This window comes from Citrobacter freundii complex sp. 2024EL-00216, from assembly GCF_043945515.1.
Classification (GTDB): domain Bacteria; phylum Pseudomonadota; class Gammaproteobacteria; order Enterobacterales; family Enterobacteriaceae; genus Citrobacter; species Citrobacter portucalensis.
Genome location: NZ_JBIMRA010000012.1, coordinates 1 through 55,309, shown reverse-complemented (window position 1 = coordinate 55,309; position 55,309 = coordinate 1). Strand labels below are relative to the sequence as shown.

The 55,309-nt window shown below is 47.5% G+C and carries 62 protein-coding genes, 2 tRNA genes and 1 pseudogene (1 of these 65 cut by a window edge); 39 read left to right on the top strand and 26 right to left on the bottom strand.

Going from position 1 to position 55,309, the window contains the following annotated elements:
- From ACHHZ7_RS16460 to ldtA, 15 genes are all read left to right on the top strand, one after another.
- Positions 1 to 272, top strand: the end of a protein-coding gene (locus tag ACHHZ7_RS16460) for a cobalt-precorrin-4 methyltransferase (RefSeq protein ID WP_003030275.1). 502 nt of this gene lie to the left of the window's left edge; 272 of the gene's 774 nt are visible here — the last part of the coding sequence; its start codon lies off the left edge, out of view; it ends in the stop codon at positions 270 to 272.
- Positions 253 to 1,308 carry a cobalt-precorrin 5A hydrolase gene (cbiG, locus tag ACHHZ7_RS16455; RefSeq protein WP_003834107.1) on the top strand — a complete coding sequence of 352 codons (1,056 nt, stop codon included), beginning with the start codon at positions 253 to 255 and terminating at the stop codon, positions 1,306 to 1,308. The genes ACHHZ7_RS16460 and cbiG overlap by 20 nt, the downstream gene beginning before the upstream one ends.
- On the top strand, positions 1,308 to 2,033 hold the full coding sequence (locus tag ACHHZ7_RS16450; protein ID WP_003030278.1) for a precorrin-3B C(17)-methyltransferase: 726 nt from the start codon (positions 1,308 to 1,310) through the stop codon (positions 2,031 to 2,033). The genes cbiG and ACHHZ7_RS16450 overlap by 1 nt, the downstream gene beginning before the upstream one ends.
- Positions 2,030 to 2,815, top strand: coding sequence for a cobalt-precorrin-6A reductase (locus tag ACHHZ7_RS16445; RefSeq protein ID WP_008785136.1), 786 nt, complete (start codon positions 2,030 to 2,032; stop codon positions 2,813 to 2,815). The genes ACHHZ7_RS16450 and ACHHZ7_RS16445 overlap by 4 nt, the downstream gene beginning before the upstream one ends.
- A gap of 10 nt (positions 2,816 to 2,825) precedes the next feature.
- On the top strand, positions 2,826 to 3,620 hold the full coding sequence (locus tag ACHHZ7_RS16440) for a sirohydrochlorin cobaltochelatase (RefSeq protein ID WP_008785135.1): 795 nt from the start codon (positions 2,826 to 2,828) through the stop codon (positions 3,618 to 3,620).
- On the top strand, positions 3,617 to 4,330 hold the full coding sequence (locus ACHHZ7_RS16435) for a cobalt-factor II C(20)-methyltransferase (protein ID WP_060683615.1): 714 nt from the start codon (positions 3,617 to 3,619) through the stop codon (positions 4,328 to 4,330). Before ACHHZ7_RS16440 ends, ACHHZ7_RS16435 begins: the two co-directional genes overlap by 4 nt.
- Entirely contained in the window at positions 4,327 to 5,064 is a 738-nt protein-coding gene (gene cbiM, locus ACHHZ7_RS16430; RefSeq protein ID WP_003834098.1) for a cobalt ECF transporter S component CbiM, read from the top strand. Before ACHHZ7_RS16435 ends, cbiM begins: the two co-directional genes overlap by 4 nt.
- A gap of 2 nt (positions 5,065 to 5,066) precedes the next feature.
- A complete protein-coding gene (locus ACHHZ7_RS16425; protein WP_003030289.1) occupies positions 5,067 to 5,348 on the top strand; it encodes an energy-coupling factor ABC transporter substrate-binding protein in 282 nt (93 codons plus the stop codon).
- Entirely contained in the window at positions 5,335 to 6,012 is a 678-nt protein-coding gene (locus tag ACHHZ7_RS16420; RefSeq protein WP_060683616.1) for an energy-coupling factor ABC transporter transmembrane protein, read from the top strand. Before ACHHZ7_RS16425 ends, ACHHZ7_RS16420 begins: the two co-directional genes overlap by 14 nt.
- An 8-nt stretch (positions 6,013 to 6,020) precedes the next feature.
- Positions 6,021 to 6,836 carry an energy-coupling factor ABC transporter ATP-binding protein gene (locus ACHHZ7_RS16415; RefSeq protein ID WP_003839037.1) on the top strand — a complete coding sequence of 272 codons (816 nt, stop codon included), beginning with the start codon at positions 6,021 to 6,023 and terminating at the stop codon, positions 6,834 to 6,836.
- Positions 6,833 to 8,353, top strand: a complete 1,521-nt coding sequence (locus tag ACHHZ7_RS16410) for a cobyric acid synthase (RefSeq protein ID WP_060683617.1) — start codon at positions 6,833 to 6,835, stop codon at positions 8,351 to 8,353. The genes ACHHZ7_RS16415 and ACHHZ7_RS16410 overlap by 4 nt, the downstream gene beginning before the upstream one ends.
- Entirely contained in the window at positions 8,350 to 8,895 is a 546-nt protein-coding gene (cobU, locus tag ACHHZ7_RS16405; protein WP_060683618.1) for a bifunctional adenosylcobinamide kinase/adenosylcobinamide-phosphate guanylyltransferase, read from the top strand. Before ACHHZ7_RS16410 ends, cobU begins: the two co-directional genes overlap by 4 nt.
- Positions 8,892 to 9,635 (top strand): adenosylcobinamide-GDP ribazoletransferase, encoded by a 744-nt coding sequence (gene cobS, locus ACHHZ7_RS16400; RefSeq protein ID WP_003834082.1) that lies wholly within the window; start codon positions 8,892 to 8,894, stop codon positions 9,633 to 9,635. The genes cobU and cobS overlap by 4 nt, the downstream gene beginning before the upstream one ends.
- A 24-nt stretch (positions 9,636 to 9,659) precedes the next feature.
- Positions 9,660 to 10,724 (top strand): nicotinate-nucleotide--dimethylbenzimidazole phosphoribosyltransferase, encoded by a 1,065-nt coding sequence (gene cobT, locus ACHHZ7_RS16395; RefSeq protein ID WP_008785130.1) that lies wholly within the window; start codon positions 9,660 to 9,662, stop codon positions 10,722 to 10,724.
- A 127-nt stretch (positions 10,725 to 10,851) separates the two neighbouring features.
- On the top strand, positions 10,852 to 11,781 hold the full coding sequence (gene ldtA, locus ACHHZ7_RS16390; protein ID WP_048235113.1) for a L,D-transpeptidase: 930 nt from the start codon (positions 10,852 to 10,854) through the stop codon (positions 11,779 to 11,781).
- 24 nt (positions 11,782 to 11,805) lie between these two features.
- On the opposite strand, the gene ACHHZ7_RS16385 is transcribed toward ldtA, so the two are convergent.
- From ACHHZ7_RS16385 to ACHHZ7_RS16375, 3 genes are read right to left on the bottom strand one after another with little or no spacing between them, the layout of a single operon-like run.
- The gene (locus ACHHZ7_RS16385) at positions 11,806 to 12,489 is read right to left on the bottom strand and encodes an ABC transporter ATP-binding protein (RefSeq protein WP_032669186.1); all 684 of its coding nucleotides are present in this window, start codon (positions 12,487 to 12,489) and stop codon (positions 11,806 to 11,808) included.
- Between the two features lie 10 nt (positions 12,490 to 12,499).
- Positions 12,500 to 14,188, bottom strand: a complete 1,689-nt coding sequence (locus ACHHZ7_RS16380; RefSeq protein WP_048235115.1) for an iron ABC transporter permease — start codon at positions 14,186 to 14,188, stop codon at positions 12,500 to 12,502.
- Positions 14,172 to 15,209 (bottom strand): extracellular solute-binding protein, encoded by a 1,038-nt coding sequence (locus ACHHZ7_RS16375; protein WP_060683619.1) that lies wholly within the window; start codon positions 15,207 to 15,209, stop codon positions 14,172 to 14,174. The genes ACHHZ7_RS16380 and ACHHZ7_RS16375 overlap by 17 nt, the downstream gene beginning before the upstream one ends.
- 525 nt (positions 15,210 to 15,734) lie before the next feature.
- Here ACHHZ7_RS16375 and ACHHZ7_RS16370 point away from each other — a divergent pair.
- Positions 15,735 to 16,763 (top strand): hypothetical protein, encoded by a 1,029-nt coding sequence (locus ACHHZ7_RS16370; protein WP_060683620.1) that lies wholly within the window; start codon positions 15,735 to 15,737, stop codon positions 16,761 to 16,763.
- Positions 16,764 to 17,326: 563 nt separating this feature from the next.
- Here ACHHZ7_RS16370 and ACHHZ7_RS16365 read toward each other — a convergent pair.
- The 5 genes from ACHHZ7_RS16365 to ACHHZ7_RS16345 form a co-directional block, all read right to left on the bottom strand.
- On the bottom strand, positions 17,327 to 20,506 hold the full coding sequence (locus ACHHZ7_RS16365) for an AAA family ATPase (RefSeq protein ID WP_225623033.1): 3,180 nt from the start codon (positions 20,504 to 20,506) through the stop codon (positions 17,327 to 17,329).
- Complete coding sequence (locus ACHHZ7_RS16360) at positions 20,487 to 21,038, bottom strand: ABC-three component system middle component 1 (protein ID WP_060683622.1); 552 nt, start codon at positions 21,036 to 21,038, stop codon at positions 20,487 to 20,489. Before ACHHZ7_RS16360 ends, ACHHZ7_RS16365 begins: the two co-directional genes overlap by 20 nt.
- Positions 21,010 to 22,284, bottom strand: a complete 1,275-nt coding sequence (locus ACHHZ7_RS16355) for an ABC-three component system protein (protein ID WP_060683623.1) — start codon at positions 22,282 to 22,284, stop codon at positions 21,010 to 21,012. The genes ACHHZ7_RS16360 and ACHHZ7_RS16355 overlap by 29 nt, the downstream gene beginning before the upstream one ends.
- Positions 22,285 to 22,286: 2 nt before the next feature.
- Positions 22,287 to 23,336: a ComEC/Rec2 family competence protein gene (locus ACHHZ7_RS16350; protein ID WP_192463869.1), complete on the bottom strand. Its 1,050-nt coding sequence runs from the start codon at positions 23,334 to 23,336 to the stop codon at positions 22,287 to 22,289.
- 206 nt (positions 23,337 to 23,542) lie between these two features.
- Positions 23,543 to 24,442 carry an integrase domain-containing protein gene (locus ACHHZ7_RS16345; protein WP_060683624.1) on the bottom strand — a complete coding sequence of 300 codons (900 nt, stop codon included), beginning with the start codon at positions 24,440 to 24,442 and terminating at the stop codon, positions 23,543 to 23,545.
- Positions 24,443 to 25,746: 1,304 nt separating this feature from the next.
- On the opposite strand from ACHHZ7_RS16345, the gene ACHHZ7_RS16340 reads away from it, so the two are divergent.
- The gene (locus tag ACHHZ7_RS16340) at positions 25,747 to 26,364 is read left to right on the top strand and encodes a LuxR family transcriptional regulator (protein WP_060683625.1); all 618 of its coding nucleotides are present in this window, start codon (positions 25,747 to 25,749) and stop codon (positions 26,362 to 26,364) included.
- A 16-nt stretch (positions 26,365 to 26,380) separates the two neighbouring features.
- On the opposite strand, the gene ACHHZ7_RS16335 is transcribed toward ACHHZ7_RS16340, so the two are convergent.
- The 10 genes from ACHHZ7_RS16335 to mtfA all read right to left on the bottom strand — a co-directional run bounded on the left by ACHHZ7_RS16335 (position 26,381) and on the right by mtfA (position 34,787).
- Positions 26,381 to 27,310, bottom strand: a complete 930-nt coding sequence (locus tag ACHHZ7_RS16335; protein WP_081003623.1) for a transketolase family protein — start codon at positions 27,308 to 27,310, stop codon at positions 26,381 to 26,383.
- 11 nt (positions 27,311 to 27,321) lie between these two features.
- Positions 27,322 to 28,041 carry a hypothetical protein gene (locus ACHHZ7_RS16330; protein WP_060683626.1) on the bottom strand — a complete coding sequence of 240 codons (720 nt, stop codon included), beginning with the start codon at positions 28,039 to 28,041 and terminating at the stop codon, positions 27,322 to 27,324.
- Between the two features lies 1 nt (position 28,042).
- Positions 28,043 to 29,164, bottom strand: a complete 1,122-nt coding sequence (locus tag ACHHZ7_RS16325) for an MFS transporter (RefSeq protein ID WP_164091713.1) — start codon at positions 29,162 to 29,164, stop codon at positions 28,043 to 28,045.
- A gap of 14 nt (positions 29,165 to 29,178) precedes the next feature.
- Complete coding sequence (locus tag ACHHZ7_RS16320; protein ID WP_071845306.1) at positions 29,179 to 29,871, bottom strand: HAD family hydrolase; 693 nt, start codon at positions 29,869 to 29,871, stop codon at positions 29,179 to 29,181.
- A gap of 12 nt (positions 29,872 to 29,883) precedes the next feature.
- Positions 29,884 to 31,098 (bottom strand): beta-ketoacyl synthase, encoded by a 1,215-nt coding sequence (locus ACHHZ7_RS16315; RefSeq protein ID WP_060683628.1) that lies wholly within the window; start codon positions 31,096 to 31,098, stop codon positions 29,884 to 29,886.
- A complete protein-coding gene (locus tag ACHHZ7_RS16310; protein WP_060683629.1) occupies positions 31,091 to 31,315 on the bottom strand; it encodes an acyl carrier protein in 225 nt (74 codons plus the stop codon). Before ACHHZ7_RS16310 ends, ACHHZ7_RS16315 begins: the two co-directional genes overlap by 8 nt.
- Positions 31,287 to 32,204, bottom strand: coding sequence for an AfsA-related hotdog domain-containing protein (locus ACHHZ7_RS16305; RefSeq protein WP_060683630.1), 918 nt, complete (start codon positions 32,202 to 32,204; stop codon positions 31,287 to 31,289). Before ACHHZ7_RS16305 ends, ACHHZ7_RS16310 begins: the two co-directional genes overlap by 29 nt.
- A 182-nt stretch (positions 32,205 to 32,386) precedes the next feature.
- Entirely contained in the window at positions 32,387 to 33,649 is a 1,263-nt protein-coding gene (locus ACHHZ7_RS16300) for an integrase arm-type DNA-binding domain-containing protein (RefSeq protein WP_060683631.1), read from the bottom strand.
- A 165-nt stretch (positions 33,650 to 33,814) separates the two neighbouring features.
- A tRNA-Asn gene (locus ACHHZ7_RS16295) sits at positions 33,815 to 33,890 on the bottom strand.
- Positions 33,891 to 34,022: 132 nt separating this feature from the next.
- Positions 34,023 to 34,787: a DgsA anti-repressor MtfA gene (mtfA, locus tag ACHHZ7_RS16290; protein WP_032943883.1), complete on the bottom strand. Its 765-nt coding sequence runs from the start codon at positions 34,785 to 34,787 to the stop codon at positions 34,023 to 34,025.
- A 93-nt stretch (positions 34,788 to 34,880) separates the two neighbouring features.
- Between mtfA and ACHHZ7_RS16285 the strand changes: the two genes are divergently transcribed.
- Positions 34,881 to 34,970 (top strand) — tRNA-Ser (locus ACHHZ7_RS16285).
- A gap of 66 nt (positions 34,971 to 35,036) precedes the next feature.
- Here the strand turns inward: ACHHZ7_RS16285 and ACHHZ7_RS16280 are convergent.
- The 6 genes and pseudogenes from ACHHZ7_RS16280 to ACHHZ7_RS16255 form a co-directional block, all read right to left on the bottom strand.
- On the bottom strand, positions 35,037 to 36,080 hold the full coding sequence (locus ACHHZ7_RS16280) for a tyrosine-type recombinase/integrase (RefSeq protein WP_192463868.1): 1,044 nt from the start codon (positions 36,078 to 36,080) through the stop codon (positions 35,037 to 35,039).
- Positions 36,055 to 36,297, bottom strand: a complete 243-nt coding sequence (locus ACHHZ7_RS16275) for a DUF4224 domain-containing protein (RefSeq protein WP_071667664.1) — start codon at positions 36,295 to 36,297, stop codon at positions 36,055 to 36,057. Before ACHHZ7_RS16275 ends, ACHHZ7_RS16280 begins: the two co-directional genes overlap by 26 nt.
- A 70-nt stretch (positions 36,298 to 36,367) precedes the next feature.
- Complete coding sequence (locus tag ACHHZ7_RS16270; RefSeq protein WP_060683632.1) at positions 36,368 to 38,839, bottom strand: exonuclease; 2,472 nt, start codon at positions 38,837 to 38,839, stop codon at positions 36,368 to 36,370.
- A 141-nt stretch (positions 38,840 to 38,980) separates the two neighbouring features.
- A complete protein-coding gene (locus tag ACHHZ7_RS16265; protein WP_225280726.1) occupies positions 38,981 to 39,319 on the bottom strand; it encodes an Rrf2 family transcriptional regulator in 339 nt (112 codons plus the stop codon).
- Positions 39,320 to 39,364: 45 nt separating this feature from the next.
- A pseudogene (locus ACHHZ7_RS16260) lies at positions 39,365 to 39,511 on the bottom strand (hypothetical protein); the annotation flags it as partial.
- A gap of 287 nt (positions 39,512 to 39,798) precedes the next feature.
- Positions 39,799 to 40,179, bottom strand: coding sequence for a helix-turn-helix domain-containing protein (locus tag ACHHZ7_RS16255; protein WP_003832307.1), 381 nt, complete (start codon positions 40,177 to 40,179; stop codon positions 39,799 to 39,801).
- 66 nt (positions 40,180 to 40,245) lie between these two features.
- Between ACHHZ7_RS16255 and ACHHZ7_RS16250 the strand changes: the two genes are divergently transcribed.
- The 9 genes from ACHHZ7_RS16250 to arsC all read left to right on the top strand — a co-directional run bounded on the left by ACHHZ7_RS16250 (position 40,246) and on the right by arsC (position 47,107).
- On the top strand, positions 40,246 to 40,497 hold the full coding sequence (locus ACHHZ7_RS16250) for a helix-turn-helix transcriptional regulator (RefSeq protein ID WP_306458484.1): 252 nt from the start codon (positions 40,246 to 40,248) through the stop codon (positions 40,495 to 40,497).
- 3 nt (positions 40,498 to 40,500) lie between these two features.
- Positions 40,501 to 41,055 carry a toxin YdaT family protein gene (locus tag ACHHZ7_RS16245; RefSeq protein ID WP_060683634.1) on the top strand — a complete coding sequence of 185 codons (555 nt, stop codon included), beginning with the start codon at positions 40,501 to 40,503 and terminating at the stop codon, positions 41,053 to 41,055.
- Between the two features lie 252 nt (positions 41,056 to 41,307).
- Positions 41,308 to 42,219, top strand: coding sequence for a DnaT-like ssDNA-binding domain-containing protein (locus tag ACHHZ7_RS16240; protein WP_060683801.1), 912 nt, complete (start codon positions 41,308 to 41,310; stop codon positions 42,217 to 42,219).
- Entirely contained in the window at positions 42,131 to 42,676 is a 546-nt protein-coding gene (locus ACHHZ7_RS16235; protein WP_122984015.1) for a replication protein P, read from the top strand. Before ACHHZ7_RS16240 ends, ACHHZ7_RS16235 begins: the two co-directional genes overlap by 89 nt.
- Positions 42,677 to 42,799: 123 nt before the next feature.
- Entirely contained in the window at positions 42,800 to 43,153 is a 354-nt protein-coding gene (arsR, locus tag ACHHZ7_RS16230) for an As(III)-sensing metalloregulatory transcriptional repressor ArsR (RefSeq protein ID WP_060683635.1), read from the top strand.
- A 47-nt stretch (positions 43,154 to 43,200) separates the two neighbouring features.
- Positions 43,201 to 43,563: an arsenite efflux transporter metallochaperone ArsD gene (gene arsD / locus ACHHZ7_RS16225; protein ID WP_000855179.1), complete on the top strand. Its 363-nt coding sequence runs from the start codon at positions 43,201 to 43,203 to the stop codon at positions 43,561 to 43,563.
- Positions 43,564 to 43,580: 17 nt separating this feature from the next.
- Entirely contained in the window at positions 43,581 to 45,332 is a 1,752-nt protein-coding gene (arsA, locus tag ACHHZ7_RS16220; protein ID WP_060683636.1) for an arsenite efflux transporter ATPase subunit ArsA, read from the top strand.
- A 47-nt stretch (positions 45,333 to 45,379) separates the two neighbouring features.
- Entirely contained in the window at positions 45,380 to 46,669 is a 1,290-nt protein-coding gene (arsB, locus tag ACHHZ7_RS16215; protein WP_060683637.1) for an arsenite efflux transporter membrane subunit ArsB, read from the top strand.
- Between the two features lie 12 nt (positions 46,670 to 46,681).
- Positions 46,682 to 47,107, top strand: coding sequence for a glutaredoxin-dependent arsenate reductase (arsC, locus tag ACHHZ7_RS16210; RefSeq protein ID WP_038641366.1), 426 nt, complete (start codon positions 46,682 to 46,684; stop codon positions 47,105 to 47,107).
- 67 nt (positions 47,108 to 47,174) lie between these two features.
- Here arsC and ACHHZ7_RS16205 read toward each other — a convergent pair whose 3' ends face one another.
- Positions 47,175 to 47,471, bottom strand: a complete 297-nt coding sequence (locus ACHHZ7_RS16205) for a helix-turn-helix transcriptional regulator (RefSeq protein WP_038641364.1) — start codon at positions 47,469 to 47,471, stop codon at positions 47,175 to 47,177.
- Between the two features lie 100 nt (positions 47,472 to 47,571).
- Here ACHHZ7_RS16205 and ACHHZ7_RS16200 point away from each other — a divergent pair, with 100 nt between their 5' ends.
- The 7 genes from ACHHZ7_RS16200 to ACHHZ7_RS16170 all read left to right on the top strand — a co-directional run bounded on the left by ACHHZ7_RS16200 (position 47,572) and on the right by ACHHZ7_RS16170 (position 51,817).
- Positions 47,572 to 48,663, top strand: a complete 1,092-nt coding sequence (locus ACHHZ7_RS16200; protein WP_060683638.1) for a permease — start codon at positions 47,572 to 47,574, stop codon at positions 48,661 to 48,663.
- A gap of 282 nt (positions 48,664 to 48,945) precedes the next feature.
- Complete coding sequence (locus ACHHZ7_RS16195) at positions 48,946 to 49,179, top strand: DinI-like family protein (RefSeq protein WP_060683639.1); 234 nt, start codon at positions 48,946 to 48,948, stop codon at positions 49,177 to 49,179.
- Between the two features lie 45 nt (positions 49,180 to 49,224).
- The gene (locus ACHHZ7_RS16190; protein WP_071845308.1) at positions 49,225 to 49,470 is read left to right on the top strand and encodes a hypothetical protein; all 246 of its coding nucleotides are present in this window, start codon (positions 49,225 to 49,227) and stop codon (positions 49,468 to 49,470) included.
- A gap of 128 nt (positions 49,471 to 49,598) precedes the next feature.
- On the top strand, positions 49,599 to 49,799 hold the full coding sequence (locus tag ACHHZ7_RS16185; RefSeq protein WP_060683640.1) for a hypothetical protein: 201 nt from the start codon (positions 49,599 to 49,601) through the stop codon (positions 49,797 to 49,799).
- 2 nt (positions 49,800 to 49,801) lie between these two features.
- On the top strand, positions 49,802 to 50,161 hold the full coding sequence (locus tag ACHHZ7_RS16180) for a RusA family crossover junction endodeoxyribonuclease (RefSeq protein ID WP_060683641.1): 360 nt from the start codon (positions 49,802 to 49,804) through the stop codon (positions 50,159 to 50,161).
- Positions 50,158 to 51,198, top strand: coding sequence for a DUF968 domain-containing protein (locus ACHHZ7_RS16175; protein WP_100272206.1), 1,041 nt, complete (start codon positions 50,158 to 50,160; stop codon positions 51,196 to 51,198). The genes ACHHZ7_RS16180 and ACHHZ7_RS16175 overlap by 4 nt, the downstream gene beginning before the upstream one ends.
- A gap of 13 nt (positions 51,199 to 51,211) precedes the next feature.
- Positions 51,212 to 51,817 (top strand): hypothetical protein, encoded by a 606-nt coding sequence (locus ACHHZ7_RS16170; RefSeq protein WP_060683642.1) that lies wholly within the window; start codon positions 51,212 to 51,214, stop codon positions 51,815 to 51,817.
- Between the two features lie 311 nt (positions 51,818 to 52,128).
- Here the strand turns inward: ACHHZ7_RS16170 and ACHHZ7_RS16165 are convergent, their stop codons facing one another.
- Positions 52,129 to 52,503: a FlxA-like family protein gene (locus ACHHZ7_RS16165; RefSeq protein WP_060683643.1), complete on the bottom strand. Its 375-nt coding sequence runs from the start codon at positions 52,501 to 52,503 to the stop codon at positions 52,129 to 52,131.
- 144 nt (positions 52,504 to 52,647) lie between these two features.
- Here ACHHZ7_RS16165 and ACHHZ7_RS16160 point away from each other — a divergent pair, with 144 nt between their 5' ends.
- The 5 genes from ACHHZ7_RS16160 to ACHHZ7_RS16140 all read left to right on the top strand — a co-directional run.
- Positions 52,648 to 52,836 (top strand): hypothetical protein, encoded by a 189-nt coding sequence (locus ACHHZ7_RS16160; RefSeq protein ID WP_060683644.1) that lies wholly within the window; start codon positions 52,648 to 52,650, stop codon positions 52,834 to 52,836.
- A 431-nt stretch (positions 52,837 to 53,267) separates the two neighbouring features.
- The gene (locus ACHHZ7_RS16155) at positions 53,268 to 53,546 is read left to right on the top strand and encodes a phage holin (RefSeq protein WP_016150496.1); all 279 of its coding nucleotides are present in this window, start codon (positions 53,268 to 53,270) and stop codon (positions 53,544 to 53,546) included.
- Entirely contained in the window at positions 53,518 to 54,066 is a 549-nt protein-coding gene (locus ACHHZ7_RS16150; protein WP_060683645.1) for a lysozyme, read from the top strand. The genes ACHHZ7_RS16155 and ACHHZ7_RS16150 overlap by 29 nt, the downstream gene beginning before the upstream one ends.
- Positions 54,063 to 54,578 (top strand): DUF2514 domain-containing protein, encoded by a 516-nt coding sequence (locus ACHHZ7_RS16145; protein WP_060683646.1) that lies wholly within the window; start codon positions 54,063 to 54,065, stop codon positions 54,576 to 54,578. Before ACHHZ7_RS16150 ends, ACHHZ7_RS16145 begins: the two co-directional genes overlap by 4 nt.
- 473 nt (positions 54,579 to 55,051) lie before the next feature.
- A partial coding sequence (locus ACHHZ7_RS16140) for a hypothetical protein (protein WP_395149130.1) occupies positions 55,052 to 55,309 on the top strand: 258 nt, incomplete at its 3' end.

Below are 55,309 nucleotides of genomic sequence, written 5' to 3'. Positions count from 1 at the left end.
CGATTTATCTTTCCGTCCAGCGTATTCATCGGGTGGCTGAGCGTCTGATTGAAGGCGGCTATCCGGCGACCACGCCCGTGGCGGTGATCTATAAAGCGACCTGGCCGGAAAGTCAGACCGTGCGCGGGACCCTGGCGGATATTGGCGACAAGGTTCGCGATGCGGGGATCCGTAAAACGGCCCTTATTCTGGTCGGTAATTTCCTGGGCTCGGAGTATCACTACTCCAAACTCTATGCGGCGGACTTTAGCCATGAATACCGTAAAGCCTGAGTCAATTGCGCTTTTTTGCCTGACTCCTGGCGGCGTTGTGCTGGCGAAACGTCTGGCAGCCATGCTGCCGGTTACCTGTTTTACCAGTGAAAAGCTGCTGGAGGAGGGGTTTATTCCTTTTGAAAACGGCTTTGCGAATACCGCCCGTGAAGCGTTTACGAATTACTCGGCGCTGATTTTTATCGGTGCGACCGGTATTGCGGTGCGCGTACTGGCCCCGCTGGTCAACGACAAGTTTTGCGATCCCGCGGTGGTGGTCATTGATGAACGTGCCCAGCATGTCATCAGCCTGCTCTCCGGCCACGCGGGCGGTGCCAATGCGTTGGCGCGTTATCTGGCGGGCATGTTGGGCGCTGACCCGGTTATCACTACCGCGACGGATGTGAACGATATGGCGGCACTGGATACGCTGGCATTTCAACTGAATGCCCGGATGAGTGATTTCCGTTCGGCGGTGAAGATCGTGAACCAGATGCTGGTCAGCAATAAGCGGGTTGGTTTGTGGTGGGATGACGAACTGACGCAGGATGTCAGCCATTGCGACCGGCGCGGGTTTATCACGGTTACCGATCTCAACCAGCTCCCTGAACTGGATGCGTTGGTGTGCATCACCTTACGCACCAATTTACCTGACCTGCCTGTTCCGCACTGGAAGTTGGTGCCACAGCGGGTTGTGGCCGGAATTGGCTGTCGCCGTGATACGCCGTTCCCTCTGCTGGCTGCGCTGCTTGCCCGGCAACTTGAAGCTCAACAGCTCGATCCGTTGGCGCTAAAAGCGATTGGCAGCATCACGCTGAAAAAAGATGAACAGGGACTTATCCAACTGGCTTCGTGCTGCCGCGTTCCTTTCGAAACCTTTACTGCTGACGCGCTGCGTGAGCATGAGCACCGTTTTCCAGCCTCATCGTTTGTTCGCAAAACGGTGGGTACAGGAAGCGTTTCCGGTCCTGCAGCCTGGCTGTTGAGCCACGGAAAACTGTTAGGCGAGACCCTGCGAGAACAGGGCGTCACTATCACTTTGGGAGTTTCACACTGATGTTAAGCGTAATTGGAATTGGCCCTGGCTCGCAGGCAATGATGACCATGGAAGCCGTTGAAGCACTGCAGGCAGCGGAAATCATCGTTGGCTATAAAACCTACACCCATCTGGTAAAAGCGTTCACGGGTGACAAGCAGGTGATCAAAACCGGAATGTGCAAAGAGATTGAACGCTGCCAGGCAGCGATCGAACTGGCACAGGCGGGTCACAACGTGGCGCTGATCAGTAGCGGTGACGCGGGGATTTACGGTATGGCCGGGCTGGTGCTCGAACTGGTTAGCAAGCAAAAGCTGGATGTTGAGGTCAGGCTAATACCTGGCATGACCGCTAGTATTGCCGCGGCCTCTTTGCTGGGTGCGCCGCTGATGCACGACTTCTGCCACATCAGCTTAAGCGATCTGTTAACGCCATGGCCGGTTATCGAAAAACGCATCGTTGCCGCCGGTGAGGCAGACTTTGTTATCTGTTTCTACAACCCGCGCAGTCGGGGTCGCGAAGGTCATCTGGCGCGCGCATTTGAGCTGCTTTCCGCCAGCAAAAGCGCACAAACGCCGGTGGGTATTGTGAAGTCTGCCGGACGTAAAAAGCAGGAAAAATGGTTAACCACGCTCGGTGAAATGGATTTCGAACCGGTTGATATGACCAGCCTTGTGATCGTGGGTAACAAAACAACCTATGTTCAGGACGGCCTGATGATCACGCCACGAGGTTATGTGCTGTGAATTACGGTGATGTGCTGGTCATGGGCGGTACGAGCGATGCGCGCATGCTGTGCCAGCAACTGGATGCGGCAAACGTGGCCTATACCCTGTCAGTTGCAACCCCAACAGGGAAACAACTGGCGGGAGATATCAAAGGCCAGGTGCGCTGCGGGCGTCTGGAGCGCGAACAAATGATTGCCTGGCTACAGGAAAATCGGACGCGCTGGGTGATCGATGCCTCGCATCCGTACGCCGAGGTGGTGAGCCGCAACATCATGAGCGCCTGCGAAGCGGCGGGCGTACTGCTGAGCCGCTACCAGCGTCCTGAGCAGTTGAGTGGTTTAACTCACCCGCACCTGTATACCGTACAAAGCATTCAGCAAGCCTGTGAGTTGGCGCGACGCTTCGGCGATCGCGTGCTGCTCACGACCGGCAGTAAAGATCTGGCTATCTGGCGCGAAGGGTTGCCTGAAAAAACGCTGCTGGCGCGTGTTCTGCCTGTTCCTGAGGTCATTCAGCAATGCGCGGATCTGGGATTTGGCGTCGGTGAAATCTTCGCACTGTGCGGACCGTTTAGCGCCGAGTTCAACGCTGCGTTTTATCGCCAGTGCCAGGCTGATGTGGTGATCACCAAAGCATCTGGCGCTGAAGGTGGTTATCAGGAAAAGGTTCAACCCTGTCTGGATGCCGGAATCCCCTGCATCGTGATTACACGTCCGGCACCGTTGGTGACGGGAGAAGAGTTACTGGAAAGTCAGGCCGCCTTTGGGGCGCGTTTAACGCGCTGGCTGGCCACTGCTTAAGGAGTTTGAGATGAAAAAGGCGCTTCTGGTGGTCAGCTTTGGCACCAGCTATCACGACACCTGCGAGAAAAATATTGTGGCCTGTGAGCGCGATCTCGCAGCTAGCTGCCCTGACCGCGACCTGTTCCGGGCGTTTACCTCCGGGATGATAATCCGCAAGCTCAAGCAGCGAGACGGTATTGAAATCGACACGCCGCTGCAGGCGCTGCAAAAACTGGCGGAGCAGGGGTATCAGGATGTGGCTATTCAGTCGCTGCACATTATTAATGGTGACGAATACGAAAAAATTGTCCGCGAAGTGCAAAGTATGCGTCCGCTGTTTTCACGCCTGACGCTGGGTGTACCGCTGCTGAGCAGCCATGAAGATTACGCACAGTTGATGCTGGCGCTGCAACAGCAGATGCCGGCGCTTGGCGAAAGTGAAAAAGTGGTCTTTATGGGACACGGTGCCAGCCACCATGCTTTTGCCGCCTATGCCTGTCTCGACCACATGATGACGGCGCAGCGCTTTCCGGCGCGGGTTGGGGCGGTGGAAAGCTATCCGGAAGTGGATGTGCTGATTGAAAGTTTATCTCAGGAAGGGGTGACGGCGGTGCATCTGATGCCGCTGATGTTAGTCGCTGGTGACCATGCCATCAACGATATGGCCTCCGACGAAGATGATTCCTGGAAAACGTTGTTCAATGCAGCAGGGATACCGGCTACTCCGTGGCTTAGTGGTCTGGGTGAGAACCCAGCGGTTCGCGCCATGTTCGTGGCACATTTACAGCAGGCGCTTAATGTGGCGCTGGAGGAAGCAGCATGAGCGGAAAACTGTATGCACTGAGCACCGGGCCAGGTGCTTCCGACTTGATTACCGTGCGTGCCGCACGCACGCTGGGCGCGCTGGATATTCTCTATGCGCCTGCCGGGCGTAAAGGCGGCGACAGTCAGGCATTGTCGATTGTACGTGAGTATATCGGTGAACAGACCGAAGTCCGCTGCTGCCATTTTCCTATGAGTGCCGATAGCGCTGAAAAAGAGGCCGTCTGGGATGAAGTTGCTGCCGCGCTGGTTCAGGAAGTCGAGGCCGGTAAGCAGGTGGGGTTTATCACTCTCGGCGATGCGATGCTGTTCAGCACCTGGGTCTTTTTACTTCAGCGTATTGGTTGTCCTGAATGGCTGGAAATCGTTCCTGGCGTCACGTCTTTCGCCGCGATTGCCGCGCGTTCCAAAACGCCGCTCGCTATGGAGCAGCAGTCACTGGCGGTGGTCTCCTGTACCGCACCGGAAGCGGAAATCCAGCAGGCATTAAAACAGCATGACAGTCTGGTGTTGATGAAAGTGTACGGTCGTTTTGCGCGTATTAAAGCGCTGCTACAACAAGAGGGTTTGTTGGACTGTGCATTAATGATGTCTGAAGCCACGCTGCCAGGTGAACAGTGCTGGCGTCATCTCGATGAGGTGAGCGACGATCAGCCGCTGCCTTATTTCTCGACCATTCTGGTCAATAAACAGTGGGAGTATGCACAATGAAGCTTGAACAACAGCTAAAACAGCTGTCTTTCAGCGGGTTGGCTGCGGCGCTATTACTGATGATTGTTCCTGAACAAGCGTTCGCCATGCACATTATGGAAGGTTTCTTGCCGCCGATGTGGGCGCTGGCCTGGTGGCTGCTGTTTTTACCCTGCCTGTGGTACGGACTGGTACGTCTGCGCCAAATTGTGCAGGAGGATAACCACCAGAAGGTTTTGCTGGCCCTGTGTGGCGCTTTTATTTTTGTGCTGTCGGCGCTGAAAATTCCTTCCGTTACCGGAAGCTGCTCACATCCTACCGGTGTAGGCCTGGCGGTTATCCTGTTTGGACCGGGCGTGGTAGCCATCCTTGGGGCGATTGTCCTGCTGTTCCAGGCTCTGCTGCTGGCACACGGTGGTTTAACAACGCTCGGCGCGAACGGCATGTCGATGGCGGTAATTGGCCCGGTAGTGGGTTACATGGTGTGGAAAATGGCCTGCCGCGCAGGGCTGCGTCGTGATGTCTGCGTCTTCCTGTGTGCGATGCTGGCGGATCTCGTCACCTATTTCGTGACTTCTGTACAGCTGGGCGTTGCGTTCCCGGATCCCTCTGCTGGCGCTACCGGCTCAATCATTAAGTTCATGGGGATTTTCTGCCTGACGCAGATCCCAATTGCGATTGCGGAAGGGTTACTTACCGTGCTGATTTACGATCAGCTAACCAAACGCCAGTTGATAACCGCACAAGGGCATTAACGATGAAAAAGACGCTGATTATATTGGGCATGGTAGTGGCACTGGTGATCCTGCCGTTCTTTATCAACCACGGTGGGGAGTACGGCGGTTCAGATGGTGAGGCGGAAAGCCAGATTCAGGCTATTGCCCCGCATTATGAGCCCTGGTTCCAGCCGTTGTATGAACCCGCAAGCGGTGAAATTGAAAGTCTGCTGTTTACGCTCCAGGGATCGCTTGGCGCAGCCGTGATTTTCTATATCCTGGGTTACACCAAGGGCAGGCAACGCCGTGATGACCGGGCTTGACAGGCTTAGCTATCAAAGCCGTTGGGTTCATGTCTCGCCGGTGCGGAAATTTCTGCTCTGGCTGGTGATGATGATTCTGGCGTTTACTCTGCCCCCATTGGGGCAGGGTATTGAGCTTTTACTTATTGCCGCGCTGAGCTGCTGGCTGCTGCGTATTTCCTTCTGGCGCTGGTGCCGTTGGATGGCATTGCCGTTTGGTTTTCTCACGGTTGGCGTGGTGACCATTTTGTTTAGCATCAGCCGCGATCCACAGACGCTGTTGGCCAGCATACCTGTGGGAAGTTACTGGTTGGGGATCAGTGCACCAGGTGTGGTAACCGCCAATGAAACCTTCTGGCGCAGCCTTGCCGCGTTGGCGGCAACCTTCTGGCTGGTACTGAATCTGCCGTTTCCGCAATTAATTATCTTACTCAAACGCGCGCACGTTCCTCGCCTGCTAACTGAGCAGATCCTGCTGACCTGGCGGTTTATTTTTATCCTGTTAGACGAGGCGCTGGCTATTCATCGCGCACAAACGCTGCGTTTTGGTTATCGTAGCTTGCCGTTGGGCTACCGCTCTCTGGCAATTCTGGTGGGATTGCTGTTCACCCGCGTGTTGATCCGCTACCAGCAAATGACCACCACACTGGATATCAAACTGTATCAGGGTGATTTTCACCTGTAAGGAAAAGTATGCTTGCCACCTCAGCGCTTTGGTTTCGCTATCAGGATGACCCGATCCTCAAAGGGCTAACGCTTGATTTTTCGACGCATGCCGTCACCGGACTGGTAGGCGCTAATGGCTGCGGGAAATCTACGCTGTTCATGAACCTGAGTGGTTTACTGCGCCCACAGCAAGGCGCGGTGATGTGGCAGGGCAAACCGCTGGATTACAGCAAGCGCGGCCTGCTGGCGCTGCGTCAACAGGTGGCAACGGTATTTCAGGATCCCGACCAGCAAATCTTTTATACCGATATCGACAGCGATATCGCCTTTAGCCTGCGCAATCTTGGGGTGGATGAAGCTGAAATCGCTCGGCGCGTGGAAGATGCGCTTACGCTGGTCGACGCCCAGCATTTTCGCCATCAGCCCATTCAGTGTTTAAGCCATGGGCAAAAAAAACGTGTAGCAATTGCCGGGGCGTTGGTGTTGCAGGCGCAGTATCTGCTGCTGGATGAACCTACTGCGGGCCTCGACCCGTCAGGCCGCACGCAGATGATTGAGATAATCAAACGCATCGTTGCGCAAGGAAACCACGTCGTAATTTCCAGCCATGATATCGATCTTATCTATGAAGTCAGCGATGCGGTGTACGTTTTACGCCGGGGCGAAGTGCTCACGCACGGTACGCCAGGCGACGTTTTCGCCCGTACGGATCTTATTGAACAAGCGGGATTAACTCAGCCCTGGCTGGTGAAGCTGCATACAGAGTTGGGCTTCCCGCTGTGTAAAACAGAGGCTGAATTTTTTAGCTGTATGCGAGAGAACGCACTGAAGGAGGCGTCATGACGCAGGCAATAATGTTGCAGGGAACGGCATCTGATGTGGGTAAAAGCGTATTGGTCGCCGGGCTGTGTCGTATTTTTTATCAGGATGGACTGCATACCGCGCCGTTCAAATCGCAGAACATGGCGCTGAACTCTGGCATTACGCCAGAGGGAAAAGAAATGGGCCGCGCGCAAATTTTTCAGGCCGAAGCCGCAGGCATTACGCCAGATGTGCGTATGAACCCGGTGCTGCTTAAACCGACCAGCGATCGAAAAGCGCAGGTAGTGCTGATGGGTAAAGTGGCAACCGATATGGACGCGGTGAGTTACCACGAGTACAAGCCACGTCTGCGGGAACAGATCCTGTCAGTTTATAACAGCCTGGCGCAGGAGTTCGATGTGCTGGTGCTGGAAGGAGCGGGGAGTCCGGCAGAGATTAACCTGCGCGATCGCGATATCGTCAATATGGGTATGGCCGAGATGGCGCAGTGCCCTGTCGTTTTGGTGGCGGATATCGATCGTGGCGGGGTGTTCGCCTCCATTTACGGCACGCTGGCGCTGCTGCACGATCACGAACGCGCACGGGTAAAAGGGGTGATCATCAACAAGTTTCGCGGTGATGTGACGCTGCTGCACTCCGGTATCGAGCAAATTGAAGCGCTGACCGGCGTTCCGGTACTGGGCGTGATGCCATGGCTGGATGTTGATCTGGAAGATGAAGATGGCGTTGCGCTGCAAAAGGGCAAGTATTTGCGCACTGACAAACGCGACATCGATATCGCCGTTGTTCAAATACCGCATATTTCTAACTTTACTGATTTCAATGCGCTTGCTGCGCAGCCGGATGTGCGCGTGCGCTATGTTCGCCAGCCTGAAGAGCTGGTGGGAGCCGATCTGGTGATTTTGCCGGGCAGCAAAAATACCCTTGGCGATCTGGTATGGCTGCGTGAAAGTGGGATGGCGCATGGCGTCGTGCAATTACATCGTAATAACGTACCGGTGGTTGGGATTTGTGGCGGCTATCAAATGCTCGGCGACACTATCATTGATGAAGTAGAGTCGGGCCTCGGTACGTTGCCGGGTCTGGGCTTACTCAATACAGTCACCCATTTTGCCCAGCACAAAACCACGACCCTGGTTGAGGGACAAATGTCTTCATCGCTGCCTGACTGGCTGGCGGGCACGGCGGGGTTATCCGTTCGCGGTTATGAAATTCATATGGGCGAAACAGCATTAACCGATGAATGCCAGTCGGTGATGACGTTGCACAAAGACGGTGGCAACGTTGTTGACGGTGCGGTCACTTCGGATGGCCTGGCGTTCGGCACCTATCTTCACGGTCTTTTCGACAGCGATGATTTCACCCGTGCGTTGGTCAATGGCCTGCGAGAACGTAAAGGGTTAGCTCCGCTGGATTCCACCTTCCATTACGCGCAATATAAATCGCAGCAGTTTGATCTGCTGGCGGATGCGATGCGGCAACACATCGATATTGAAAAAATTTATACCATCATGCAGCAACACCGGGAGCCAGTATGATGATTCTGGTTACTGGCGGCGCGCGAAGCGGCAAGAGTCGGCATGCGGAAGCGCTGATCGCTGATTCCTCAAACGTTTTGTATATTGCGACTTCGCAGATTTTTGATGAGGAGATGGCTGCGCGAATTCAGCATCATCGCGATGGGCGTCCTGCGCACTGGCGGACAGCCGAACGTTGGCAACATCTTGATGAACTGATCACGGACATGAACGATCCTCAGGAAGCTATTCTGCTGGAATGCATCACCACGATGGTGACCAACTTGCTGTTTGCGCTGGGCGGTGAAAGCGATCCGGACAGCTGGGATTACGCGGCGATGGAGCAGTCTATCGAAGGTGAAATCCGTTCGCTGATCGCAGCCTGTCAGCGCTGCCCGGCAAAGATCGTGTTGGTCACTAACGAAGTGGGAATGGGGATTGTGCCGGAGAACCGTCTGGCGCGGCATTTTCGTGATATTGCAGGACGCGTGAACCAGCGACTGGCGGCGGCAGCTGATGAGGTCTGGCTGGTGGTATCAGGAATTGGAGTCAAAATTAAATGAGTAAGTTGTTCTGGGCAATGCTCTCTTTTATCAGTCGCTTGCCCGTTCCTGCTCGCTGGTCGCAAGGACTGGATTTCGAGCACTATTCCCGCGGTATTGTAATGTTTCCCCTGATTGGCGTCGTGTTGGGAGGGCTGACGGGGCTGGTCTTTATGGCGCTCCAGCCCTGGTGCGGTATTCCGTTGGCGGCCCTTTTTGCGGTGCTGACACTGGCATTGCTGACCGGGGGATTTCATCTGGATGGTCTGGCGGATACCTGTGACGGCATTTTTTCGGCGCGCCGACGCGAGCGGATGCTGGAAATCATGCGCGACAGTCGTCTGGGCACCCACGGTGGACTGGCGTTAATTTTCGTTTTACTGGCGAAGGTACTGGTGGTGAGTGAACTGGCTTTGCGTGGCACGCCAATGCTGGCCGCGCTGGCAGCGGCATGTGTTGCCGGGCGAGGAACGGCGGTGTTGCTGATGTATCGGCATCGCTATGCCCGCGAAGAAGGGCTGGGCAACGTTTTTATTGGCAAAGTCACCGGGCGTCAAACCTGCGTTACGTTGGGATTAGCGGCGATCCTTGCCGCCGTGCTACTTCCTGGCATGCGCGGCGTGGCAGCGCTGGTTGTCACAATAGTGGCGATTTTTATTCTTGGGCAGTTATTAAAACGCACGTTGGGTGGGCAAACCGGCGATACGCTGGGCGCTGCCATTGAACTTGGCGAGTTGATTTTCTTGCTGGCTCTGCTCTGAGTCAGCCCACATACTGGAACCCTTATGCAGACTTTAACCTCTTTACTCCGCACGATCCCATCACCCGACAGTGCCGCGATGCTGCGTGCACAGCAGCATATTGACGGCTTGCTTAAGCCGCCGGGAAGTTTAGGGCGACTCGAATCTCTCGCCGTACAATTGGCCGGGATGCCTGGCCTGAAGGGTGTGCCGCATGTGAATGGCAAAGCGATGCTGGTGATGTGCGCCGATCACGGCGTGTGGGATGAAGGGGTTGCCGTTTCGCCTAAAGTTGTTACGGCTATTCAGGCTGCCAATATGACGCGTGGAACGACCGGCGTCTGCGTCCTGGCCGCTCAGGCGGGGGCGAAGGTTCATGTGATAGATGTTGGGATTGATGCTGAACCTATTCCCGGTGTGGTGAATATGCGTGTGGCACGCGGCTGCGGCAATATAGCCGAAGGTCCGGCAATGAGCCGTTCGCAGGCCGAGGAGCTGTTGCTGGAAGTCATCCGCTATACCCATGAACTGGCAAAAGACGGTGTAACGCTGTTTGGCGTCGGGGAGCTTGGTATGGCAAATACCACACCTGCGGCGGCCATTGTCAGCGTGCTGACCGGCAGTGATGCTGAGGAAGTCGTGGGTATTGGCGCTAACCTTCCTCTTTCCCGGGTGGGGAATAAGGTAGACGTTGTGCGCCGGGCAATTGCCGTCAATCAACCGGATCGCCATGACGGTGTCGATGTGCTGGCTAAGGTTGGCGGGTTTGATCTTGTCGGTATGGCGGGGGTGATGCTTGGGGCGGCCTCCTGTGGTCTGCCTGTGGTGCTGGACGGTTTTCTTTCGTATTCTGCTGCGTTGGCGGCCAGCCAGATTGCACCGCAGATTAAACCCTACTTAATTCCGTCACACTTCTCCGCTGAGAAGGGCGCACGCACCGCGCTGGCGCATCTTGAATTGGATCCTTATCTGAATATGGGGATGCGTTTAGGCGAAGGTAGCGGGGCCGCGTTGGCGATGCCGATTATTGAAGCTGCCTGTGCGATGTACAAAAATATGGGGCAGCTCGCCGCCAGTAACATCGTGCTTCCAGATGGTAAGGAAGCGTAGTTACCGCTCAACCTGAACCTCGCCTGATGGCGAGGTTTTTTTATGCGCAAATATGTCGTAAGCCACTAAAACAGATAATAAAAGCTATACTTTACGGATATCTGTTGCGACGAAGGAAAGGAAAAAGATGCGTCGTGTAAAACTGCTTTGTTCACTCATTATGCTGCTTGCGAGTCAGGGCGCGCAGGCGGTGAGTTATCCGCTGCCGCCAGAGGGGAGTCGCCTGGTGGGTAGCCCATTGACTATCACGGTTCCACCAGGAAACACCAAGCCGCTGGAGGCATTTGCCGCTCAGTACGGACAGGGGTTGAGCAATATGCTTGAAGCCAATCCGGGCGTCGATGTTTTTCTGCCTAAATCGGGTTCAACGCTGGTTGTGCCGCAGCAACTGATACTTCCGGATACCGTGCGCGAGGGGATTGTCATCAACGTCGCCGAGATGCGGCTTTACTATTATCCTGCTGGCAGCAATACGGTTGAGGTTTTACCCATTGGCATTGGTCAGGCGGGTAGAGAAACGCCGCGTAACTGGGTGACGGCGGTCGAACGTAAGCAGGAAGCACCAAGCTGGACGCCGACGCCAAATACCCGACGTGAATACGCCGCTCGCGGGGAAAGCTTGCCGGCTTTTGTTCCTGCCGGACCAGAAAATCCGATGGGCCTGTATGCAATTTATATTGGCAGGCTTTATGCCATTCACGGGACAAATGCCAATTTCGGTATTGGTCTGCGGGTAAGCCAGGGGTGCATCCGTTTGCGGAATGATGACATCAAGTACCTGTTTGATACGGTGCCTGTAGGGACGCGTGTACAATTAATTGACCGACCGGTGAAATACAGCGAAGAGCCGGACGGTAGTCGCTGGGTGGAAGTACATGAGCCGCTGTCACGAAACCGTTCGGAATACGAGTCTGACAGAAAGGTGCCTTTGCCAGTCACTCCCGCTTTGCGCACCTTTATCAGCGGGAATGACGTGGATGTGAGCCGCGGGAGCCAGGCGCTGGAAAGACGTTCCGGTATGCCGGTGAACATCAGCCTGGTACAGAAGCATTATTAATTTTCAGGGCGACCCTGTTTACCTTCAGGTCGGATGGGTCGCTTTTTTAATTTGATACTGCCCCATTTTTACCACGCCAATATGGTCAGCCATTAGCTGGGCTTCGTGTTCACTGTGGGTAACCAACAGCGCCGTTTGCCCGGCGGCGCGCAAAATATCCCGTACCTCGTTGCCAAGACGCTCACGCGTGCGCTTATCCAGGCTGGAGAAGGGTTCATCGAGCAACAGGATTTCCGGATGTGGCGCCAACGCGCGCGCAAGGGCGATACGCTGTTGTTGCCCGCCGGAAAGCTCATGCGGATAGCGGTTGGCATGGCTGTGTAACTCCACCATTTTCAACAACTCAGTCACTCTGGCCTGTTGTTCCTCACGCGGCATGCGACGCAATCCAAAGGCCACATTTTGCTGCGCGGTCAGATGGGGGAATAACGCATATTCCTGGAAGACCATGCCGACATGACGTTTTTCCGGTGGCAGATGAACGCCGGGACCGGCAACACGTCGCTGTGACACATAGATCTCTCCGTTTTGCAGGCGTTCAAATCCGGCAACTGCGCGTAGCACCGTGGTTTTTCCGCAGCCTGAAGCGCCCAGCAGACAGGCAATTTCACCTTTACGTACCGACATTGAAAATCCGCTCAGTACCGATTGCTGGCTGTTGCCATAAGCAACGTGTACATCCTGGAGTCGTAATGCAATTTCTGACATTGTTGCTCTCTTAACCACGGCGAGTCATTTGGTGACGCACCAACAAAATAACCGGTAGCGTGCCAGCTAAAACAATCATTAGCGCGGCGATAGCACCTTCTTCATAGGTTCCACGGGCGGCTTCCGCATACAGCAACGTTGCCAGCGTTTCAAAATTGACCGGGCGCAAAAGCAACGTTGTTGGCAGCTCTTTCATGGCATCAGCAAAAACCAGCAGGGCACTGCTGACTAACGCCGGGCGCAGCAGGGGAAAATGGACTCGTGCAAACGTCCCCGCACCATTCTCACCCAACAGACGAGACGCCTGTTCCAGCGAAGGTGGAATGCGGCCCAGACCAGAATCCAGTGCGCCAATGGCAATCGCCTGGAATCGCATGGCACAACAAATTACCAGCAGGATCCCGGCGGACATCAGCGGCAGGCCGCGAACATCCAGTAAATCTGCCAGCCAGCGGTCGACAGCCATGGCGGGGGGTAAAAAGCCAATCGCCAGAATTGTGCCGGGAACCGCATAGCCTAAAGAGGCCAGACGCATCACGCCGCGACGAAATCCCGGCATGGCGTTGTCTGCGGCGCTATGACGCGCGCTCCAGGCCACCAGCATACTGACGCAAACCACCACTAGCGTAGTTCCCGCTGCCAGCGATAGCGTATTTTGCAATGCTGACAGTAACGAAGAGGAAAGGGGGTTCTCATCACCTATACGTTTGGCGCTTTCCCACATTAAAAACAGTACCGGAGCCAGAAAACCCAGCACAACCGGCAGTGAAATAACGCCACCGAGCAGCCAACCACGCCAGCCCTGCACGCGCGTAGGTTGAATTTCCCGCAGGCTGCGGCTGCTGAATCCTTGTTTTCTGCGACCATAAAATTCCAGCGTCAGAATCAGGAATATAAACATCAGCATCATGCAGGCAATTTGTGCCGCGGCAGATAAATCAGAACGCGAGATCCATGTGGTGTATACGGTAACGGTTAACGTCTGTACCCCGAGAAACTCCGATGCGCCAATATCGTTGAGCGTTTCCAGCAGTGCCAGGCTGATCCCAACGGCCAGTGCCGGACGTGCCATGGGCAAAGCAACTCGAAAAAAGGTTCCGGTTGCGCTGCATCCCAGCGTGCGTGCGGCTTCCAGTAAATGAGCCGGTTGGCTAATAAACATGGCGCGGGTTGTCAGATACACGTATGGGTATAGCACTAATCCGAGCAGGATGATTGCGCCGGAAAGTGAGCGTAAATCAGGCAGTCGGAACTGTCTTGGGCTGTCAAAACCCAATAAAAAACGGATAAACGTTTGCAGAGGGCCAATCGGATGCAGCAGATCGAGCCACGCAAAGGCCACAATGTAGGTCGGCATCGCCAGCGGCAACAGTAACGCCCAGCTAAGAATTTTACGTCCAGGAAAATCCCATGCCGTTACCGCCCATGCGCTGCCTACGCCAATCACGCCGACCATCACCGCGACACCGGCTAATAACAGCACGGTATTTTTTAGTGCGGCAGGCAGTACATACGTCAGGAGATTATCCCAGTGAGATAAATCGGCCTGGGTAGCCTGCCAAATCAGCGCAATGATCGGTGTCAGAACGCCAAGCGCTACGCACAGCGCGCCAAGATGTAGCGGCGTTAATAATGACTGCGGCCCGGAAACCAGGCCGCGTAACGTCGGAAACTGCAGAGGTTTATTGATCGAATCCAACTTTATCTACCAGCAGACTAGCTTGTTTACGATATTTAACGATTTCGGTTAACGGCGTTTTGTCGACGTCGATTTCACCAATGGTTGCGCTAATAACCGGGTCAAGCGTCACGCCTTTCAGTACCGGGTATTCGAAGTTCGCTTTTGCATACTGCTGCTGGGCAGGTGCGGAAACCAGATATTCCATCAGCTTAACGGCATCGGCTTTATTTGGTGCATAGCGGGCTACAGCTGCGCCACTGATATTGACGTGTGTACCGCCATTTTCAAAGGTGGGTTTAACGACTTTAATCGCATCGCCCCACTGACGTGCATCACTGCCTTCTTTGGCGTTTTTCATATGGCCGACGTAATAGGAGTTGGCGAGACCAATATCGCAAATGCCACCGAGAATATCGCGAGCTACATCGCGGTCGCCACCGGTAGCTTTACGCGCCAGGTTAGCTTTCACACCGCGCAGCCATTCTTCGGTCTTTGCTTCACCGTGATGAGCAATCATTGCGGCGATCAGCGCTGTGTTATACGGGTGCTGTCCGGAACGAATACAAACTTTACCTTTGTACTCAGGGCTGGCGAGTTGTTCGTAATGCCAGTTATCGATTGGCAGTGACTTCTCGGCATACAGCACGCGGGCACGCATCGACAGCGCAAACCACTGATTATCTGCGCCGCGCAGATTAGCTGGAATAGCGGTTTTCAGTGCTTCTGACTCTACTGGCTGAGTTACACCCGCTTCCACTAAATCAATGAGGTTACCGGCATCAACGGTCATCAGCAGGTCAGCAGGTGAATTTTTACCTTCAGCTTTAACGCGCTCAAGCATACCGTCCTTGATATAGACCGTACTGACTTTGATGCCGCTGGTTTTGGTCCAGCTATCAAGCAAAGGCTGGATCAGACCCGGTTCACGGGTGGTATAGATCGTTAACGTTTCCTGAGCGAAAGCCGGTAGGCTAACAGAGAAGACCAGGGCAGAGGCAAGGGTGATACGGCGCAGTCCGGCGCGAGGCAGAGAATTCATCGTTTATATCCCAGAGTAATTGGAACGTACAGTGAACCGAGCGGGGGGCTCGTTCCTTTGGCTCGCGTACAATAAATGATAATCACTAGCACTTACAATAATTGCAAAGTTTAAACGATTTACATTTACATAACTTTAATCAACGTTGTGATGCGGTATGTAACAGCGGTGCAGAGCAGGCAGGGGGCTTATGAGAGGGATTTAATAGCGACCTGAAAAGCAAAAAGCCTGCTTAGTTTCCTAAGCAGGCTTCTTAAATATGGCTCCTCTGACTGGATGCGATTAATTCTATATCTAACTGAATTTCATTGCTTTTATTTTAAAAGCTAAAAGTGAGGCCCTCAATAAGGCCCCAACTATTACTTTTGATTAAAAATGCGATGCGTATCCTATTTTAGGCTGTTATTTTGATTGTAAGCAGGTATCGCAGCCAGTTTCGTGATTAAAATCGGGCTTTGGTCACAAGCCTAATCCGGGACCAGTGACTAGTATTCTGAGGAATTTTTTACTTAAGAGGATTAATCTGTGACAGATGATGAATTGATGGAACGATATTATTTTCAAAGAGAGAAAATGAAACATTTTTATCTCGAAAAATTCTCTGTCAATGCTCAAAAAATATCCAATATCTTAGGGGGAATTGGATTTTCACTCAAAGATGATAATTTTGAGTATTCAGATCCAGTTGGTCTTACTGTCAAATTCGACAATATAGTATCGATTTTAGCTCCTGAGTTGATACGAGATAAAGATGACTTAATCAAATGTAAACAATTAGCAGAGCTGTATCAAAAGAAAAGCAGGGAAGGTTATTACTACGCAAACAATTATATGCTTATGTTGACTCCTTTTTTGCGTAGGGGAATGCATTCTGCTAACAACTGGGCCCCTCAATTTGTGAGAAAATTTTGGGAATTAGATTTTAATGATATAGAGGCATCAATAACATTAGATTACGACAGAGTTAAAATTGATGTAGATGACTATGGTTATGTTGAACTTGATACATGGTATGGAGCTCCTTTTGAGGAAGATATTTCCAATATCAAGGATGGTATATCAAAGCTAAAACCGCCAATGAGTCTCGAGACACATATGGTCAATATACTTTTCAATAATATTTATAGCCTTGACGTCAAATGGAATACGAAAGGAAATATTAAAACTTTTCAATCAATTGAATTTAGCAATGAGAATATTGTTGTCGACTTTCAAGGCGAAACTTTTCATCCAGCTAAGTATATACATGCTGAATTCGACATGGAATCGGGATTATTTCGGCACTTTGATGGTGCTATTCACCTTTATACGAAACAGGATTACATAATGAGAAGAGATTCCGATTTTAATTATTCTTTTAAAAACATAAATCTAGTAAAGGCTAAAGCAACAAAAATATTTAAATTGGATGGAAAAATTACTAAAGATCTTTGGGTTGACTTTACTTGCCACTTTTTCACTGGGAACCCTCTTATCATAGAATATTTTACTGGCAATTATCCACAATATATCATTGATGGCCTTAATCGGATAAATGAAACACAAAAAAATTAAAAAATATAGAGGGATGGAGATTTTTATTGTAATTAATCCAGAATCATAAATAATTTATTTAAACGTTAATGATAATAAACATGGTATTAGCGCATCTCTCATCTTAAATGGCATGAGATTATGTGTCGTAGTAAAAAATGTTCACAATCTATAGTATGAATGCGAAATTTGGGAGTGCTGAAAATACAGAAATATACCTATTCTGGCCTGTAATAGTAAGCTGTGATTAAAATTTTCAGATAATTTATTTTATCGGAAATAATATCTTCCTGATTGTTTTTTTACTTTCTAAAACATCAGACAAAATACGGCATTTAATTTTTTTTAAAATAATACCATCAAATAAAATTCAACCTTCTGAGACTGGATATTCCTCCTTAAATATCAACTTAGAATCTAGATGAAATACTGTACCTAAATATTGTTTGCTATTATGCTAATAAAGGCATACAGGAGAATAGATAAATTATCCATTTACATCTATATCAATGTTAAGATCTAAATGCAGTAATATCCAAAGAGATGAATGTTATCTCTTTGGATAATTATCTGTCATTGATATTTCATCCGTCCTTATTATTTGCTAGATGTGTTCTCGGCATTCCTGCAACAAAGTCGTGAGCACTCTGAGTTTGTCTGACTACACCATAACTTTCTAGCTGCAAAAACTTAGAACCTAATATTTCACTTGGTATTTTTAGCTTTAATAACTCAAAGAAGTTTTCATCGTGTGTTGATATTATAATTTGCTTATTGAAACGCAGGGAAATATTTCTGAATAGGTCGATCACTGCAAGAACATTGATTGAATCCATTGACTGAATGGGGTCATCAATAAGAATGACATCAAGGGGATTACCCTTATCATCTTTCGCATGAAGAGCATTAGCTAGAAATACACTCAGACTCAAAATATTGAGCTGTGCTGCACTAAAATAAAGCATTGGAGAAATCAGATCTCCTGTTTCATCTTTCAAGATAATGTTCAGACCAGGCTGAACTCCCTCGAAATCAGGAATAAATTCAACCTTTTTGAATGAGGGATGTGGATCTATTTTGCTATAGATTGAATTTATCAAATCCGTAAAGAAAAATGACTCAATACGATCGCGTAATTCAGCGAAAATGAGTTCACGGTCTGCTGAAAGTTTCATCTCAACATGCTGATGTTCTTCGATTCTCAAACCAAGCTCATCAATTTTTTTGTGCAATTCTAAGCTATTAAGATAAGGTTTGAATGCTTCAAGATGAGAGGCTAGCAGATCGAATTTATTTATTTTTTTCGTTAGACGAATTGATTGATTAGTAGAAGCCTGAATTGCTGCCTCGATTTTGGTACGAATTAGGGCTGGATTAGTTTCAACTTCCTCCTGAAGTAGCATATTAATATTAGCTAAGAAAGAATCTACAATCAACTTGGCATTGCTGATAGTTTTTGAAATTTCATCTCGTTGAGAAAGTAACTGTTGATGTTCCATCCAGTTCCCATCATTTATCATTGTCTGCTGTAGGTCCTTGCACTCAGCAGATAATTTCTCCATTTGTGTTGTTTTTTCATTAATATCACGTTCGAGTTGTGCTCGTTTTTGAACGCAATAGGTCGGGAGATTAATATATTCACGCACAGATTCTCTTAATGCAAAAGTGACTACCTTACTAAATGATTCTTTTGTATTGATGGTAGATATCAATAATTGTAACTCATCGAGTCTGACTGTATTTTTATGTACTAGTGCTTTTATATTGGTTAGCTCACTTTTAGCCGAAATAAGTTGAGCTGCCTGTGTATTCTTAAGGTGAGATAAACTTAAAATTTCTTCCTCAAGTCGAATACGAAGTTCTTTAGAATCTAGATTTAAAACTTTGAGTTGTAGTGCAGTAATCGTCTCTTGGACAGTATTAATAGTTGCCGTAAGAGAGCGAATGTCTTTTTCAGTCGAGCCTATTAGCGAAGATTTTTGGTTTATCTGAGCCTTAAGCTCGATAATTTTCTTACCGATCCATTCTTTTGCTTCTGAGATTGCTGAATCAATAGTATGTTTAAGTAATTTTTCCCTCGTAGCAATTTGCTCTAGCTGAAGTGCATTCAATCTTGCAGTTTCAGTCAAAAGGTCATTATTCTTGATCGCTAGTTTGAGATCATCAGAAGATGGATATTTTGCTCGACACAAAGGACAGTTACTGCTGGGCCATTCGGCAAGGTAGGTCAATCCTTGGCTCACAATAGCTTCGATAACTTCTTTTTGGCGTGTAAGGGTGACTTGGGTACTCCTGATCGTCGAGTCATGCTGTTGTAGTAAAATTAACTCCTGTTGAGCAGAATATACACTTTGAAGACGTTCAGTGGATAATCCCAAAAGACTAGAATCTTGCTCGAATATGGTCTCAGCACTAAATGAAATTGTAGATAGCTTTGTTAAATCTCTCGCAAAGTGCTCAAGCTCTGATTTAGATAATTCGATAATTGCAGTTTTTTTCTGGAGATTGGATTGTATTTCTAATAGCCCAACTTGATGGTTCGAAATTTCTGAATAAGTAGTTGAGCTACTATCATTAATAGAATGTAGCATTAACATGCGCTGGTCTGTTGCTGTTAAAGCTTCTTGACATTGCTTCTCATTTGATTGAGCAGCTATCAATTTTATATTTAGTTCAGTATTCTGGTTGACTAGAATATCTCGTTCATTAACAGCTTTTCTGTATTCGGATTCGTCTATTAAAAATTGGGGTGTTAACCCTTCAATTGTATCTATCTCCTTTATTTCTCTAGTAAGTTTTTGCCAATCTTTCTGGTGGATATTATTAGTACTAGAAAGCATTTGGTATCTCTGAATGTCAGTAATACCTTTAGTTGTCCGAGTGATTTTTTTATTCTGTTCAGCAATTATAGCAATATTATCCTTAAATTCTTCAAGGCGAGATGCTTGCTCTTGTAGTGAGGTTATGCGCTGTCTTTCTGCTGAGCCTCTGATAGATAAAGCATGTTTACGTTCAACGATAGAGCTTTTTATTTCATATTCAGCAATTTGATCAAAATTATCCGTAACAAGAGGTATTGATTCACCCTCTATATTTAGGCTCATGGCTATTGAATTAAATTTTTCAAAAATTGCTGTATCTACAGGAGAACTCAGTTGCTTTTCAGCATCGCTTTTTTGTCTACGAAGGGTATCCAGTATTGTACTATTTTCGCTTAACAGTGCAGTAACTTCTTTACGAAGTGCTTCATCTTCACCACCAAAGTATTGCATGAAAAGATCATATCGCTCTTGCGGTTTAGCTTCTCTAAGAAAGCGATCGATGCCATCCTGAGAAAGAATTATTTTTCCAAAATTCTTCCCTTCTTTATCTTTAGTAATTCCAAAATTGAGATCTATGGAATTGGATCTCAATTTTCTTAGTTGCCTTACAAAGTTTCCTTGTGTGGTGATTACATTTACTTCAGTGGTAATGTTGTCTGGAATATCTTTGTTACGTAAAATCTTCAACGGTACTTGTGATTGTTTTGTACTGCGAGCCGCGAGTTGATTATTTTTTTTTGTGTGATCACCCGCATATCTTTCTAAGTTATTAGTGAATGCCCATTCGACTGCATCATAAAATGAGCTTTTCCCAAATCCATTAGGGGCATATAGCGCAACAAAGTTGGAGGGGGTACCATCGCTCAGTGTGAAATCAAATATCCCATCTTTTTTCAACTTGTAGGCACGGAATCCTTCTATCTCAACTTTCTTTATCTTCATTATGTTTATAATACTCAATTAATTTATTAATGATTTCATTTCTTTTCATTTTAGACTCACTAGTCGAACCAATTGGTGTATCTTTGATTAGCGAGGCTATAGGAAGTTTTACTGAGGAGTTATCAGAGGGAATAACCTCCTGTAGTTTAAGGTCCGTGCCTAGTAACTCAATGTTGATTTTGCTCTCAATATTTTCAAGTGGGAGTTGTGTACCTAGATTATCAAAAACAATTTTCCTAGCTGCATAACGATCATTTTCAATAACATATTTATCCCGAATATCTAATGAGTCTGGGCACAATAATACGAGATAAATATTCCATCTAGAGAAGCGGCTTTCTGGTTTAAACTTAAGGGAGATGATACTCTGAATTTCTTTCCATTTAGTTACTAGCTCTTGAGATGTGTCAAACCAACATGCTATGCAATTTATGAAGTTTAATTTTTCAACTGAAAATAGTTCGAATCTGATTCCTTCGAATTCTGAAACTAAAAAGTTGAGGTCATGATCTTTCTTTGATAACTTGATCATAGTATGCCTTTAGTATACTTAATTGTTGACTAGGTGTTGAACGCCCATATTCACGATGTTTTGCAAGAATAAGGCTATTCCGTAAACCTTTAAGATGAGCCACTGAATAACTTTTCATTACGTCAATATGAGTACTATCTATTCGATTGAGATCTCTGAATTTTGGCGACGAGGCTATGTCATCAATAATATCATCAATATCTTCGGGGTCAGGTAAACCTACGGCGTTTTCTTGCGGTGAATTGATCAGTATAGCCCCATTAACATCAAGCATACTTCGTGCTACTTTGAAAATATCAGACAATTGGCATAGCCAGTTTCCATTACTGCTAGAATAAATAAAACGGCGCTTGCGATCCAACTCTTCCAGATATTGTCCATCAATAACATATTTTTGATCAAGTATTGATGAAATAACTACAAATTCTAGATAAGCTATCCATAGACTTCTATCTAAAACTGTTGAATCAGGTTCGCTATTATTTAGTAACAATTCTCGTTTATAACGTACCATCAGATCATAAGGAGTAGGCATCGCATGCTCAATTAGCCACTCGGCTTGCTCATCAAGTTTTTGTCGCAATTTTTCAACATTCTCAGGTCTTGCAGCTTCAAAGTGGAAAATATCACTTCTAAGATTGGAGAAACATTGCATGAAAAAAGGGGCTATTGGTATGAGTTGATTGGCTTCGATAATTTGATCGAAGCACGTCAGAGCAACACAACGGACTCTACCATAACGTGCACTGGCATCTTCATCATCCATCCTACATTCTACTGCCCACAAGTAAGGTAAACCATCTTCAATATAGTAAACCCCGCCACCTGACATCCCTTCGATTGATTCTTGGTTTGGGGAGTTATCTAGATTGCATACTATGGTTTGATGAGCATGGTTATTAGAAATACCTGAATAAATTTTATATGGGCTATCTGATTCAACATTGGATCTAGGATAACCTACGAATGAAATCCTAGAACCGGAGCTAAGCTCCCTGTTCCACACTCGCTGAAATATATCAGATTGATATTCGACCTTTATAATCGAGCAGTCGTAGTTTTGATGGTGATAAGGAGCTCCGATGACATTTATTTCTTGACCATTACGACTCACAGTAATAGGACCATCGATTACGTGGTGTGCAGTCAAAACGTAAGTAAATTCGGAAGACAACGCACCAATCAGAACTCCGCTACCTCTGTTTACTTTAACAGAATGTGAAATAATTAGCTCATCAGCAGTCATTTTTAAAAATTGAGCTCCCCATTAAATCCTGAAAGCCTCTTGGAGTAGTGCTCGTCCTTGCCTTTTAAACTAAGTTCTTGGATGATTTTTTCATAATTAAACAGAACTGTGGCATCGGTTTCCGTCATAATTCTTGCGATGGTTCTCTTATCAGGGAGCCCATGGATTGCACCATTGCTAGAAATTATATAGCTGTTACTATGTACCAGATTAAGAAACTCTGGACTTGTGTTGTATTTACTCCCATGATGGGAAACTTTGACGAGTTTTACTGGTAGCTTATTGTCTGAACGGTATCCTAAAGCATGCAACTCTGAAACCACTACTTCGTCATGCGCATCACCAAGAAAAAGCATATTAATGCCATCAACACTGAGAATAAATGCTATTGAACTCCCATTAGGTATAGAACTATCAGATTCGAAGGAATCGTCTTTCAAGAGATCGTCAATACTCATTTGGTAATCGGTTGTAACAGAAGTTTCAGCCGGAGCTTTTTCCTTAGGCCATACCTGCAAAAGTTTCCTTAGACCTTCTTCGTTAGGCGAAAGGATTTTGAAAGTAAAAGGACCCGCCTGAATCGTTTGGCCAGCAATGATTAATGATGCGCGTTGGCAATCAACTTTGTCTAACGCAGCTTCTAGAGATTTTCCTTGTTGTGCACTTGTATTTGGCGAGTCAAATTCAAGATGAATATTGTTTTCGGGGATCTCCGGTTCGCCAAAATAGTCAGTAATCAGCTTTGATGAGTTAAACCATATGGATTTGACCATTTCACTCAGATATCCTTGAGCCTTGAAGGCTTTCAGAAAACCACCAATATGATCGTCATCAATATGGGTCAAAATAGCTAGATCGATACATTGTTTTTTTGCTTTTAATTCATCAAGAGCGCTGCAAAGTGCACCTTTGTGCCTCTCAGCGACACCATGCTTGAAGGTTGCAGCATTTCCGCCATCAATAAGTAGGTTAAAACAGCATTCTACGTCTTCATGCGTAATCAGAATGCAATCGCCATGATTAGCTTGGAGGATCCGTACTTTGATACTCATTCAAATTCCTTCTATCACTTTGCTATGACAGCGAAAGAGTAGCTATCAGACACTGTTAAGATACCTCTATGTTACTCGTTTTCCAAGGTTATTACCTCAAACAGAATTGACTTTAGATGTTTTCAAATGGAAGTGTGATTGCTGTTCCTGTAGAAATAATAGGCGCATAGTGGATGTTGTTACATAGCTAATACCACATGATCGCCTTATTCTACGCCTGTTACGCAAGTTTTATTATCACGTCCGTACACCTGTGCCACCCAGCGCCCACGCCCGTCACCATGCCCCAGCTCCATCGCTACCATTGCCAGCACCTCTTTCTGGCTTAATCCTTGGGCCAGATAGTGATGGGCAGCATCCTGTGCCCACGCATAACGCAACGAATGCGGAGAATATGCGCCAGTCAGGCCGATTCGTTTTGCCTGATTGTGCCAATAGTTCATCGCACTTTTCAGATCGGGCTTATCGATCAGCCGGTTATTACGGCTTCCTGCGACAGCTAATGCATTATCCAGCGCTTTGTTAAGTGCGTCAGAATCCAGAATCACCGTCTCACGGGGTCGTCCGCCTTTGGTGCCGAAAACCACGGTTAAACGCGTATCACCCCGTTCAACAGCCTGTTTCCACGTTTTCAGTGATTGTGCGCTTTGCACCGCTTCCTGTGAGCGCAATCCCATCAGCCGCGACAGTTCCAGTGCTGCCGCCAGCCCCGGATCTTTCGTGCGGGCCATTTCCAGCACATGCTGGTAATGATCCGGTGTGATGGCCTGTCGCGTACCAGAGCGGGATTCGCCAGAAAGCCCCAGGGATTTGTTTGTCAGTCGCTCATGCTCTGCCACCTGCTTACGCCCGGCCTGTTGCAGTACGGCACGCAGCGAAGCCATTTCATTCTGTAGCGTGCGTTTGCCGATCCCCTGCGCCAGTCTTTCATGAATGTAGCTTTCAATGTGGCGAACCTTAATCTGCGCTACCCGCTGGATTTGGATGTTCAGTCCCCGTAAATGCTGATCAAAACGTTGCACGATATGGATGCGATCGTTCACCGTTTTATGACTACCGCCACAGTGCTTTGCCAGCGCCTTCATTTCACCACCTAACTTGCCCATATACTCCCCCTTAATTTTGGGAACACAAATGGTCTCCGGCGTATGCTTTTTGGCTGCGCCAGAACGATACCTTCACGCCGGAGTGGCAGCTTGTTGAGGTATAGGGAGTTTCAGCCAGTACACGGTACGGACTGCCTGCCAGAGCAGGAATTCTCCGGGGCATCATGCCCCCCTCGGCATCGATCTTTTTCTCCTCTTTTTGCTGACAGCGGCCCAAAAAGGACGTATCAGATTAGGGAATATGTGCAGAAGCCCTGAAAGCAGTGGCATAGCGCGGTGTGGTGGTTGTGCGTCACTTTGTCGCTTTGCGCGACGCAAAGTGACGCACCGGTTGAGTGCCGGGCGCGAAAGATCGCGGATTCTGGCGCAGATTGACGGTCACGCGGCAGCAAAGCCTGGCGGCAATGCAGCCCGCAGGGTAAAGGAGGCTGATCCATAGCCGGACAGGGATTGACCCGGAAATTTCAGGTGCCGTGGAATGCTGACCAGCGAGCTGGCGCAGCGAAAGGCCGTTTTGTCGGTAAAGTATGACCTCTGTCGCAGTGACCTGCGAGCCGGTGTTTGCGGAGGTATTCACCGGTAGGGGCTGCCATCCTGAGTTCCTCAGGCGCTTCTTTCAGGCCATGAAGCATGGGCGCTGCCAACGACAGCATTGTGCAATCCGGAGCTTACATCCGGTCGATGGACGTGAAAAGGGGAAACTTTTTTTTGATAAAAAAGAGTTTCCTGTAGATTTTTTCGAAATTTTATGAGTGTAAATCTGCCGCGCGTTGCTTGTCTTCTTCCGTCCAGTCATCAGCAAAGAACTGGTGACCGGACGGAAGAGGCTGCCCGGTAATCCACCTGCTCAGAGGTTTAAGCCTTTTGGCCTTTTCGGGGTAAGTCCTGTTACCTTTAAAGGTCTTTACCCTTAGCCTTTTATCTTTTGGCCTTTTCGGATTCTGGCGCAGCTGGCTTTATTTGAAGGGGACTTTGTTACGTAATAACTATCAGCCAGTGTGCCCTACAATTCACTGGTCACCATGCCATAAAATCATCAATAAGCACCAGGGATCTCAAGGGAAGCTGGCGGCCGGGTAGCAATGACCATGCGGTTACTGCTATCGGATTCTCAATACGTCGGGGTGGGACCTGTCCAGATTCAGCACGAACCGCTTAGAAAAACATTACTATCTGTTGCAGTTAGATATAAACGGTAACTTTGAGCCATCACCAGTATTTAACTCATAACCTCCTGGCTATAGTTAAAATGCAGACTTATCAGCATAATAATTTTTTTCAATCATGATAGGGAGCAAATGACAATGTTAGAGAAAACATTACAGAATTATCTGGCGACTTTAAATATAAAAACTTATTCAATTATAACAATAAATCCTCTTAATGAAGCTAAAATAATATCGAATATGCCACATGCGTGGGAGGTTGAATTTATCAGACGAAAACTCCATATACACAGTAATATCGTGCAATGCGCGAAGGAGAGAATTACCCCTTTCTTCTGGAATTCTGAAGAATCAAATAACGAAGATATCAGACACTTATCTGAAAAGTATAAAATCCATACAGGGATTACTTTCATCGTTAAAATTCAACAGGTGACAATACTGTTCACTATTTACTTTGAAGAAAATAATAAGGAAATAATTGATATATTTTCAGGCAATAAGGAGCATATCTTATATGAAATTTTAAGTATCTTCGAGAAACACTACAAAATAGAACCTCCCTGTAAGTTCACTAAAAGAGAACATGAAGTAGCCAATCTTCTGAAAACAGGAAAAACCTATGGTGAGATCGCGCTGATTCTTGGTATATGTGAACGAACAGTGAGGTTTCATATTAATAATATATTGATTAAGCTTGATGTAACTTCTGTTAAATATGCAATATTTAAAGCCACCAGTGAAGGACTGATTTAACAGTAAGGAAGTACCATCAAAGGGAAAAAAATGATGTAAACCGACTGTGCAAGCCTGATACATCCAACCCATGAGCTCTTATATGTTCCTCTGGTGTGCCAAATTGACGTAATTCATCGCGTTTAACACCCAGACATAAAAGTCGGTGAGGGATTTGTTCAAGAGCACATGAGACAGCATGCGCAGAGGTTCCCTCCAGACAGGGTTCGACAATGACAATGGATGGTTTTGATAAAGTTTCAAGCAATCCTTTTCCATCAAATGGCGAGAGCACCGGTGTATAGAGTACAGTAACATCCATTCCTTCTGTGGCATTCATTACCCGGTCAGCAACGGGACCAACTGCAATGACTGTCCCCTGGCTACCTTTTTTTAATACACTGAAGTGGTTTTCTCCATCCCAGTATGTTTCCTGATTCACCTCTGTTGAGAGTCGAATATAGTAAGATCCGGTATCCGATGCCGCTTTACGTAGAGCATATTCAGCCTCTTCTGCATTTCCCGGAATGATAATATTCCAGCCCTCTAAGGTATTCAGTAGCGCAACATCAGCAGGAGACTGGTGAGTCCGTCCGTCAACAGACAAATCATAAGACGCACCGGCACTCACCAAAACAGCTCCTACATTCTGGTGCGTTAAAGCAATTTTTATCTGTTCAAAAGGTCTTTCAATAAGAAAACTTGCAAAGGTATGGGCAAAAGGGCGCATCCCAGCAAGAGCGAACCCCCCGGCCATATCAATCATCAATTGTTCCCTGATCCCTACATTAACCACTCGCTCAGGATAGGCTTCAATCACGTCGGTGAATCGTTCCGCTGTAATATCCGCGAGGATTAAGGCCAGGTTATTATTCTGTTTAATCAGATCTGACATAACGACGGCAAAGCGCTGGCGCATGGCGTTAATTTCAGCAAATCTCTGATCCCATGTAAGTACATGCTTCATAATTAAATTCCTCAAAAACTTCTACGTGGTTTGCCTGATTTTGTCTCAACCGATGCAATGATAACGTGGGGCTTATAGGGGTGAGATTTTTTGAAGGCTTCGTACAAAGCGGCATGATCTCTCCCATCAACATTGCTGACTTCCCAGCCTTCAACTGAAAAACGATGTCCAACCCCACCAGGCCACCCAAGGCTTGCTGAATCATTATCAATAACGATCAGATTGAGTTCAGATACGCTGTTTCTTCCTGCGAAAGCAATCGCCTCAAAGTTAGAGCCCTCATCTAATTCTGCATCGCCCATGAGAACCCAGTGCTCAGGCCCCGTAATTCCTCTCGCCCGCAATCCGTAGATCGACCCTAACGCCATAGGCAATCCATGCCCCAGAGAGCCACTGGAAATTTCAATACAATCCATTTTTGTTCGATCCGGATGGTATCCAAGGATACTGTCATATTCTCCATAAGTGTTCAGTATCTCCGGAGAAATGAAACCTTTTAATGCCAGAATTGAATAGAACGCCATAGGGCCATGCCCTTTAGATAAGAAAAACCTGTCCCTGAGATCTGATGTAACATTCTCCGGTGTTAAGTTTAATATTTTCTCAAAAAGAACCCATATGACATCAAGTGTTGATATTGATGAGGGTTCATGTTTTTCATCACCTGTCATTAGCGAAAGAAAGTAATCAATCTCTCTGCGCTTATTAAAAACATTATCTATGACACTCATGTTAATTTTTTAACCTCATAGTCATTGAAATAAAACAGATTAAAATGCATATTACTATGACCCCAGTCCATGAGAAATTAATGAACACAATGGACGACAGATATCCTCCAACTGCGCCTCCTATGACAAAACTTGTCATATAACTACTTGCAGCCCTTGCTTCGTTTCCCCGGCATAAAGAGTACATAGTAATCTGATTGTTGACATGAATAAGCTGAATAAATGCATCAACTAATAACGTACCCAAAATCAATGCGGCTAGTGAATAATGAAAAAACAATACTATCATTAAGGAAATCACGCAGCCTGAAAAAAGAAAACGGTTCCCATGAGGGATTATTTTAAATATTACATTTGAAAAGTAAGCAGAAGAAGCACCTGCCACCCCAGCCAGAGAGAACAGACCGATCTCATAGCCATTAAAATGAAAAGCAGAGGTCAGATAAGACGATATATTATTCCAGAAAGAAGAAAAAACAAACATCAGGGAAAAACCAGTGATACTATAGAATCTGACAACTTTGTTCATTACAATAGTATTAATATTAGAAGACAAGATCTCGATATAACTTGCCTTATGGCCTTGCTTTTCATCAGGGAAAATGATTTTTAATATGAACAGACACAAGCAGGTAATCATCGCTGACAGTGCATAGACTGATTTCCATCCCCAAATTTCACACAGAACCCCGGCAACAAATCTGGATGCAAGAATACCAAGTAATACTCCCCCCATAATACGACCGATAATGATATGACCATTCTCTCTTTTACTAAATACCGCCGTGATTAGTGGTAATGCTGAAGTTCCAATACCAATAAACATTGAACATATAGCCAGAAACGGATAATAGCTGGAAAAATAGAAAACAAGCAAAGCAACAAAACTGGTCAGATATAATAGAATGATAATGGATTTTTTATTATAAAAATCACCTAATGGGACAAGAAACAACAATGATAATGCGTTTCCGGCTAAGGAAAATGAGTATAGCATAGAGGTTTGTTCATAACCTATTTGCAATGCTGACTGTGCAAAGGGAACCAGAGGCTGAATGTAATACATATTAGCCGCAGTTAAACCACAAATTATCGGGATTATATAAGCAATTATCTTTTCCATGCTATACTCAACTCTCACCATATGTTTTTATCAGAAAGTTCCTGATCAATACAGCCCAAAAGGTTTTCAGTGATATCAGAGAATTTTTCAACCATATGTTTGACTCCGGTTCTGATCATTTCCTCTCGTTGAAAGTTATGTTCCATCCGGGCCGGAACACCTATAAACCCTGTTCCAAATGCTTTGCATACTTCCGCAACACGATTTATATCGTCAATAAAAATGGCTTCATCATAATTAACCTTGAAAACATCGGTAATAATTTCATTGACACCTGGGCGAAATGCATTGATATCAACATAGGGGTGCTTAGCATCGAAATATTGCCGATAATCTCCCAGGAATCTGTCAAAACAGTATTGCTTATCCCTCCCACCATAACAGACAATCCTGGCACCAGATTCCTGCATCATTTTTAAAATAGGTTCGATACCCGGTTCAACCTGAACAGGATGATCTTTTAAATAGGTGTCTCTGACATTAAAAAAGTCATGAATAACTTTTTCCCCGGAAAAGGGAAGTTTGCAGGCCAAAGCCAGATTGTGTCCGGCAGTAATCTGTGGTGATCCCCATACTGACCGTTCTATATCGGCGGTATAGTTCACACCATACTGTTCAACAAAAATCTTAATAGCCGGGCTATAGGTATCGTTTAAAATAACACCATCACTGTCAATAGCGATTAGTTTGATTTTTTTTAGCTTCATTTTTATACCCTCTTATTCATAACGGGACAGGATTATTGATGCATTTTGTCCACCAAAACCAAGTGAGTTACTCATGACATGTCTTAAACCTGCATTTTTTATTGGCTCACTGACCAGATTCAATATTATTTTTTCATCAGGATGGTTTAATCCACCAACAGGTGGAATTGAATCGTGATGTATTTTTAATACCGACAATACAGCCTCAATAGCACCTGTCGCGGCAAGACTGTGTCCTGTAACGCCCTTGGTTGAGGTGACATACGTTGATTCACCAAACAAATCCGTAATGACTTTGCCTTCCGTCAAATCATTCAGTGGCGTTGAGGTGCCATGTGCATTGATACAATCAATATCGGCAGGTTTTAATCCAGCATCTTCCAGCGCTGCGCTGATTGAGGAACGTAATCCATCACCATCAGGTGAGGGAGACGTTACATGGTACGCATCATTAGCTGAGCCATACCCGGATAATTTTGCGTAAATCTTCGCTTTTCTTTCTTTTGCATGCTGCATTCTCTCAAGCACGATAAAAGCTGCGCCCTCTGACATAACAAAACCGTCACGTTCACGATCAAAAGGCCGTGATGCTATCTGGAGATTTTCATTATGAGTCAGTGCTCCAATTCGGGAAAAGGCTGAAACAACCAGTGGAGTAAGAGGGGCCTCAGAAGCACCGACAATAACAATATCGCATTTACCTTGCTCTATCATTTTACCCGCTAACCCGACAGCATCAGAGCCAGATGCACAGGCTGTATTTATCTGATATGTCGGCCCCTTAATTCCAAGCTCCATTGCGATATTGCCACAAGCCATACTCCCCATAGTTGACAGTAAATACGCACCGCCAACGGACATGACACCTTCTTTTTGCGCTCTCAGGTTGAGTAGTTCAGTCGATGTTACGCCACCAAGAGAATTACCAACAACCAGGCCTGTCCGGGGGCCTGATTCAGAACACTCCAGCCCCGAATCCTTGACGGCCTGACCTGCAGCATAAAGTGCATACTGAATAAAGGGATCTGTTCTCCATATTATTGACTTTTTAAGATAATCAGAAGGAACCCATTTAGTTACAGGGCAGCTTATTTTTACATCCACTTCCTGTAATCTGGGATCAAACGCGGCCATGCTTTTACCAGCCATAACATTATTCCAGCATTCATCTGGTGTTATTCCGGCAGAAGATAATATGCCTAACCCTGTTATCGCAATATCATTCATTCTTCACTCCTTTTATTTTTTCCATTATCGAAGTGAAATTGTCCTGATTAGTAAATGAAAGCGACCCTTGTTTAAGGTTAAATACTCTTTCCGTTTCAATCTGGTACTCTATAATGCTAATTGAGTCCAGCCCCAACTCTTCCAGTGTTGAACTATCTTTTATATCTGATAGTGAAACACCAAAAACATCATTCAGGATATCTTTTAATGTATTCATGATTTCCTCTCAGTTTAACTTTAAAAAATGCTTTCTTATTTCCGTTCTGCATTATGTCAACGGAAAACCAATAGCAATCATCATGTAATTTCACCTTTGAAATAATGATCATCACATCCTGGTTGTTTTCAACATATGAAAAAAAAGTTGAGTTCATCATTACAGGGATAAACTGGCTAATATCTTCATCCATTACGCATTTGAGATAACAGTAACATGTTTGTTTTACTGCTTCAGAAAGATTCATCCCTGTAATATGATCCTGAACGTGATCATTAAGCGTGATATTATTCGAAGGGATATCAACGACAGAGTAACTATGTCGAATACTATCGTTAAAATGATTTAAACAGACATTTATATCATTGTGATATCCTACGTATTCTGGTAATATATTACGTTTGCAATATTGAAGTGGTTCAATATGAACATTCCCTCGAATAACCTTATAGGTTTGAGCTGTAACGTACCTTACATTTATATATACCTTACAAATTATCATCTCATTATAATAGAACTTCATTTTGAACAAATTACTTTTTGCTTTTCCGCACGTCAGTTGCTCAGTATTTATCGATGCAGAAATAGTGTTATCATCTGTCATCTTTGCTTGCTTATATATAAATGACCATTTTAGTAATACGAAGTGACAATCCTCCTCTACATTATAATATTTATGAGAAATGATAGTTTCAATCTGTCTGGCAGTTTCCAGTATGAACATAGGATTAATACAGGCAGCAGTAGGAATAAAATCATCGAAATGCTCATGGTTGCGAACAAGAACCGCACTGGCATTGAAATTATGCGAATCAAGTTGTTGCACCTGATCTACATAGACAGAATCGTCATGTGTTTTATGCGTTAATTTCAAAAATTTCGTTGACATATTTCCTCCCTAATTCTGCATGCTTAGTTCTACGCGTAGACGGGAGAAAATAAAATCTGTCAGAAGTGACAGGGAGCTGCTGAAGCTGAGTTGATATGTTAGCTTCACCAACAAGTAAAATTCTGGCGGCCTGAATCTGGAATAAAATCTCTCCATGAAAACTGGTGAGACTCATTTTTACGTTACGAGACTTCCTTCAGGTTGCCTGCGTACTGGTAAGGCGACACATACCCATCAGTATTTGCATCAAGATAATCCGCCCACCACTGCATCATATTGATCCGCTCCTCCAGATATTCAGCCTTATGAATATAGGCAGCACGCACGCTGTTCCTTTCCTGATGGCTCATTTGCTTTTCAATCGCCTCTTTGCTCCACAACCCCGACTCACTCAGCGCGCTGCACGCCATCGCCCGGAAGCCGTGACCGCAGATCTCTTTTCGGGTGTCGTAGCCCATCACGCGCAATGCCTTGTTGATGGTGTTGTCACTCATGCACTTATCCTGGTCGTATTCGCCGGGGAAAATAAACGCCAGATGCCCGGAGAGCGCTTCAGTTTGTTTCAGGATCGCCATTGCCTGATCGGACAGCGGAACAATGTGCTGTGTTTTCATCTTTGTGCCACGATGAGAGAAGCGCACGTTTTCGATCTGCTCACGTTCTTCCGGGATTATCCAGAGCTTCTGCTGCCAGTCGATTTCACTCCAGCGGGCAAAGCGCAGTTCGCTGGAGCGCACAAAGAACAGCAGCGACAGCTTAAGCGCATACCGTGTCAGTAGTCTGCCGGAGTAGTTATCCGTCCGGGATAATAATTCTGGTAGTTTCTCAAGCGGCAGGGCCGGGTAATGTTGAGTCTCCGGTGGCGTAAATTCGCCGTCCAGATCCAGCGCCGGGTTTGACCTGATTAACTGCTTTTTCACCGCATAACGCATGATCTCGGTAACGTAATTTTTCAGCCGTGCAGTGATCTCCAGAAAGCCTTTGTTCTCCACTTTACGCAGGGTAAACAGCAGATCTTCTGTGACGATTTGATCGATGTATTTGTCCCCGATATCCGGGAATACATACATTTCCAGCCTGCGCTGGATGGTCGCCGCATAATGTTCAGACCAGCGCCGGTGATCGGCATGCCAGTTCATGGCGATCTGGCGGAATGTCTGTCCGTTTTTCTTTTTCTGCTGTGCGATTTTTTTGTCAACGGCGGGATCGACCCCTGAACGTATTTTACTGCGTGCCGCATCGCGGAGCTGGCGTGCCGTAAGCAGGGAAACATCCGGGTAAGGACCAAAGGCCAGCTTCTTCTCTTTCCCGTCAATACGGAACTTCATGTACCAGAGTTTTGAGCCGTTAGGTTTGATCAGCAGGTACAGTCCGGCGCTGTCGCCGAGTTTGAAGGGTTTGTCTGTGGGTCTGAGCTTGCGGATAGCGGTATCAGTGAGTGCCATAGCGGGGGGCTCCATTCGTTCAACGAACCGTGAGGCCCCCGATTAAGCCCCCAAAAACTACAGATGTCAAGAAACCCGGCAATCCTTACCAGGACAACCGGGTCAATCTAACTGCTTGTTTTTAAAACGTCTTAAGACTCACTGAGATGTCTTGAGACTAAAATCTGGCTCCTCTGACTGGACTCGAACCAGTGACATACGGATTAACAGTCCGCCGTTCTACCGACTGAACTACAGAGGAATCGTGTGAACGAGGCGCATATTACTGACCTCACCATGAGGTGTCAACAGTAAAATTAGCGCGTCATTTCAATTGGTTAATTAATCTTCAAATTCAGCGTTAATGCACATTTGGTGAGCGACAATGGCCACCTTAGCGGGTATCGCGTAACCGCTCCATGGGGTTCTGGCGGTAAAACTGAATGAAACGTTGCCATAAGGCCGGAAAACGTGGTGCAAATAATTCAGGGGCACTGAAGAAATACTCCGATAGAACGGCAAAGCATTCGGCAGGATCGGTCGCTGCGTAGGCATCTATACTGCATGCGGTTTCACCGACCAGATCAATTTCATCCTGAATGTTATTCATTGCGGCATGCAGGTCGTGCTCCCAACTGGCAATATCTCGTAGAGGGATCGCCGGAATACCACTGGCACGGTCGCCATTACGCATATCAAGCTTATGTGCCACTTCATGGATGATCAGATTAAAGCCGGAGGCATCAAAAGAATCCTGAATGTCGAGCCAGTTGAGGATTATCGGACCTTGCTGCCAGCTCTGCCCGGACTGTACAACACGTTGATTATGTACCAGCCCAATATCGTCTTCCCATTCATCGTCCACGACAAACGGGGCAGGGTAGATGAGAACTTCATGAAAACCGTCGAGCCACTCGATCCCCAATTCCAGAACAGGCAAACAGAAAAGCAGCGCAATGCGCGCACTTTTTAGTGGATCAAGTTCAAACCCCTGAAGCGCTACCAATCTTTTTTGCTGTAAAAAGCGCTCGGCCAGGGCGATAAGCCTGGCTTGTTCTTGCTCGGTGAGATTCACCAGAAGAGGAATAGCCAGGGCGTCGTCCCACGGCCAGTCGTCACTCCGGGTTGTTTCTTGCTCTTTCCAGGGCCACTTAATCATCGTTTTGCTCGCAAACTCGTCACTTGAACGAAATTGACGGAACGGGGTCTGTTAAAATGCCAAATTACCTGGCATCATGGCAACCGCCAAAACGGAGAGATGCCAGAGCGGCTGAATGGACCGGTCTCGAAAACCGGAGTAGGGGCAACTCTACCGGGGGTTCAAATCCCCCTCTCTCCGCCACTATTCAAACACTTAGCTCAATTCCTTTCAACGACTCATGTCACACTTGGTATAGTGTTGGTATATTCACTTGGTATAAAACTCGCCATCATCATCTTCTGATTTGCCCAATACTGGAAGATCCAATGTGGGAGAAATTTTCACTTTTCTGTCATAAACCACAACTTGGCTTTCAGTTTTGTGACCTGAGAATAGTTGTTTGTCCTTACTCGAGCCTTCGTAATCAGATATTCCCTTGGCTTTGAGATCATGAAATGTACACGGCAGTTTTCTATCTAGTTTTTTCCCTGCTGCTTCCCTTGCAGTTTCCCACAGATCGTTAAACCCACTTTTCGAGTATTTAGTTTTTTTGCTGCTACAGATAACCGTTTCCCGCCCACCCAGGGTTTTTGCAAGTTCGATGGTGTTATGAAGCCGTTCAGTCCAGACTTTTATTTGTTTAGTGCCGGTCTTTCCCTGCTGGATAAAAATGCCTTCCTCGCTTACTTGCGACCATTTGAGAGAAAGAACATCCGAAACGCGAGCCGCACATAAGTAAGATATCTCCATGCCAACCCGGAGAGCTGGTGCCGCCTCTTCATAAATTGCCTGATATTCTTCGTCTGTCACGTACACGTCACGGGCTTTTAAAGAGAACTTGCGCACTCCTTTGCATGGATTTCCTTTCACGTATCCTCGTTCATATCCCCATGAGAAAACACGCGACATCCCGCCGAGTTCCTGATTTGCCTGGTTAATACTTCGTTGGCCACGTTTATCCATATAGATCCTGACCATCTCAATTTTTATGTCATCTGCTCGCATATTCCCGAACACTGGGACCAGGTTTTTTTCATACGACCTGTAATCAGTCTGTGTACGCGGAGCAAGTTCAGCAAAAGCTGGGCTGCTGGTGAATAACTTCCATAATTTAGAAAATGTCATTACGTCTGAACGCTTGGCTTTTTCTTCCTCATAACGCGCCCATAGCCGGGACATACTCGTCCCGGTAATAGGTGCAAGAGTTACGCTTTGTTTTGTTCCTTTTGGCTTCCACACATAGCTATAACGGTTTTTAGTTACGCGTGGCGGGAGGTGCTTGTCTTTAGGATCTTTTCTTGGTCTGCCCATTGATTGCGTCGTAATTTGGCTCAAGTGCAACATATTCATCGACCTTAGGTAATTCAGAAACTCCGGGATCAATACTTCTGCGCAATACAATTGGGCGGTTCCGCCCATCAGTGGTGAACGGTATGCCGTGACACCGCAGCTGTCGCTGCTGGTGGGTGTAGCGCTGATAACCAGTAATTTCTGCAATTTCCTGAGGAGACAGTGTAAGTTCGTGCATAGCTCATCTCTCTGATGGCCTGCCTGTAAAAACATACCAGGCAGGATCCATAAATTGTGAAATTAGAAAATCAGTTTGCGGTCAGACGTTGCCAGATTGCAGAAACGTAATTGACCTGATGCCGGGCGTCAGAAAGTGCATTGTGCATATCACCTTCAAACGGGATGTCGAAGCGCGGATTTATACCGACGGATTTACCCAGTTCGACCATGGTCCTTACGTCCCTGTCATTCCGGAACGGAACAGCGAAGGGGGTATCTGTTAACGCGTATGCGCGGCGAAGAATGACGTTATCAAACGAACATCCATTACCCCATAACTGAACTGTGTGACTACCGTTAGCAGCGTTTTCAGCAATAAAGTCAGCCAGGAGTTCGAGGGTCTCAAGCAACCCCATGGCTTCATCAACAAGAATGGCAGAGCGGGCTTCAGATGATTGTTTCAACCACCACTGAATCGTCGACGCATCCGGTTTCATGCCAAACGACATCGATGACTCCAGACTGACAACCTGGTAAAACTCGGCACCAGTGTTACCAGTTGAAGGCTCGAAAAATACAGCGCCGATAGAGACTATTGGGGCATCAGGACCGTTGCCCATGGTTTCCATATCAACCATCAGGTGAGTATAGAAAGCGTTCAGGGGATCCGTTTCAATATGGTGAACGAGTTCATTATTCAGGGAAGCTGACGCGTCACCAGTTGCATCAGCGCTTTTAATTGGCAAAACTGCTGTTTCGCTCTGAGACACTTCAGGATTAGCTTTGATTTCGTTGTTGTCAGTTTCTTCCATCTGCACATCGCTGGTGGCTTCCTCTGTATGGGTATGATGTAACTTATCCTCGACGGCGCGCTGGCGTACCTGGTCTACGACAGAAAGCGCTGGCGCTTGCTGGTTCCCCATCAGGCCATCGATGGAGAACACCCCGTTGCCCATGTTGGCGATTTCTGGTTGTTCGGCTCCTGCCTTCTGTTCAGCTGTGACTTTCTCGTTAATCTCGTTTTCCCAGCTTTTTTCTGGCACGTGACCGGCTGCCGCCAGGGCTTCTTCAGTTGGGTGCTGGTGGTCGGTTTCAGTCAGGTTCTTATTGATGTAACGGCTCAGCAGTTCCGGGAAATGGTGAGCGTTTTCTTCTGCACTGCGAATAAGTGCGAAAATAGCGGCACGGGAATAATCCAGGATGCCAGCGCGTTTGCGCAGGGCGACGGACCACTCTTTGAACGGGCTTTCGTTTTTAACAATGATCTCTTTTGCGCGACGGAAAACGCCACCTGGGATATCGTAGATGTTGAAATCCATTGGAAGTGTGGCCAGCGCAATATCAATGTCCAGAGTTTCCAGTGTGTGGACAAGTGCCGGGTTACGATCGGTCTTATTGCCACCACCAGCGTTCGTTCCAGTATCAGAGCGCTGAATCTGCGAGACACGATTGCCCTTACCCCACTCTTTAACCAGCAACCCGCGGTCAATGTGTTCAGTACTGAACCAGGCCTTAAAGAACTGAATTACGGTAGACAAATCCACTCGTTTTCCATCAACCGGAAAAACGGTTTTCAGCGCGCTGACAATCTTCCAGATATCGATCTCTGGCGCTTTCCTGAATGGTTCTACATTCTCGGCGGCAAGCAGCAGGTTTTGCACATAGCTGTTATCCACATCCAGTTCGAGTTCCTGAATGGTTTTCTTCTGCTCAGTATCAATATGGTAAGCATATTCTTCAGAAATAAACTGAGCCAAAAGGCGCTGGCGTAGCGGGAGAGTCGCAACGGTAATGAGTTCTGGCGTTACAGGTGGAACGGTGGGCTCATCACCCACAATTCGTGCTTTCTTATCGTTAACCCACTCCTGCACGGTTTGAGTCCGCGCTTTCGGTTCCGCAATCCATTCGGTAATAAATTCCTCAAATGAAGCAATGTTATAGACCTGCTCACGGTCGAAGACTTCTTTTATTGCGTTTGCCAGGTTCCACTCGACATGAGCAGAAAGCTCTTTCGCCGCTGGCACATTTGCAACGGCCAGTAACAGGTTTTGTATATAGAGATCATTTTCGTCCAGTTCCATTTGTCCGATCTGGACGTGCCGCGCTTCACTGATTTCCTTCTCTTCACCTTCATTTAACAGGTGCGCAATCAGCCGCTGAGACAGGCGCAGGCGAGATATGGGGCGGAGCAATGCTGGCGCATCGCTGGTGGGTACATTGGCACTGGAGGTTTCAGGTTTTTGCTGGCTGGAAGCCTCCAGATTTTCATTATCCTGCTTCTGTTTCAGTTGCCACGTTTGCTGGTCTTCTGCCAGTTCGTAACGATCGCACCATGTGTCATCAAGTGTGCTTTCCTCAGGAAGATCGTCAACAACAAACCAGTTGGTGCGGACAGGTAATTGATAGTCGGCGCCACGACCGACGGCAATATTGTTGTCTTCGAGAATATTGAGGATTTCGCGTTCTGCACGGGAATCTGATTTCGCAGAGAACCAGCAAAACAGGTTTTTTGCCTCAGTTGCTTTCGCTTTGGCTTTAATAAGATACGCATACGTTAACATTGCGTTCGGGCTCCATAGGATTGTAAGATACCCGGCAGCTGATGATCGCCGCCTAAGGTAGTGGTTATTGGTCAAAACTCGTTCCGGAAAGCTTTGGTCGGCTGACCGGGTACTTAACCCGCCAAGCGCGGGTTTTGTGCTTTATGGGGTAGGGGATTTTCCCTGCACCAGCTGTGCAACGGGGACCCACTCCAGAGCATTCAGTACGGGTTCAAATGAATCAGGCGTGTGAGTAACGGCGCGAACGACGTCAGCCACGCTGGGGTTTGCTTTGCTAAGGTGGTACCCGCCACCAGCGCCACGCTGGCTGGTGACGATTTCACTGCTGCGCAGCTTCGAGAAAATCTGCTCGAGGTAAGATACAGACAGCTTTGATTCCTTACTGATAGATGCGACGGAAACAGGGCTGCCGTTATAAACCCTGTTGAGGATGGCAACCACCTGAACAGATGCCACCACACGTTTCATTCCAAACTCCATAGTCACTTCCTTACTGATGCTGGCAACAGCCATTGGTCAAACTCGTTATGAACGAACTGAAGTCTGTTGGTCGGCAGACGGGTCGCCCTTCTGGGCGAGCATGTAGCAAATCAGTCGAATGATTACTTCAATACGGTTTAGATGTACGGCCTGACACCGCACTGGTTTACGTGCGAAATCGATCATGGATTTATCCTCTTGCTTTGCCCTTGTCGCCAGGCTGGCGGAACGTTGAACCTGCTGCGTGTTAATGCTTGTCATCTCATCCGGTGATTCGTATGCCGCCGGCAGCTACTTCGTGGGCGTCCTGCCTTGATGACGCTTTTCAAACTGTGTTTATATTTAAACCCTAAATGTGTTTAAAAGTCAACACGGCATGTGTTTAAGGTGGCGAGGATGATAACGATATGGGAAAAGGGAAGGTGAAAGGCATAAAAAAACCAGCCAAGTAGGCTGGTTAGATTGTTAAAAATTGTAGCTTAATCGTCAGTTGGCTTTAATCGTCCCCGAAGGTACTTCTCGACATACTCATCAATTTCTTTCAGCCGCAATTGAAAGGTATCGATCATTCTGTCTTGTTCAGACTCCGGCAACTGGTCAAAAAGAGTAATCAACTTACGATGTTTTGGCGTTAACCATGATTCGGCGTGATCATCACCAAACATTAGTTCAGCCGGGCTAATTCCGAGAGCTTTAGATATCGTTATAGCGTCGTCAACGCCCACATTGCGGCGACCCGCTTCATAGTTCCCGATGCGTGACTGAGCCCACCCACATAACTCTGCGAGTTTAGATTGCGACATATTTTTCTGTTCGCGTAGCTGCTTCAGTCTGGCGGCAATTGCAGTGTTTATATTCATTACTGATTTTTACCACGTTACGTGTTAATGCTCAAAGAACGTTTCGTCTTGACTATCTAACACATTATGTGTTTAATTCAGTTAAACACTAGATGTGAGGACAAGATGAACAACATCGCCAAAGAACGGCAAGCGCTCGGTTTAACTCAAGAGCAATTAGCCAAATTATTCGGGTGGCGTCAGTCAAGGCTCTCAAATTATGAGAACGGAACACGTCAGCCTGGCCTACCGGAATGCAGATTGATTGTGGAGAAGCTTAACGAGTTAGGGCGCACCTGCTCTCTTGATAGTGTATTTCCGCCACAAAGCGAGGTCTGAAAGATGCAATCAGTAGCTTATACCCATAATAAACCACGAGTAGCCGCTGCGGTGAAATCGCAAAATCAATTTAAACCCCAGCGACGCGACAGCATTCAGCACCGCGTCATATTGGCAGCCGTTCGTGAATGGGAATCGACATTACCAGGACAGGCACAGGAACGGATCGCTCAGCTGGTGGCTGAAGAGTGGGCCAAGGCAGATGGTCGTGGAATTGCTGTTAATAAACAGAATTTATTTCGATATCTGAAAAACGAAGGAGGGTCAGAAAAGTACACGGCTTACGTGATGCAGCTGTCAGGCTCAATCATCGCCGCTATGCCAGTTCAGATTGCCAGGAAGCACGGGTTAAGTAATGCGAGCACAGAGGCGGAGCTGGTGGCTAACGCTATCAAAGAATGCAGTGAGGCACACCAGGCGAAATTAATCGGTGCTCCGTTACAGAAGCTCGAGAAGGAGATTCGTGAAGCGGCAATCGCATTGTTCAACATGCTACCTGCTGACGCGGCGGGACCACTACTGGCGAGTATAAGCGCCGTAGCGCCGCAATTGTTTTAATCGAGTTTTGACCAATGACCATTATTACTGCAACTCGCGGGGTGAAGTATGCCTAATCCTTTGGCTAAGGCCATGCCTAAGAGTAAGGCTAGTAACGAGCCTTACCGTAAGGTGAAGATTACCATGTGGGATGATCCTAAGTTTCGAGCCTTATCACCACTCCCGCCAAGTGGGCAGAGTCTGTTTATTTACCTGCTTACTGGACCATTCACAGGGATTATTCCCGGGCTGTATAAGGCGGGAAGGGCGGCTATGGCCGAAGAATTAAACTGGGATGTCGAAGCCTTCGACTTAGCCTTAGGTGAAGCCATAGCGTTAGGTATGGTGGAAGCCGATCTTAAAGCCAGAGTTTTTTGGTTGCCTAATGCGGTGAAACATAACCCGCCAGCATCAGTAAACGTGATCAAATCCTGGGCAAGATCGTTTGAATTACTGCCTGAATGTTCACTGAAAGATAAAGCATATGAAGCTCTCAAAGCCGCCTGCTACGGGGTTTCTGACGCTATGGGGATGGCTTTTGATAAGGCTTTCGCCTTGCCTAAGGATAAGGCTAAGTCTTTGGCTAAACCTTTGCCATCAGGTATCCAGAAAGCAGTTAGCAGTAAACAGATCTTAAACCCCTCTCTTAACGCGGGTGCGATGAAAAATCTGAATGAGGATGAACTGCCATCCCCGGCCATGCCCCGATACCTGGACGGTGTTGATGAACCGATCGGGAAATTCAGCATGGCAGATAGCTGGCTTCCCTCCAGAGACTTCCGACAGCGCGCCGCATCGTGGGGTATCACCCTGCCTGAACCAGAATACCTTCTGACTGAACTCGCAGAATTCACCGCGTATTGGGAGTCGGAAGGGAAAGTTTTTACACAAATCCAGTGGGAACAAAAATTTGCCCGACATGTAGCCCGGGTGAGAACGCAGGTAAAACCAGAAACCGGAGGTAACAGTCATGTGGGAGCAGGATCAGAACCAACAGCATCCCGGGCAGTTCAGCAAATTCAGTCAGCACACGCAGAGTGGCGCCGCAGGAATGGACTTGATGGCGACGGAAACAGCCTGGCGACTGTGGCAGGTCATGGGGGAGGTGTATTCGAACCGATGGACCCAGAAGAACGGGGCGGAGCCTTCGCCTATCTGGATAGCCCAGATAGGTTCGATGACTGAACAGCAAATTAGGTTGGTCTGTCAGCAATGCATGGAGCGCTGCGCGATGGGAAATACATGGCCGCCTGACCTGGCTGAGTTTGTTTCTCTGGTTTCAGAGAGTGGGGCGAATCCATTCGGACTGAAATCGGAGCAGGTTATGACGGAATACCGGCGCTGGCGCAATGAGTCATATCGGTATTCAGGAAGCGATAAATATCCATGGCCTCAGCCCGTGCTGTATCACATCTGCATCGAAATGCGCAGAACGGGCGTAGAACGACAAATGACAGAGGGGGAGCTGAAACGACTGGCAGAAAAGTTACTCACGAAGTGGTCGAAGCATGTTGGTAATGGACTAAGTGTCCCACCAATTCGACGTCAACTGGAAGCGCCGCGCCATCCGGCAGGACCAACGCCAGCACAATTACTGATAGATGAATACAGGCGTCGAAAAGCGGCAGGATTAACAAATTGAATAATGAACAATCAGTAAATCTGATATTAAAACCACATAGCCATCATATTCGAATTTTCGAATGTGATGGTTGACGACACTCAACTATTGCAGGAAACTACGGAGAGAATTCAGGAGACTAAAATGGCTGAACTAACTTCTCTACAACTCTTCAAAAACCTTTCCGATGAAACTCGGCTGGGCATCGTGTTGCTGCTTAGAGAAATGGGAGAGCTATGCGTGTGCGATCTCTGTACGGCGCTGGATCAGTCGCAGCCCAAGATCTCCCGTCATCTGGCAATGCTCCGGGAAAGTGGACTATTGCTGGATCGCAAGCAGGGCAAGTGGGTTCACTACCGCTTATCTCCGCATATTCCTTCATGGGCTGCTCAGGTAATTGATCAGGCCTGGTTAAGCCAACAGGACGACGTACAGGCCATCTCCCGTAAGCTGGCATCTGCAAACTGCTCTGGTAGCGGTAAGGCTGTTTGCATCTAAAAAATTTGCCTGAACATATATGATTTTCCGAATGTGAGGTATTCAGAATGAAGACGTTAACGGTGTTTGACCCGGCAATGTGCTGCAGTACCGGCGTATGTGGCTCAGATGTCGATCAGGTTCTGGTTGATTTCTCTGCTGATGTGCAGTGGCTGAAAGGACGTGGCGTACAGGTTGAACGTTACAACCTGGCGCAGCAGCCCATGAGCTTTGTTCAGAATGAGAAAGCGAAAGCATTCCTCGAAGCATCTGGAGCAGAAGGGCTTCCGCTACTGCTGTTGGACGGTGAAACGGTGATGGCTGGGCGATACCCAAAACGCGCTGAGCTGGCTCGCTGGTTCGGTATTCCGCTGGAGAAGGTAGGGTTAGCTCCCACCAGCTGCTGTGGTGGTAATACTTCCTGTTGCTGAATATGTCAGGAGGACATATGAAATTCTTAGAGAACATCCCGCCTTACCTATTTTTTACTGGCAAGGGAGGCGTAGGAAAAACGTCCATTTCCTGCGCGACGGCTATCCGCCTTGCCGAACAAGGTAAGCGGGTTTTGCTGGTCAGTACAGATCCGGCCTCCAATGTCGGCCAGGTATTCGACCAGGCTATCGGTAACACCATTCGCTCTGTGACAGCAGTTCCTGGACTTTCCGCTCTGGAGATTGACCCTCAGGAAGCCGCCCAACAATACCGCTCCAGAATCGTTGATCCTATCAAAGGTCTTCTGCCTGAAGACGTTGTTAACAGTATCAGCGAGCAGCTTTCAGGAGCCTGTACGACTGAGATTGCGGCGTTCGATGAGTTCACCGGCTTATTGACAGACGCTTCCCTGCTGACCCGCTTCGATCACATCATTTTTGATACAGCGCCGACGGGCCACACGATTCGCCTTCTCCAGCTACCCGGTGCCTGGAGTAGTTTCATTGAAAGTAATCCGGATGGTGCTTCCTGTCTTGGCCCAATGGCCGGGCTGGAAAAGCAGCGTGAGCAGTATGCTCATGCGGTAGAGGCGTTGTCCGATCCTGAACGTACCCGCCTGGTTCTGGTTGCACGACTGCAAAAATCTACGCTGCAGGAAGTAGCCCGCACCCATGAAGAACTGGCCGCAATTGGCCTGAAAAACCAGTACCTGGTTATTAATGGTGTGCTGCCTAAAGCCGAAGCTGAACATGACGCGCTGGCGGCTGCGATATGGCAACGGGAGCAGGAAGCACTGGCAAATCTTCCTGCTGGTTTATCTGAGCTACCAAGAGATACCTTATTACTCCAGCCAGTAAATATGGTTGGTGTGTCTGCGTTGAAGGGGCTGCTGGATACCCGTTCTGATGCATTACCGCTCCCGGTAACGAACGTCCTGTACACGCCTGAAAACTTATCGCTCTCTGACCTGGTCGATGATATCGCCCGCAGTGAACATGGCCTGATTATGTTGATGGGCAAAGGTGGCGTAGGGAAAACCACGATGGCTGCTGCCATCGCCGTAAGGCTGGCAGACATGGGATATGACGTGCATCTCACCACCTCTGATCCCGCTGCGCACCTGAGTACAACGCTGAACGGCAGCCTCAAAAACCTGCAGGTCAGCCGCATCAACCCTCACGATGAAACCGAACGTTATCGCCAGCATGTTCTTGAGACGAAGGGAAAAGATCTGGACGAAGCAGGGAAACGGCTATTGGAAGAAGATTTACGTTCTCCCTGTACTGAAGAAATTGCCGTGTTCCAGGCTTTTTCCCGAGTGATTCGTGAAGCAGGTAAGCGGTTTGTTGTCATGGATACAGCTCCCACTGGGCACACGCTGTTGTTGCTGGATGCTACCGGGGCTTACCACCGAGAGATTGCCAAAAAAATGGGGGATAAAGGTCATTTTACTACCCCAATGATGCAGCTTCAGGACCCGGAACGAACCAAAGTTCTGCTGGTTACGCTTCCTGAAACCACACCGGTACTGGAAGCGGCAAGCCTACAGGCTGACCTTGAAAGAGCGGGGATTCATCCATGGGGCTGGATTATCAATAACAGCCTTTCCATCGCGGATACCCGTTCACCGCTGCTCCGCTTGCGAGCGCAGCAGGAACGTCCGCAGATCGAGAGCGTTAAAAATCTACATGCCAGCCGTGTAGCACTTGTACCCGTACTGGCGTCAGAACCAACCGGCATCGATAAACTCAAACAACTCGCGGGTTAGTTATTACCATCATTCGGGGCAGCATTGCTGCCCTTTCAGGAGGTTATATGTTACTGGCAGGAGCCATTTTTATCCTGACCATCATATTGGTTATCTGGCAGCCAAAGGGATTAGGGATTGGCTGGAGCGCCACGCTGGGGGCCGTACTGGCTCTGGCATCGGGTGTGATTCACATTGCTGATATTCCGGTGGTGTGGAATATCGTCTGGAACGCGACGGCAACATTTATCGCCGTTATTATCATCAGTCTGTTGCTTGATGAGTCAGGTTTTTTCGAATGGGCAGCGCTGCACGTTTCTCGCTGGGGGAACGGTCGTGGCCGCCTTCTGTTTACGTATATCGTTCTGCTCGGCGCGGCAGTCGCGGCACTGTTTGCCAACGATGGCGCGGCACTTATTCTGACGCCGATTGTTATCGCTATGCTCCTGGCGCTTGGCTTCAGTAAAAGCACCACACTGGCTTTCGTGATGGCCGCAGGGTTTATTGCCGATACCGCCAGCTTGCCGCTTATCGTATCGAACCTGGTCAATATCGTTTCGGCTGATTTCTTCAAACTGGGATTCACGGAATATGCCTCGGTAATGGTGCCGGTGGATATCGCCGCCATCGTCGCCACTCTGGTGATGCTGCATCTATTTTTCCGCAAAGATATCCCGCCCACTTATGATCTTGCACGACTGAAAGAGCCCGCAAAAGCCATCAAAGATCTGGCAACATTCAGAACAGGTTGGATTGTATTAATTCTTTTGTTAGTGGGCTTTTTTGTACTCGAACCACTGGGTATTCCGGTCAGTGCCATTGCAGCAGTAGGGGCAGCAATCCTGTTTGCTGTGGCAAAAAAAGGTCACGGCATTAACACCGGTAAAGTGTTGCGTGGGGCACCATGGCAGATCGTGATCTTCTCGCTGGGAATGTATCTGGTGGTCTATGGGCTGCGTAACGCAGGGCTGACAGAATATTTGTCTGACGTGCTGAACTTACTCGCAGATAAAGGCCTGTGGGCAGCCACGCTGGGAACGGGATTCCTGACCGCATTCCTCTCTTCTATCATGAATAACATGCCTACCGTATTGATTGGCGCATTGTCGATTGATGGCAGTACCGCGTCGGGCGTTATCAAAGAAGCAATGATTTATGCCAACGTCATTGGCTGCGATCTGGGGCCGAAAATTACCCCTATTGGTAGCCTGGCAACGCTGCTCTGGCTACACGTACTTTCACAGAAGAATATGACCATCACCTGGGGATACTATTTCCGCACCGGGATCGTCATGACTCTGCCTGTGCTGTTTGTAACGCTGGCCGCGCTGGCGCTACGTCTCTCTTTCACTTTGTAATGAGATACTGATATGAGCAACATCACCATTTATCACAACCCAGCCTGCGGCACATCGCGTAACACGCTGGAGATGATCCGCAACAGCGGTAATGAGCCGACCGTTATTCTTTACCTTGAGACTCCACCTTCACGCGATGAGCTGGTCAAACTCATTGCTGATATGGGCATTTCCGTCCGGGCGTTACTACGTAAGAACGTCGAGCCATATGAGGAACTGGGTCTTGCCGAAGATAAATTTACTGACGACCAGTTAATTAACTTTATGTTGCAGCATCCAATCCTGATTAATCGCCCCATCGTTGTAACACCGCTGGGAACCAAACTGTGCCGTCCTTCTGAAGTTGTTCTGGATATCCTTCCTGATGCTCAGAAAGGGGCTTTCGCCAAGGAAGATGGCGAGAAAGTCGTTGATGATGCAGGCAAAAAATTGAAATAAGCGACAGGAGAGCCGCCTGTTATTTAGGCGGCTCCTTTATCAAATAAAAACAATGGATTGCCTCGATTTAAATCTTTGGACTGTTGATGCAACATTCTTCGCGTAGAAAATCAATAATCGACTCTAACTTGTCATATTGAGAAACGCAGATTAAGGATCGGCTTTCGCGATTTTGTTTGACCAGACCAACGGAAACAAGAGCGGATATATGATGACTCAGTGTTGAAGATGGAATCGCAAGTTGTTTTTGTAGATCACCTACAGGTAAACCTTGTTCACCGGCTTTAACAAGGTGTTTGAAAATAAACAAACGTGTCGGATGTCCTAATTCTTTCATAGCTTTAGCTACTTCTTCTAGTTGCATGGTGCCTTCCTCGTCTAGTGATATTTCGATAATACCAGAAATATGTTGATCTAACCTCAATAATTCGATTATTCTAGAAATATAGTTTATAGGAGGTTTCATGAATAGCTGGATTTCTATGTTTACTAACGCGGCAGAGATGTTCTTGTTTCTTGCTGTCGAGTTGTCTGCGCTTTTTTTTCTGATTAGTGCGGGTGTTAGCCTTATCAGGCAAAAAATTCCGGACCAAAAGATTCAAAGAATGTTAGGGGCGAGAAAGGGGAGAGGTTACATACTTGCATTGCTGTTAGGAGCTGTAACACCGTTTTGCAGCTGCTCTACAATTCCCATGTTACGCGGACTGTTATCAGCAAAAGCAGGCTTCGGTCCAACACTTACATTTTTGTTTGTTTCACCTCTGCTTAACCCGATAATCATTGGTCTGATGTGGGTTACTTTTGGTTGGAAAGTTACCCTGCTATACGCTGTTATAGCTGCAACAGTTTCCGTACTGGCAAGTATTTTGTTAGATGTGCTTGGTTTTGACCGACATATTGTCGAAACATCAAAACCGCTGGCTAGCTGTTGTGGTGTTAGCAGTGGAAAAACTCTTGAAACTAAACTACGGAGTGTTTCAGCTTGCTGTTCTGTATCAAATCAACAGGACATAGGGGCTAATAGTTGTTCTAAACCACAAGAAACGTTTAAGAGTTTCTCAGCATTTCGGGGCACAAATTGTGAATTGAGCTGCGAGACAGGTCAAACAAATAAACAATTCTTCCCGAAAAGTGTAGTAAGAGATCCTGGTGCGATTCGTCTGGCATTTCAGGATGCCTGGACTCAATTTAAAGATGTATTACCTTATCTGATGTTAGGTATTGTTATAGGGTCGTTTATCTACGGTTTTATACCTGCAGAGTGGATTGCTGCTCATGCCGGGCATGATAATCCGTTTGCGATTCCATTAAGTGCAGTTATTGGAATACCTTTGTATATACGTGCTGAGGCAGTAATTCCGTTGGCATCAGTCTTGATGGATAAAGGCATGGGAACGGGAGCAGTAATGGCTCTGATTATTGGTAGCGCTGGAGCTAGTCTGACGGAAGTAATACTGCTTAAATCAATGTTCAAAACACCCTTGATTGCTGCATTCCTGACTGTTATTTTGGGCATGGCGATTATTATGGGATACCTGACACAGTTGTTATTTTGATTGGGTATGTTAGACAGAACCAGAAAAAGTTGCAGGGGGGCGAGCGTATGAAAGTTGTGCAATCAATCCCCATCAATACATTTATCCAAATTTAAGGACGTTGATATCTCCATACTTACTATGGTGTTCAAACAACAAGTCCGCATTGGATTGAACCCGCTTCGGCGGGTTTTTTTGCATCTAATTGATAGGCTAAGGTTAGCAATTTGTGCTCTTAAGTCATTGATCATTTCAATGTATCGGTATACTGTACAAATATACAGTATTGCGGTGGAGGCTAATATGAAAGTTGAACTCACCATTGATCGTACTAAAGAACTTCCAAAGGGAGCAGTTCCGGCGCTGGAGAAAGAGTTACTTAAAAGGTTGGGTAATCAGTATGAGAACTGCAGCCTGAGCATACGTCGTGCAGGTTCTGATGGCTTAAGTGTTCTTGGTGGTAACAAGGAAGATAAAAAGAAAATTGAGACGATTCTCCAGGATACCTGGGAAAGTGCTGGCGACTGGTTTTATTAATTATTTTGGGTGTTGCTTTTATCCCGTTTGCATGGGGGAGTTTAAGTGAAAGAAAAATTAGAATTGCCCCAAAAAGGCTACGCAGTCATCAGATGTCACGATGGGGTTATCGTTGCCAGACTGCAATCATTTCCCGAGTGTGAGCGCGCACTGATGTACCGTCGCGGTAGCATGGTGTCATTTATGCCTCTTCAGGATGATGAAATTATCGGCACACCTACGTTGTTTACTCAGATGCTGGAAAGGGCTGGTTATCGCGTAACCCAGAATTCTGTTACACTCCCGTCATAGGCCTGAACAACCTATACCTGCTGCGCCACAGGAGAAAAGCCCATGGCGCAAGATCAATTCAAGCAATTCCACATACTGACGTTAACCAACGCCAGCGATTTTCTTTTTGCCGCATCCAGAGGTGCGTTATGAAGAAAAGCTGGTTTCAACATACCCAACTCACCACTGAGCAGGCTGACGAACTGGAAGCCCGCTATCACGCAAAGCAGATTAAGACCGAGCGTAGTCTGGATAATGACTTCATTCACTGGACGATCAGCGCGCTCTTGCCAGAAGTCTCTGATCCTCCGCGTCAGGACAGAACCTGGCAACAACGGATCTGGAGGTGAATGTGAAAGTCTACGATATCACCCCAATGGGCAAGCCCAGAATGACGCGCGCTGACAAATGGAAAAAACGCCCCGAGGTTCTGCGTTACCGGGCTTTCTGTGATGAAGTTCGTCTGCGGGGTGTCGAGCTGCCGGAAAGCGGTTCACATGTCACCTTCATTCTGCCGATGCCAGCGAGCTGGAGCAAAAAGAAACGGGCTGAGTTCAACGGTAAACCACACCAGGCTAAACCTGATTTCGACAACATGATGAAAGCCCTGATGGATGCCATTTACGAAGATGACGCTCACATCTGGGATTCACGCGTCACAAAATTATGGGGAGAGAAGGGACAAATAATTATCGGGGAGATTGCAGAATGAGGGCGCTGCTGAAGCCGGTGGTTGCGCGTGAGCTTGGAATTGTGCTGCTCAAGCCGGGCAGTGAGCTGATGTCATTATTCAGTTGTGAACGTGTGCTGGTGGAAAGCCAGCCGGCAGGTATGGAACGGTTGCCTGCTGGCCGTGTTCCTGACGTTCGCCAGCCGCTTGCGTGTGACGAGTCGCTGCGACCGTTCTTCCTGGATGAAAAAGTTATTAAGGTTGCTGGTGGTTTGAGTGGCCTTGATTACTGGCTTCTGCGTTATGGCGGTAGCTGCTGCCAGTGGCCACACAGCGATTACCATTATCACGAGTTAACCACTCTGCGTCATGAACCCGGATCGGTTCTTCTGTGTGGACATTGTGATAACCATTTGCGTGACCATTACAGCGAACAACTTGCAGAGCTGGCGAGATGTAATGTTATTAGCTGGATTATCAACAGCATCATGGTGGCACTGAATCAGGATCCTTCCAGAGAACTGTCGCTGGCGGAGCTATGCTGGTGGGCGGTGCGTATGGGGGTTACCGACGCAATTCCCGAATCAGTAGCCAGTCGGGCGCTTCGTATTCCTTCGGAAGATCATCAGTCAGTCATGCATGAATGCGACGTCGAACCGGGTGTAACCGCCACCAGCATCATTACAGCCAAAGCCAGCACAGTAACCGTGAACATGCCACCAGCGCAGGTGCCTGAGGTTAAGCCTGTAGTTGGTGTTCTGGTCGACCCTGAGTCCCCGCAAACCTATATGAAACGTCCAAAGCGTATCCGTTGGACGGCCCCCCGATATCTGGAATGGATTAAAACACAGCCCTGCGAATGCTGCGGCAAACCATCCGATGACCCACACCATTTAATTGGCTGGGGGCAGGGAGGTATGGCAACGAAGGCGCATGATATTTTCGCGATCCCTTTGTGTCGTCAGTGCCATACAGAACTACATAACGACCCGGTGAAGTTTGAGCGAAAGCATGTACCTCAGCCGGTAATGATTATCAGAGTGCTGGACCGGGCTTACGGGCTCGGTGTTCTGGTGTAAGGAGAAAAACAGGATGACACCACGTCAATGCCGCAATCATTTTGAAGCACTTGGTAAAGCAGCATCTGCGCCGCGTAAAAGTTGGCTCGGTAAATGTATCCTCCTGACGGGGATCCAGTCCGGATGGATTAAATCCCTGCTCACTACCTGGGGGGAAGGTGTGGGAGGAAAAACTGCTCCTCGTTTGCCGCGAGGACATGCGTGTTGGAATGTGCTTAAGGGACGGAACTGGTCAGATAAGGCACTCGAGCGATTCACCGTTGCGTTAAATCAGGCGAGAGAAGAGGGATTCCGTGGACAGCAGGCAATGAACAGGGCACACAGCATTCTCTGGCCCCAGTCACCCGCCAGTGTAATTGACGAGGCCCTGCATAGTGACGATGTCGATTTTGTTGAGCAATGCGTACTGCAGGCGCTGGATATAAACGATCCGGTTTATGTTGTTGGTCTTCAGTATTACACCACCCGAAAAAAAGTCTCAGACATAACCCGGGAACTACAGGCGATTGCGCCATGGCTGACACAAGAAAAGGCCAGAGAGCGAGTGAAGTGGTGTTTACAGATTTTCAGAGCAAAGGTGTTCTTGTCAGCGAAAGCACTTTTGGAAAGCAAGGAATAATATTTTTGCTTTTTTGTGCTGTTTTTTGTGTCTGGTATTGAAAACTACCCAGAAAGTTAGATAATCCATTCATGCTTGGCAGAGCTGCGCCACGATGGCAGCGACGAAAAGCGAACAATTTGAATATAACGAGAACCCCGCCAGCGCGGGGTTTTTGCTTTCCGGCGATACGACAGGGGTATTCGCGAGGTGTATTACACCAGTACCCCTGTCATATCGCCGTGCTGAATCGTTAACTTGAAAACAAGTTCTCACAACGCTCCAGTGCTTTTTCGTTTTTAACTCAAAGGAAAAATGGTTGGGGGTAGCTGCTAAACGTAGACATCAATATTTTTAGTATTATTCCCTGCAACGTTCGAACCTGATTTGTCACTTACCGTAGGTAATGCTCCCGATACCATTTGGTTTTTTTCTGCTTCTTGTTTTTGTAATTGAGCAATTTTTGCGTATATAGACTCGATTTGCCTTTGAATCATCTCCATCTGCTGTTTAAGCAGTTTTGCCTCATCTTCGGAGGTTACTTCATTTATTTTTGAACCCATGGCGCTGAGTTCTTTTGTCAACTCACCAATTTGTTTTTTCAGGTTTTGAATTTGTTGTGAAACAGAGTTGCCAGTACTTGAAGGTGCTTGTTTTACTGTGCTTTGTAGTATGTCCTGACCCAAAGTGCTAACTGTCATGCTCATGGTGGTTCCTCCGACCTTACATTTATTATCCATTATCGTCATCTTTCGAAATTACTTTATTAGCAAAGGTTAAGTTGTGGCTTCCTGCACCACAGCATCATTTGTGCCGCTCTATACTATCTGCTGAGTATCGCGGAGGAGCTTATGAAAGAAGGGTATTACTGGATTCAGCATGTCGGAGTTGTACAGGTAGCGTACTACACGAATGACACTGTTGATGACTTGGAAACGGGGAAAATAATCACAGGTGTTTGGCATCTGACCAGAGGCGATGACATTTGCCATAACGGTGAAGCAGATGTGTTAGAAGGTCCTCTCTCTCCACCATTGTAAACAACCGTACTTACTTCGAGGCTGCCGCGTGGCGGCCTTTTTCATTTCAGGCTCACGGATATCACTCACTACGTGCTTTGTTGATAAATCAAGCCCGTGAAGTCTGATCCTTTTAGAATAATAGTGCTGTTTGATTGCAGGTTTTTCTTATTGATTCTAAAGTTATAGAGCATCTAGTAAAAGCTCTCGTTTGACGTAAGTGTGATGAATCCCCCTAAGCGGAGGGGTGAAACTGACAGTAAACAAAGTCATGGAATGACATGCTTAGTGCACACGGGTCATGGTTTGTCAGCCAAAGGCCCACCGGGAGGCACCCGGCATCACGTTGACGCTTCAGTAATGCAATATGCTTATTTTCTGGCCCGTTTATTCGAACGGGCTTTTTTATTCCCCTTTCACAAAACGCCATCCGAAGAATCGGAGGTGAGGCTATGACCAGAATGAGCACCATTTACAGCAGACTTTCATATGGAACAGGCACCACGCTGACCGGCTGCGGTGTATCAGCGAAGGCATACGCCGAAACAGCTAAAACAGCAAAAGAGGTGTCCTGGATGTTGGCCGACAGAATTGCAGGGTTAAGCCTGAGCGACTGGGCAATTATTGTCGGTATCGCATGCACCGTTATCACCTGTGCAGTGAACTGGTACTACAGGCAAAAGGAAAGGGAGGACCGGCTTAATGGCAATGTCACCAAAGCTGAAGAATAAACTGAGCGCAGCGGTCGTTGGTTTGATTCTTGCCGGGGCTTCCGCGCCCGTGATTCTCGATCAGTTTCTGGATGAGAAAGAGGGTAATAGCGAGCAGGCGTATCGTGACGGCGGCGGGCTCTGGACGATTTGCCGTGGCGCCACGGTGGTTGATGGTAAACCCGTTATCCAGGGTATGAAGCTGTCAGCTGAGAAATGTGCCCAGGTGAACGCCATTGAACGCGACAAGGCGCTGGCATGGGTTGAACGAAATATAAAAGTTCCGCTGACCGAGCCGCAGAAAGCAGGTATCGCTTCTTTCTGCCCCTATAACATCGGCCCCGGAAAATGCTTCCCGTCTACGTTCTATAAGCGCATCAATGCTGGCGACCGTAAAGGAGCCTGTGAAGCTATTCGCTGGTGGATTAAAGACGGCGGCCGCGATTGTCGTCTGACCAAAGGTCAGAAAAATGGCTGCTATGGCCAGGTAGAACGACGAGACCAGGAAAGCGCGCTGGCGTGCTGGGGGATAGAACAGTGAGCCTGCGCTATCAGTTCATTGCCATTTCGGTGCTGGTGGCCGTCGCATTTATCGCCGGAAACGAGTGGAGTAACCGCGGTTGGGAAAAAAAGTGGGCGGAACGTGATAGTGCGGAATCATCGCAAACAGCGAACGCGCAGACCGCCGCCCGCATGATTGAACAAGGGCGAATTATTGACCGTGATGAGGCTGTAAAAGATGCACAAGCACAAGCCGCTAAATCTGCTGCCACTGCTGCTGGCCTGTCTGCCACTGTTAGCCAGTTGCGCACCGAAGCAACAAAGCTTGTCGCCCGCCTGGACGCCGCAAAGCACACCTCAGATCTTGCCGCTGCCGTCAGAAGCAAAACAGCCGGAGCCGACGCCGCAGTGCTCGCCGACATGCTCGGACGCCTTGCAGAAGAAGCTCGATATTATGCTGAGCGATCTGACGAAAGCTACCGAGCTGGAATGACATGTGAGCGTGTTTACGACTCGGTGAGACATTCGAATAACAACAGGGTTACACGATGAACGCCCACGTGCAGTGGCTGTGCTTGATGGTAGGATTGACGGAAAGAGGGAAAAACTTAAGGTGCTTGAGGTAACGATTACTTTAATTTTTTACTGGTATATCGCTTTTGCAATTCGAGTTTCGCCCAGTGCATAAGGAACTCGATTATGGGAGTCGCATAAGGGGAAAGTGCGTTAAGAAAGTCAATTAGAGTTGTGTCTGTCATATTGTATCTCCTTCAAACCAAAATTGTGGAGATGGCTGAGGATTTCAGTCATCTATTGTAGGGCCTAATAGGTCTTCCCATTAGTGAGTCGTAAAGATTGCGACTCTTTAAAAGATTCATTACAGGAGATATGGAAATGGTTTCGCTTCGTTTGAATAAAGCTGTGTTAATCAGCCCCACAGGTATTCGCTGAGTGTCTGCGATCATGCTTTACTAAATAATTCATGGGTTTATCATGGTTACTCTTTGATAAAAGGAGTTTTGGTAATGAAATTTCTCTGGGTTGTATGCATTATTTGCGGAGTTATTGGGTTTGTGCAGGGAATTATCGGGGTGTTCGGTGCTGTTAGTGCGCCTCAGCAGGCTGCTGGTGCAGCAATGGGCGTTGCATGGGCGGTAATCAAACCAATCAGCGTAGTTGGTATAATCGACCTGTTAGTGGATCAGAAAACCGGCTCTTATTCTTTCAACCTGGAACCTGGCCTGAAAGTTGGCTTTACAGTAGGGACTGCGGAGGCTGCAAGT

Excerpts from the sequence above, each read along its gene's own strand:
- cbiG (WP_003834107.1), top strand. The coding sequence starts at position 253 with ATGAATACCGTAAAGCCTGAGTCAATTGCGCTTTTTTGCCTGACTCCT.
- ACHHZ7_RS16450 (WP_003030278.1), top strand. The coding sequence starts at position 1,308 with ATGTTAAGCGTAATTGGAATTGGCCCTGGCTCGCAGGCAATGATGACC.
- ACHHZ7_RS16440 (WP_008785135.1), top strand. The coding sequence starts at position 2,826 with ATGAAAAAGGCGCTTCTGGTGGTCAGCTTTGGCACCAGCTATCACGAC.
- ACHHZ7_RS16435 (WP_060683615.1), top strand. The coding sequence starts at position 3,617 with ATGAGCGGAAAACTGTATGCACTGAGCACCGGGCCAGGTGCTTCCGAC.
- cbiM (WP_003834098.1), top strand. The coding sequence starts at position 4,327 with ATGAAGCTTGAACAACAGCTAAAACAGCTGTCTTTCAGCGGGTTGGCT.
- ACHHZ7_RS16425 (WP_003030289.1), top strand. The coding sequence starts at position 5,067 with ATGAAAAAGACGCTGATTATATTGGGCATGGTAGTGGCACTGGTGATC.
- ACHHZ7_RS16420 (WP_060683616.1), top strand. The coding sequence starts at position 5,335 with ATGACCGGGCTTGACAGGCTTAGCTATCAAAGCCGTTGGGTTCATGTC.
- ACHHZ7_RS16415 (WP_003839037.1), top strand. The coding sequence starts at position 6,021 with ATGCTTGCCACCTCAGCGCTTTGGTTTCGCTATCAGGATGACCCGATC.
- ACHHZ7_RS16410 (WP_060683617.1), top strand. The coding sequence starts at position 6,833 with ATGACGCAGGCAATAATGTTGCAGGGAACGGCATCTGATGTGGGTAAA.
- cobU (WP_060683618.1), top strand. The coding sequence starts at position 8,350 with ATGATGATTCTGGTTACTGGCGGCGCGCGAAGCGGCAAGAGTCGGCAT.
- cobS (WP_003834082.1), top strand. The coding sequence starts at position 8,892 with ATGAGTAAGTTGTTCTGGGCAATGCTCTCTTTTATCAGTCGCTTGCCC.
- cobT (WP_008785130.1), top strand. The coding sequence starts at position 9,660 with ATGCAGACTTTAACCTCTTTACTCCGCACGATCCCATCACCCGACAGT.
- ldtA (WP_048235113.1), top strand. The coding sequence starts at position 10,852 with ATGCGTCGTGTAAAACTGCTTTGTTCACTCATTATGCTGCTTGCGAGT.
- ACHHZ7_RS16385 (WP_032669186.1), bottom strand. The coding sequence starts at position 12,489 with ATGTCAGAAATTGCATTACGACTCCAGGATGTACACGTTGCTTATGGC.
- ACHHZ7_RS16375 (WP_060683619.1), bottom strand. The coding sequence starts at position 15,209 with ATGAATTCTCTGCCTCGCGCCGGACTGCGCCGTATCACCCTTGCCTCT.
- ACHHZ7_RS16365 (WP_225623033.1), bottom strand. The coding sequence starts at position 20,506 with ATGAAGATAAAGAAAGTTGAGATAGAAGGATTCCGTGCCTACAAGTTG.
- ACHHZ7_RS16360 (WP_060683622.1), bottom strand. The coding sequence starts at position 21,038 with ATGATCAAGTTATCAAAGAAAGATCATGACCTCAACTTTTTAGTTTCA.
- ACHHZ7_RS16355 (WP_060683623.1), bottom strand. The coding sequence starts at position 22,284 with ATGACTGCTGATGAGCTAATTATTTCACATTCTGTTAAAGTAAACAGA.
- ACHHZ7_RS16350 (WP_192463869.1), bottom strand. The coding sequence starts at position 23,336 with ATGAGTATCAAAGTACGGATCCTCCAAGCTAATCATGGCGATTGCATT.
- ACHHZ7_RS16345 (WP_060683624.1), bottom strand. The coding sequence starts at position 24,442 with ATGGGCAAGTTAGGTGGTGAAATGAAGGCGCTGGCAAAGCACTGTGGC.
- ACHHZ7_RS16340 (WP_060683625.1), top strand. The coding sequence starts at position 25,747 with ATGTTAGAGAAAACATTACAGAATTATCTGGCGACTTTAAATATAAAA.
- ACHHZ7_RS16335 (WP_081003623.1), bottom strand. The coding sequence starts at position 27,310 with ATGAAGCATGTACTTACATGGGATCAGAGATTTGCTGAAATTAACGCC.
- ACHHZ7_RS16330 (WP_060683626.1), bottom strand. The coding sequence starts at position 28,041 with ATGAGTGTCATAGATAATGTTTTTAATAAGCGCAGAGAGATTGATTAC.
- ACHHZ7_RS16325 (WP_164091713.1), bottom strand. The coding sequence starts at position 29,164 with ATGGAAAAGATAATTGCTTATATAATCCCGATAATTTGTGGTTTAACT.
- ACHHZ7_RS16320 (WP_071845306.1), bottom strand. The coding sequence starts at position 29,871 with ATGAAGCTAAAAAAAATCAAACTAATCGCTATTGACAGTGATGGTGTT.
- ACHHZ7_RS16315 (WP_060683628.1), bottom strand. The coding sequence starts at position 31,098 with ATGAATGATATTGCGATAACAGGGTTAGGCATATTATCTTCTGCCGGA.
- ACHHZ7_RS16310 (WP_060683629.1), bottom strand. The coding sequence starts at position 31,315 with ATGAATACATTAAAAGATATCCTGAATGATGTTTTTGGTGTTTCACTA.
- ACHHZ7_RS16305 (WP_060683630.1), bottom strand. The coding sequence starts at position 32,204 with ATGTCAACGAAATTTTTGAAATTAACGCATAAAACACATGACGATTCT.
- ACHHZ7_RS16300 (WP_060683631.1), bottom strand. The coding sequence starts at position 33,649 with ATGGCACTCACTGATACCGCTATCCGCAAGCTCAGACCCACAGACAAA.
- mtfA (WP_032943883.1), bottom strand. The coding sequence starts at position 34,787 with ATGATTAAGTGGCCCTGGAAAGAGCAAGAAACAACCCGGAGTGACGAC.
- ACHHZ7_RS16280 (WP_192463868.1), bottom strand. The coding sequence starts at position 36,080 with ATGGGCAGACCAAGAAAAGATCCTAAAGACAAGCACCTCCCGCCACGC.
- ACHHZ7_RS16275 (WP_071667664.1), bottom strand. The coding sequence starts at position 36,297 with ATGCACGAACTTACACTGTCTCCTCAGGAAATTGCAGAAATTACTGGT.
- ACHHZ7_RS16270 (WP_060683632.1), bottom strand. The coding sequence starts at position 38,839 with ATGTTAACGTATGCGTATCTTATTAAAGCCAAAGCGAAAGCAACTGAG.
- ACHHZ7_RS16265 (WP_225280726.1), bottom strand. The coding sequence starts at position 39,319 with ATGGAGTTTGGAATGAAACGTGTGGTGGCATCTGTTCAGGTGGTTGCC.
- ACHHZ7_RS16255 (WP_003832307.1), bottom strand. The coding sequence starts at position 40,179 with ATGAATATAAACACTGCAATTGCCGCCAGACTGAAGCAGCTACGCGAA.
- ACHHZ7_RS16250 (WP_306458484.1), top strand. The coding sequence starts at position 40,246 with ATGTGTTTAATTCAGTTAAACACTAGATGTGAGGACAAGATGAACAAC.
- ACHHZ7_RS16245 (WP_060683634.1), top strand. The coding sequence starts at position 40,501 with ATGCAATCAGTAGCTTATACCCATAATAAACCACGAGTAGCCGCTGCG.
- ACHHZ7_RS16240 (WP_060683801.1), top strand. The coding sequence starts at position 41,308 with ATGGCCGAAGAATTAAACTGGGATGTCGAAGCCTTCGACTTAGCCTTA.
- ACHHZ7_RS16235 (WP_122984015.1), top strand. The coding sequence starts at position 42,131 with ATGGGGGAGGTGTATTCGAACCGATGGACCCAGAAGAACGGGGCGGAG.
- arsR (WP_060683635.1), top strand. The coding sequence starts at position 42,800 with ATGGCTGAACTAACTTCTCTACAACTCTTCAAAAACCTTTCCGATGAA.
- arsD (WP_000855179.1), top strand. The coding sequence starts at position 43,201 with ATGAAGACGTTAACGGTGTTTGACCCGGCAATGTGCTGCAGTACCGGC.
- arsA (WP_060683636.1), top strand. The coding sequence starts at position 43,581 with ATGAAATTCTTAGAGAACATCCCGCCTTACCTATTTTTTACTGGCAAG.
- arsB (WP_060683637.1), top strand. The coding sequence starts at position 45,380 with ATGTTACTGGCAGGAGCCATTTTTATCCTGACCATCATATTGGTTATC.
- arsC (WP_038641366.1), top strand. The coding sequence starts at position 46,682 with ATGAGCAACATCACCATTTATCACAACCCAGCCTGCGGCACATCGCGT.
- ACHHZ7_RS16205 (WP_038641364.1), bottom strand. The coding sequence starts at position 47,471 with ATGCAACTAGAAGAAGTAGCTAAAGCTATGAAAGAATTAGGACATCCG.
- ACHHZ7_RS16200 (WP_060683638.1), top strand. The coding sequence starts at position 47,572 with ATGAATAGCTGGATTTCTATGTTTACTAACGCGGCAGAGATGTTCTTG.
- ACHHZ7_RS16195 (WP_060683639.1), top strand. The coding sequence starts at position 48,946 with ATGAAAGTTGAACTCACCATTGATCGTACTAAAGAACTTCCAAAGGGA.
- ACHHZ7_RS16185 (WP_060683640.1), top strand. The coding sequence starts at position 49,599 with ATGAAGAAAAGCTGGTTTCAACATACCCAACTCACCACTGAGCAGGCT.
- ACHHZ7_RS16175 (WP_100272206.1), top strand. The coding sequence starts at position 50,158 with ATGAGGGCGCTGCTGAAGCCGGTGGTTGCGCGTGAGCTTGGAATTGTG.
- ACHHZ7_RS16170 (WP_060683642.1), top strand. The coding sequence starts at position 51,212 with ATGACACCACGTCAATGCCGCAATCATTTTGAAGCACTTGGTAAAGCA.
- ACHHZ7_RS16165 (WP_060683643.1), bottom strand. The coding sequence starts at position 52,503 with ATGAGCATGACAGTTAGCACTTTGGGTCAGGACATACTACAAAGCACA.
- ACHHZ7_RS16160 (WP_060683644.1), top strand. The coding sequence starts at position 52,648 with ATGAAAGAAGGGTATTACTGGATTCAGCATGTCGGAGTTGTACAGGTA.
- ACHHZ7_RS16155 (WP_016150496.1), top strand. The coding sequence starts at position 53,268 with ATGACCAGAATGAGCACCATTTACAGCAGACTTTCATATGGAACAGGC.
- ACHHZ7_RS16150 (WP_060683645.1), top strand. The coding sequence starts at position 53,518 with ATGGCAATGTCACCAAAGCTGAAGAATAAACTGAGCGCAGCGGTCGTT.